61 protein-coding genes and 1 pseudogene are annotated in these 55602 nt (G+C 60.3%); 51 read left to right on the forward strand and 11 right to left on the reverse strand.

The window, feature by feature from the left end:
* Both C8348_RS17005 and mobQ read left to right on the forward strand, forming a co-directional pair.
* A partial coding sequence (locus C8348_RS17005) for a Fic/DOC family protein (RefSeq protein WP_106754581.1) occupies nucleotides 1-521 on the forward strand: 521 nt, incomplete at its 5' end.
* A gap of 490 nt (nucleotides 522-1011) precedes the next feature.
* Nucleotides 1012-2370: a MobQ family relaxase gene (gene mobQ / locus C8348_RS22580; protein ID WP_341871595.1), complete on the forward strand. Its 1359-nt coding sequence runs from the start codon at nucleotides 1012-1014 to the stop codon at nucleotides 2368-2370.
* A 28-nt stretch (nucleotides 2371-2398) separates the two neighbouring features.
* Here the strand turns inward: mobQ and C8348_RS17015 are convergent.
* A pseudogene (locus tag C8348_RS17015) lies at nucleotides 2399-3796 on the reverse strand (type IV secretory system conjugative DNA transfer family protein); the annotation flags it as partial.
* 164 nt (nucleotides 3797-3960) lie between these two features.
* Between C8348_RS17015 and C8348_RS17020 the strand changes: the two are divergent.
* The 4 genes from C8348_RS17020 (at nucleotide 3961) to C8348_RS17035 (ending at nucleotide 6285) form a co-directional block, all read left to right on the forward strand.
* Nucleotides 3961-4854, forward strand: a complete 894-nt coding sequence (locus tag C8348_RS17020; RefSeq protein WP_157950454.1) for a hypothetical protein — start codon at nucleotides 3961-3963, stop codon at nucleotides 4852-4854.
* A 1-nt stretch (nucleotide 4855) separates the two neighbouring features.
* Nucleotides 4856-5608, forward strand: coding sequence for a hypothetical protein (locus C8348_RS17025; RefSeq protein WP_106754585.1), 753 nt, complete (start codon nucleotides 4856-4858; stop codon nucleotides 5606-5608).
* A 118-nt stretch (nucleotides 5609-5726) separates the two neighbouring features.
* Complete coding sequence (locus tag C8348_RS17030; protein ID WP_106754586.1) at nucleotides 5727-6002, forward strand: type II toxin-antitoxin system ParD family antitoxin; 276 nt, start codon at nucleotides 5727-5729, stop codon at nucleotides 6000-6002.
* Complete coding sequence (locus C8348_RS17035; RefSeq protein WP_106754587.1) at nucleotides 5995-6285, forward strand: type II toxin-antitoxin system RelE/ParE family toxin; 291 nt, start codon at nucleotides 5995-5997, stop codon at nucleotides 6283-6285. Before C8348_RS17030 ends, C8348_RS17035 begins: the two co-directional genes overlap by 8 nt.
* A gap of 720 nt (nucleotides 6286-7005) precedes the next feature.
* On the opposite strand, the gene C8348_RS22015 is transcribed toward C8348_RS17035, so the two are convergent.
* Nucleotides 7006-7587: a hypothetical protein gene (locus C8348_RS22015; protein ID WP_157950455.1), complete on the reverse strand. Its 582-nt coding sequence runs from the start codon at nucleotides 7585-7587 to the stop codon at nucleotides 7006-7008.
* A gap of 516 nt (nucleotides 7588-8103) precedes the next feature.
* Between C8348_RS22015 and C8348_RS17045 the strand changes: the two genes are divergently transcribed.
* Both C8348_RS17045 and C8348_RS17050 read left to right on the forward strand, forming a co-directional pair.
* A complete protein-coding gene (locus tag C8348_RS17045; protein ID WP_106754589.1) occupies nucleotides 8104-8445 on the forward strand; it encodes a DUF2958 domain-containing protein in 342 nt (113 codons plus the stop codon).
* Entirely contained in the window at nucleotides 8442-8681 is a 240-nt protein-coding gene (locus C8348_RS17050) for a hypothetical protein (protein WP_106754590.1), read from the forward strand. Before C8348_RS17045 ends, C8348_RS17050 begins: the two co-directional genes overlap by 4 nt.
* Nucleotides 8682-8706: 25 nt before the next feature.
* On the opposite strand, the gene C8348_RS17055 is transcribed toward C8348_RS17050, so the two are convergent.
* Nucleotides 8707-8955 (reverse strand): hypothetical protein, encoded by a 249-nt coding sequence (locus C8348_RS17055; protein ID WP_106754591.1) that lies wholly within the window; start codon nucleotides 8953-8955, stop codon nucleotides 8707-8709.
* A gap of 384 nt (nucleotides 8956-9339) precedes the next feature.
* On the opposite strand from C8348_RS17055, the gene C8348_RS17060 reads away from it, so the two are divergent.
* Together C8348_RS17060 and C8348_RS17065 are read left to right on the forward strand one after the other, a co-directional pair.
* Complete coding sequence (locus C8348_RS17060) at nucleotides 9340-10200, forward strand: DNA-methyltransferase (RefSeq protein WP_106754619.1); 861 nt, start codon at nucleotides 9340-9342, stop codon at nucleotides 10198-10200.
* On the forward strand, nucleotides 10197-11156 hold the full coding sequence (locus tag C8348_RS17065; RefSeq protein ID WP_106754592.1) for an XcyI family restriction endonuclease: 960 nt from the start codon (nucleotides 10197-10199) through the stop codon (nucleotides 11154-11156). Before C8348_RS17060 ends, C8348_RS17065 begins: the two co-directional genes overlap by 4 nt.
* Nucleotides 11157-11176: 20 nt before the next feature.
* On the opposite strand, the gene C8348_RS17070 is transcribed toward C8348_RS17065, so the two are convergent.
* Nucleotides 11177-13474 carry an AAA family ATPase gene (locus C8348_RS17070; RefSeq protein ID WP_106754593.1) on the reverse strand — a complete coding sequence of 766 codons (2298 nt, stop codon included), beginning with the start codon at nucleotides 13472-13474 and terminating at the stop codon, nucleotides 11177-11179.
* 197 nt (nucleotides 13475-13671) lie between these two features.
* Between C8348_RS17070 and C8348_RS17075 the strand changes: the two genes are divergently transcribed.
* The 16 genes from C8348_RS17075 (at nucleotide 13672) to C8348_RS17150 (ending at nucleotide 26691) form a co-directional block, all read left to right on the forward strand.
* A complete protein-coding gene (locus tag C8348_RS17075) occupies nucleotides 13672-14217 on the forward strand; it encodes a recombinase family protein (protein WP_106754594.1) in 546 nt (181 codons plus the stop codon).
* Between the two features lie 38 nt (nucleotides 14218-14255).
* Entirely contained in the window at nucleotides 14256-14459 is a 204-nt protein-coding gene (locus C8348_RS17080) for a WGR domain-containing protein (RefSeq protein ID WP_198647112.1), read from the forward strand.
* A 238-nt stretch (nucleotides 14460-14697) separates the two neighbouring features.
* Entirely contained in the window at nucleotides 14698-15369 is a 672-nt protein-coding gene (locus C8348_RS17085; RefSeq protein WP_106754596.1) for a ParA family protein, read from the forward strand.
* Nucleotides 15335-15625 (forward strand): hypothetical protein, encoded by a 291-nt coding sequence (locus C8348_RS17090; protein WP_157950456.1) that lies wholly within the window; start codon nucleotides 15335-15337, stop codon nucleotides 15623-15625. The genes C8348_RS17085 and C8348_RS17090 overlap by 35 nt, the downstream gene beginning before the upstream one ends.
* A gap of 64 nt (nucleotides 15626-15689) precedes the next feature.
* A complete protein-coding gene (locus C8348_RS17095; RefSeq protein ID WP_198647105.1) occupies nucleotides 15690-16916 on the forward strand; it encodes a replication initiator protein A in 1227 nt (408 codons plus the stop codon).
* Nucleotides 16917-17564: 648 nt separating this feature from the next.
* The gene (locus C8348_RS17100) at nucleotides 17565-17768 is read left to right on the forward strand and encodes a hypothetical protein (RefSeq protein ID WP_106754598.1); all 204 of its coding nucleotides are present in this window, start codon (nucleotides 17565-17567) and stop codon (nucleotides 17766-17768) included.
* Nucleotides 17769-17770: 2 nt separating this feature from the next.
* Nucleotides 17771-17980, forward strand: a complete 210-nt coding sequence (locus C8348_RS17105) for a hypothetical protein (RefSeq protein ID WP_106754599.1) — start codon at nucleotides 17771-17773, stop codon at nucleotides 17978-17980.
* Nucleotides 17981-18246: 266 nt separating this feature from the next.
* On the forward strand, nucleotides 18247-18441 hold the full coding sequence (tnpB, locus tag C8348_RS22430; protein WP_006473174.1) for an IS66 family insertion sequence element accessory protein TnpB: 195 nt from the start codon (nucleotides 18247-18249) through the stop codon (nucleotides 18439-18441).
* A gap of 208 nt (nucleotides 18442-18649) precedes the next feature.
* Complete coding sequence (phnC, locus tag C8348_RS17115) at nucleotides 18650-19459, forward strand: phosphonate ABC transporter ATP-binding protein (RefSeq protein ID WP_006473175.1); 810 nt, start codon at nucleotides 18650-18652, stop codon at nucleotides 19457-19459.
* On the forward strand, nucleotides 19456-20304 hold the full coding sequence (phnD, locus tag C8348_RS17120; protein WP_003501103.1) for a phosphate/phosphite/phosphonate ABC transporter substrate-binding protein: 849 nt from the start codon (nucleotides 19456-19458) through the stop codon (nucleotides 20302-20304). The genes phnC and phnD overlap by 4 nt, the downstream gene beginning before the upstream one ends.
* Before the next feature lie 70 nt (nucleotides 20305-20374).
* On the forward strand, nucleotides 20375-21181 hold the full coding sequence (phnE, locus tag C8348_RS17125) for a phosphonate ABC transporter, permease protein PhnE (protein ID WP_006473411.1): 807 nt from the start codon (nucleotides 20375-20377) through the stop codon (nucleotides 21179-21181).
* A 13-nt stretch (nucleotides 21182-21194) separates the two neighbouring features.
* Entirely contained in the window at nucleotides 21195-22193 is a 999-nt protein-coding gene (locus tag C8348_RS17130) for a phosphonate dehydrogenase (protein ID WP_106754600.1), read from the forward strand.
* Nucleotides 22194-22205: 12 nt separating this feature from the next.
* The gene (locus C8348_RS17135; RefSeq protein WP_003501100.1) at nucleotides 22206-23126 is read left to right on the forward strand and encodes a LysR family transcriptional regulator; all 921 of its coding nucleotides are present in this window, start codon (nucleotides 22206-22208) and stop codon (nucleotides 23124-23126) included.
* Between the two features lie 340 nt (nucleotides 23127-23466).
* Nucleotides 23467-24069 (forward strand): recombinase family protein, encoded by a 603-nt coding sequence (locus C8348_RS17140; protein ID WP_003501098.1) that lies wholly within the window; start codon nucleotides 23467-23469, stop codon nucleotides 24067-24069.
* Nucleotides 24062-25714, forward strand: a complete 1653-nt coding sequence (locus tag C8348_RS17145) for an IS481 family transposase (protein ID WP_003501095.1) — start codon at nucleotides 24062-24064, stop codon at nucleotides 25712-25714. The genes C8348_RS17140 and C8348_RS17145 overlap by 8 nt, the downstream gene beginning before the upstream one ends.
* Complete coding sequence (locus C8348_RS17150; protein ID WP_198647106.1) at nucleotides 25711-26691, forward strand: ExeA family protein; 981 nt, start codon at nucleotides 25711-25713, stop codon at nucleotides 26689-26691. The genes C8348_RS17145 and C8348_RS17150 overlap by 4 nt, the downstream gene beginning before the upstream one ends.
* Nucleotides 26692-26800: 109 nt before the next feature.
* Here the strand turns inward: C8348_RS17150 and C8348_RS17155 are convergent, their stop codons facing one another.
* From C8348_RS17155 to C8348_RS17165, 4 genes are read right to left on the reverse strand one after another with little or no spacing between them, the layout of a single operon-like run.
* Complete coding sequence (locus C8348_RS17155; RefSeq protein WP_244294045.1) at nucleotides 26801-29149, reverse strand: UvrD-helicase domain-containing protein; 2349 nt, start codon at nucleotides 29147-29149, stop codon at nucleotides 26801-26803.
* Nucleotides 29146-29304, reverse strand: a complete 159-nt coding sequence (locus C8348_RS22020; RefSeq protein ID WP_156102950.1) for a hypothetical protein — start codon at nucleotides 29302-29304, stop codon at nucleotides 29146-29148. The genes C8348_RS17155 and C8348_RS22020 overlap by 4 nt, the downstream gene beginning before the upstream one ends.
* Before the next feature lie 19 nt (nucleotides 29305-29323).
* Complete coding sequence (locus tag C8348_RS17160) at nucleotides 29324-30340, reverse strand: nucleotidyl transferase AbiEii/AbiGii toxin family protein (protein ID WP_038146410.1); 1017 nt, start codon at nucleotides 30338-30340, stop codon at nucleotides 29324-29326.
* Complete coding sequence (locus tag C8348_RS17165; protein ID WP_038146409.1) at nucleotides 30333-30926, reverse strand: DUF6088 family protein; 594 nt, start codon at nucleotides 30924-30926, stop codon at nucleotides 30333-30335. Before C8348_RS17165 ends, C8348_RS17160 begins: the two co-directional genes overlap by 8 nt.
* Nucleotides 30927-31146: 220 nt before the next feature.
* Here C8348_RS17165 and C8348_RS17170 point away from each other — a divergent pair, with 220 nt between their 5' ends.
* From C8348_RS17170 to C8348_RS17220, 11 genes are all read left to right on the forward strand, one after another.
* Nucleotides 31147-32109, forward strand: a complete 963-nt coding sequence (locus C8348_RS17170; protein ID WP_038146408.1) for an ArdC family protein — start codon at nucleotides 31147-31149, stop codon at nucleotides 32107-32109.
* A complete protein-coding gene (locus C8348_RS17175; RefSeq protein ID WP_038146406.1) occupies nucleotides 32106-32501 on the forward strand; it encodes a DUF2958 domain-containing protein in 396 nt (131 codons plus the stop codon). Before C8348_RS17170 ends, C8348_RS17175 begins: the two co-directional genes overlap by 4 nt.
* 124 nt (nucleotides 32502-32625) lie before the next feature.
* The gene (locus tag C8348_RS17180; RefSeq protein WP_038146404.1) at nucleotides 32626-34764 is read left to right on the forward strand and encodes a Spo0J and enkurin domain-containing protein; all 2139 of its coding nucleotides are present in this window, start codon (nucleotides 32626-32628) and stop codon (nucleotides 34762-34764) included.
* A gap of 96 nt (nucleotides 34765-34860) precedes the next feature.
* Nucleotides 34861-35166 (forward strand): hypothetical protein, encoded by a 306-nt coding sequence (locus C8348_RS17185; RefSeq protein WP_038146403.1) that lies wholly within the window; start codon nucleotides 34861-34863, stop codon nucleotides 35164-35166.
* Between the two features lie 417 nt (nucleotides 35167-35583).
* A complete protein-coding gene (locus C8348_RS17190) occupies nucleotides 35584-35748 on the forward strand; it encodes a hypothetical protein (RefSeq protein ID WP_009450567.1) in 165 nt (54 codons plus the stop codon).
* Between the two features lie 200 nt (nucleotides 35749-35948).
* The gene (locus tag C8348_RS17195) at nucleotides 35949-36497 is read left to right on the forward strand and encodes a hypothetical protein (protein WP_038146716.1); all 549 of its coding nucleotides are present in this window, start codon (nucleotides 35949-35951) and stop codon (nucleotides 36495-36497) included.
* A 65-nt stretch (nucleotides 36498-36562) separates the two neighbouring features.
* Nucleotides 36563-36979 carry a hypothetical protein gene (locus tag C8348_RS17200; protein WP_038146402.1) on the forward strand — a complete coding sequence of 139 codons (417 nt, stop codon included), beginning with the start codon at nucleotides 36563-36565 and terminating at the stop codon, nucleotides 36977-36979.
* Nucleotides 36972-37616, forward strand: coding sequence for an antitoxin of toxin-antitoxin stability system (locus C8348_RS17205; protein WP_100237026.1), 645 nt, complete (start codon nucleotides 36972-36974; stop codon nucleotides 37614-37616). Before C8348_RS17200 ends, C8348_RS17205 begins: the two co-directional genes overlap by 8 nt.
* Before the next feature lie 158 nt (nucleotides 37617-37774).
* Entirely contained in the window at nucleotides 37775-42097 is a 4323-nt protein-coding gene (locus C8348_RS17210) for a strawberry notch-like NTP hydrolase domain-containing protein (protein ID WP_038146400.1), read from the forward strand.
* Nucleotides 42097-43134, forward strand: a complete 1038-nt coding sequence (locus C8348_RS17215; RefSeq protein WP_106754604.1) for a DUF7146 domain-containing protein — start codon at nucleotides 42097-42099, stop codon at nucleotides 43132-43134. The genes C8348_RS17210 and C8348_RS17215 overlap by 1 nt, the downstream gene beginning before the upstream one ends.
* Before the next feature lie 305 nt (nucleotides 43135-43439).
* The gene (locus tag C8348_RS17220) at nucleotides 43440-44366 is read left to right on the forward strand and encodes a DUF2493 domain-containing protein (RefSeq protein WP_038146396.1); all 927 of its coding nucleotides are present in this window, start codon (nucleotides 43440-43442) and stop codon (nucleotides 44364-44366) included.
* A 23-nt stretch (nucleotides 44367-44389) separates the two neighbouring features.
* Here C8348_RS17220 and C8348_RS17225 read toward each other — a convergent pair whose 3' ends face one another.
* Nucleotides 44390-44890 (reverse strand): hypothetical protein, encoded by a 501-nt coding sequence (locus C8348_RS17225; protein WP_038146393.1) that lies wholly within the window; start codon nucleotides 44888-44890, stop codon nucleotides 44390-44392.
* Between the two features lie 228 nt (nucleotides 44891-45118).
* On the opposite strand from C8348_RS17225, the gene C8348_RS17230 reads away from it, so the two are divergent.
* The gene (locus C8348_RS17230) at nucleotides 45119-45559 is read left to right on the forward strand and encodes a hypothetical protein (protein WP_038146389.1); all 441 of its coding nucleotides are present in this window, start codon (nucleotides 45119-45121) and stop codon (nucleotides 45557-45559) included.
* A gap of 569 nt (nucleotides 45560-46128) precedes the next feature.
* The gene (locus tag C8348_RS17245; protein WP_038146388.1) at nucleotides 46129-46455 is read left to right on the forward strand and encodes a DUF736 domain-containing protein; all 327 of its coding nucleotides are present in this window, start codon (nucleotides 46129-46131) and stop codon (nucleotides 46453-46455) included.
* A 95-nt stretch (nucleotides 46456-46550) separates the two neighbouring features.
* On the opposite strand, the gene C8348_RS17250 is transcribed toward C8348_RS17245, so the two are convergent.
* Together C8348_RS17250 and C8348_RS17255 are read right to left on the reverse strand one after the other, a co-directional pair.
* Nucleotides 46551-47792: a type II toxin-antitoxin system HipA family toxin gene (locus C8348_RS17250; protein ID WP_024899153.1), complete on the reverse strand. Its 1242-nt coding sequence runs from the start codon at nucleotides 47790-47792 to the stop codon at nucleotides 46551-46553.
* Complete coding sequence (locus tag C8348_RS17255) at nucleotides 47770-48090, reverse strand: helix-turn-helix domain-containing protein (RefSeq protein ID WP_009450556.1); 321 nt, start codon at nucleotides 48088-48090, stop codon at nucleotides 47770-47772. Before C8348_RS17255 ends, C8348_RS17250 begins: the two co-directional genes overlap by 23 nt.
* A 319-nt stretch (nucleotides 48091-48409) precedes the next feature.
* Here C8348_RS17255 and C8348_RS17260 point away from each other — a divergent pair, with 319 nt between their 5' ends.
* The 12 genes from C8348_RS17260 to C8348_RS17315 all read left to right on the forward strand — a co-directional run bounded on the left by C8348_RS17260 (nucleotide 48410) and on the right by C8348_RS17315 (nucleotide 54533).
* A complete protein-coding gene (locus C8348_RS17260) occupies nucleotides 48410-48676 on the forward strand; it encodes a helix-turn-helix domain-containing protein (protein ID WP_020818551.1) in 267 nt (88 codons plus the stop codon).
* 60 nt (nucleotides 48677-48736) lie between these two features.
* Nucleotides 48737-49012, forward strand: a complete 276-nt coding sequence (locus C8348_RS17265; RefSeq protein ID WP_020818552.1) for a DNA -binding domain-containing protein — start codon at nucleotides 48737-48739, stop codon at nucleotides 49010-49012.
* Between the two features lie 128 nt (nucleotides 49013-49140).
* Nucleotides 49141-49473, forward strand: a complete 333-nt coding sequence (locus C8348_RS22435) for a transcriptional regulator domain-containing protein (RefSeq protein ID WP_244294046.1) — start codon at nucleotides 49141-49143, stop codon at nucleotides 49471-49473.
* The gene (locus tag C8348_RS17275) at nucleotides 49409-49906 is read left to right on the forward strand and encodes a DUF2285 domain-containing protein (RefSeq protein ID WP_198647107.1); all 498 of its coding nucleotides are present in this window, start codon (nucleotides 49409-49411) and stop codon (nucleotides 49904-49906) included. The genes C8348_RS22435 and C8348_RS17275 overlap by 65 nt, the downstream gene beginning before the upstream one ends.
* 136 nt (nucleotides 49907-50042) lie before the next feature.
* Nucleotides 50043-50324 carry a helix-turn-helix transcriptional regulator gene (locus tag C8348_RS17280; RefSeq protein WP_010336149.1) on the forward strand — a complete coding sequence of 94 codons (282 nt, stop codon included), beginning with the start codon at nucleotides 50043-50045 and terminating at the stop codon, nucleotides 50322-50324.
* 19 nt (nucleotides 50325-50343) lie between these two features.
* A complete protein-coding gene (locus C8348_RS17285; protein WP_081874955.1) occupies nucleotides 50344-51489 on the forward strand; it encodes a replication initiator protein A in 1146 nt (381 codons plus the stop codon).
* Nucleotides 51486-52139: a ParA family partition ATPase gene (gene parA, locus C8348_RS17290; protein WP_100237033.1), complete on the forward strand. Its 654-nt coding sequence runs from the start codon at nucleotides 51486-51488 to the stop codon at nucleotides 52137-52139. Before C8348_RS17285 ends, parA begins: the two co-directional genes overlap by 4 nt.
* Entirely contained in the window at nucleotides 52136-52390 is a 255-nt protein-coding gene (locus C8348_RS17295; RefSeq protein WP_038146356.1) for a hypothetical protein, read from the forward strand. The genes parA and C8348_RS17295 overlap by 4 nt, the downstream gene beginning before the upstream one ends.
* Complete coding sequence (locus tag C8348_RS17300; RefSeq protein WP_038146355.1) at nucleotides 52387-52905, forward strand: DUF2840 domain-containing protein; 519 nt, start codon at nucleotides 52387-52389, stop codon at nucleotides 52903-52905. Before C8348_RS17295 ends, C8348_RS17300 begins: the two co-directional genes overlap by 4 nt.
* Nucleotides 52902-53447: a S26 family signal peptidase gene (locus C8348_RS17305; protein ID WP_038146346.1), complete on the forward strand. Its 546-nt coding sequence runs from the start codon at nucleotides 52902-52904 to the stop codon at nucleotides 53445-53447. The genes C8348_RS17300 and C8348_RS17305 overlap by 4 nt, the downstream gene beginning before the upstream one ends.
* Before the next feature lie 35 nt (nucleotides 53448-53482).
* On the forward strand, nucleotides 53483-53818 hold the full coding sequence (locus C8348_RS17310) for a DUF736 domain-containing protein (RefSeq protein ID WP_038146343.1): 336 nt from the start codon (nucleotides 53483-53485) through the stop codon (nucleotides 53816-53818).
* 4 nt (nucleotides 53819-53822) lie between these two features.
* Nucleotides 53823-54533, forward strand: a complete 711-nt coding sequence (locus tag C8348_RS17315; RefSeq protein WP_038146338.1) for a lytic transglycosylase domain-containing protein — start codon at nucleotides 53823-53825, stop codon at nucleotides 54531-54533.
* Nucleotides 54534-55602 lie beyond the last annotated feature (1069 nt).

The raw sequence follows: 55602 nt of genomic DNA on the forward strand, positions 1-55602 counted from the left end.
CCCGGATGTTTGCGAGCACATTGGCAAAGAGCGTGAGCACGACGCCCGCTCCATTGTCAGATAATTCGAGCAGAAAATGCCGATGTTTGCGAGCAGAGGCGCTTATGTTGGCAAGCCGCTACATCTATGAGTGGGCGGGACAGCTGCGCACCATCAGGATTGGAAAGGGCGGAAACTGGTTCTGCTATCCGGAATACATCCAGCCACACCTTGAAAAAATGTTTGCCAGGCTGAAACAGCTGAACCACCTCAAGGGGCTGAACAGGCAGGCATTTTCCCGGAAGGCCGCGCATATTCTTGCCGAAATCAATGCCGTGCATCCCTTTAGGGAAGGGAATGGTCGAACCCAGCTGGTCTTTCTGATGCTGCTGGTTGAGCAGGCAGGATTTTCTTTTGATGCGGACGTTCTCACCAGAAATCGTGTGCTCAGGGCGATGATTGACAGCTTTTCCGGGGCGGAAGAGCCGCTTGCCGCCCTGATCCTGGACATTATCTCAGACCACCCCAAGCCAGGGGCATGAATTTGTAACGCCAAGGGCCTCCAGAAGATCCGTGGTTGAGTAGAGCACCGCGCCAAGGCACAGAAGGGCAATTCCTGCAGTTTTCCGACCAACAATGGCCGTGACTATGCCAACGGCAGCAAACAGGCCTCCAAGCGGCACTGTGAGGCCGAGAGGCAGAAGGCCCAGAAGACCACACACGGCCCACGCAGGCCGCCCGAGCATATCAAGCCAGATCCAGTCCAGACCGGCTGCTATGGAGAATATCACGCCGATGGCTATGGCTGTTTGCAGCAGCCAGTTGGCCCACCATGGTGCACGCGAGGCGAGGGGTAGGGAAGGGGACATCGAGCCTGCCGGTCAACTGTGAGCACCTGTGAAATCTAGACAACAGGGAAGGGCTTCGATAGGGTAAAGATTGTTTAATAGCGCACTTATACATCGCGATGCGACAATAGGTGCCCCGCCGCCACACCAAAATCTGGCGGCCAGCGGGGAAAGGTGCCCCGAAGTGGCGATTTATCATTTCAGTGTGCAGGTGCTCGGGCGCGGAAAAGTCCGTCGCAATCTTGACGGTACGCCGCGCAAGACAGGTGACAATGCCGTCAAGGCCGCCGCCTACCGGGCCGGTGCCAGGCTCCGGGATGAACGCACCGGGACCACCCACGACTACAGCAATCGCCGGGGCATCGCCCATGCGGAAATCATGGCGCCGGATGGCTGTGCCGTCTGGCTGACCGACCGTGAGCGGTTGTGGAACGAGGTGGAGCGCCTGGAAGGCAGGCGGGACAGCCAGCTGGCTCGTGAAATCAACATCGCGCTGCCGCACGAGCTTGGTCACGAGCAGCGTATGACGCTGGTGCGGGACTTTGTGCGCGAACAGTTTGTCAGTCAGGGCATGGTGGCAGACATTGCCCTGCATGACCCGGTTCCGGAGAAAGGTGACGATCCGCGCAACGTGCATGCCCACGTTATGCTGACCATGCGCAAGGCGACGCGGAACGGGCTGCACAGTGTCAAGACACGGGAGTGGAATGCCCGCGACAATCTCCGCGCCTGGCGAGAGGCATGGCAACAACATGCCAATCGCGCGCTGTACAGGCATGATCGTCCGGAACGGATCGACCACCGGACGCTTGCCGCGCAGCGCACAGAAGCCGTGGCGCGCGGTGACCACAAGGCAGCGCGGGTGCTGGACCGTACCCCTGAAATCCACGTCGGGCCGCGTCCCAAGGCCATGCACCGGCGGCAGGTCGTGCCGCGCAGCCGTCCGAGCGAAGTTGGAGCCGCCAGGGTTCGGGGACAGGTGGTGCGGGTCTTCAGTGAGTCCGAGCGCCGGGAGCACGAAGCACGACGCCGCATTCGTGACTATCCGCGCACCGACAGCGGGCCACGCATCGGCCGACTGTGGGACATCCTCACGGGCAACAACATGAAGGCCAAAGCTGACATTGCCCGCATCCAGCGGGCATCGGCACGGTTTACCCAGTGGCTGGATTATTACGACCGCAAAGCCACGTGGTATCTGGAGGGGCAGATGAAGGGGGCCGCCTTCCATCGCCAACGCTGGCTGAAGGCACAGGCGGACAAGGCCCGCCAGGCGGAGCTGGCCCGAAAGGCCGAGCACGCGAGGAGGCGCGCGGCTCAGCTGAAGGCACTCACCAGTGAGCTGCGGGCGCTTGTTGCCATCCTGTCTGGCCGTGAAGAGGCCGGGTTGAAACGTGTGCTCCAGGTGGAGGGCTGGGCGCGCGCGGGGGGCCGGGAGGCGGCTCGGGGGCGTCCGGAGGGACGCGGCCGGAAGCGCCCGGATCCCAGCGGTCCCACCGGAGGAGCCAGCGGAGGACATGGCGATAATCGGCCCGTCTGGTGAAAATGGGGAAGGCGACGTGACGCATCTTGATGATGGCGCGCGTGGTCGGCAGGCGTTGTACCTCGGACGGGTCAATCAGCCAGTAACCGCCTTCACTTTCACCGCGCGAGTGGTTCTCGCGCAACCATGCGTCGGATTGCTGTGATGTTCCCTGCGAGCGCACCTGAACCGGCGTCTGGCCGCAGGACATGCTGACCTGATGCGCTGTGTCGTTGTCCACAATACCGAAGAACACGCGGCAGCTGGCATTGGCCAGGAAGGCGTCGGCTTCCCTGCCGTAAACGGCACGCACCTGCGGCATGTTCTGCCAGACCAGGACGGGTGTGCAATAGGCGCGAAGCAGCCCGGCGTTCTCGGCCAGAACGTCAAGGCGTCCGAGTACCCGCACCTCGTCAAGCAGCAGAAGCACCTTGTGGCGCGGCCGCCGGACGTATTTTGCCCGCATGAGCGCAGCGAGCACGCAGCCGGTCATGACGCGCAGCCAACGCGCGTAGGAGCGCAGCTTTTCTTCATCCACGCAGAAATACACTGTCACCGGCACGTCACCGGTCAACTCGGACAGCTGGAAGGTGCTGCTGGCCGACAAGCGCCCCGCAGGCGTACCTTCCGTCCACGGTTCCGTGGCCTTGTGCAGGTCAGAGAGGATCGACAGGAACTCGTTGGGAGGCTTGTCATCATTGCCCATGGTGCCGAGGAAACCGTGCGCAATGCTTTGCGCCAGTGAGGCCGGAGAGCCGGTGGCAATGTCCGTAATGCGCTGGCGCATCACCAGCGGCTCGCCTACGGAAAGCTTGCGGACATTCGCCAGCGTGCGGTTTACGGGGTCGGGATCATGTACTGTGTGCAGGATCAGCGCGGCCAGCAGCGAAACGCTTTTGCTGGCCCAGTGACCTTCGGCAGAATCCCGGATGACCATCAGATCGGCGAGCATCATGGCGTCGTCCTGCTCATGGTCGGTGCCGACGCGGATCATATCCAGGGGATTGAACCGGGCGGAGCGGGACAGGTCGGAAGGATTGAGCATCACCACAGGCCCGAGGCTTCGCCGGTGACGGGCCGTGATGGCGTAGTTCTCGCCCTTCACATCGGTAACAACGATGGAGCCCGGATAGTCCAGCAAGGTTGGTATGACGATACCGAGACCCTTGCCCGAGCCGGTGGAGGCAAACACCTGCACGATGCCGTCACTGTTGAACCGCATCAGGCGACCGAAAGGGCTGCGGCCCATGACCGGGCCGGAGCCCCGGAAAACGCCTGCCCGGAACAGTTCCCAGCCACTGGCCCAGCGTGCTGTTCCGAGCGCACCTTCCGCACGGTGGCCGCGCTGGCGCAGCTGGCGTGTTGTCCAGGCCAGCATCTGTGCCAGCTTGCACAACACCCACCAGCAGGCTTTCGCAACCCACCACAGCCAGACGAATATGTTCATCCCCTCACCCTGAGCCTGACCGTTCCAAAGGAAAACAACCTTGCACGCAGATGTGGCAGTTCCTTGAAAATACTCGTCATGATTCTGTCGCAGTGGAATGAATATCTTTTTGGGAATTGCGGTTACGTTCGGGGTGGGTCATGCGGATTTCTGCCATTCTGGCTGTGCTTTTTCTGGTCGTTGGAACGACGCCGGGCCATGCCTTTATTTTCCTGTTGCTTGCAGGAGCTGGCAGCGAAAGTGGCCCGCCGCCGCCCCCCGTCTTGCGCGAACTGCCCTCGTTGAACGGCAATGTTCCCGTCAATCCCGGCGAGCTTCCGGCGCCGTTCCTTGAAAACCTGAACAGCCGTGACATGCCGAGGCTGGACGAGGTGCAGACGGCACAGGTGTCCAATGAAGAGCTTTTGCGTCGTCTCGAGAAGCTGGAAGAAGAAAACCGGCGCCTTCGTGCCGACCAGCAGACTTCCGGAAATGCGCCGCGTCAGGGCTTGCCGGGCAGCAAGCTCCCCATGCAGGTCACCAGCGGCTGGTGGGTGCATCTGCACAACTGGAACAAGGACGGCAAGCTGAACAGTCCGCAGGCGCTCAAGACCTACCGTTATCCGGTGCAGCCATTCCATGCCGCGACCGGATTTCGTGAGGTTAACTGGGCAGGTGATTGGGACGAGCTTTACATTTTCCGGCATGAGGGCTGGCTACGTGTGACCGAGGCAGGCACCTACCAGCTGGGTGCGGAGCTGACCTGCGGTTTCAACCATCCATGCCATTTTTCCGTACGCGTCGATGGCGTCGAGATTGCCCAGCTTCGCCGCGAGAATGTGACCAACCAGCTGATCTACGGCAGCCGTCATCTGGAGCCGGGGGACTATCGCATCGAGCTGGTATGGAGCATCGCCCAGAACAGCTTCATCAAATACAACCCCGGCATCGTGACCATGACCCCGCGCATCCGTACCGAGCGCGACATGAACTTCCGGGATTTTGCTCCGGACGAACTGCTGGTGCCGGATCGGCGTGACGTGCCGCTTGGCCCGCCGCTGCAATGGATCAGCTGGTGACGTGAGCCCGGCTACCCTCGCCTTTCTGGCCGAGTTGTTCCGCTGGACGCTGGCCCCTCTCAATCCGGCTGACTATGCCGATACCCTGCGGGGGCCGCGTGACGGCGGCATCCCGCCCTTTGCCATGGTGGGGGCACGGCCGGGAGGTGCCGCCGCCCCGACGGAGCAGGTGTCCGCAAGCGGGATGGCTTTTGAAGCCTTGCTTCCCCAGAAGCTGCGAGGGGGAGACGTTCCCGTTCCTGTCGTGGCATTTTCGGTGGAGAGGTGGCCGCTCACTTTTGGTCTGCACAATGCGCGGATAAGGGCGGAAGCCGGTCGCGCGGCGGTGCTGGACCAGTGGGTCGCCTATGCGGGACGGGGGCGGTTCAAGGCATTGCAATCAGGCTCCTACACCTTCAACCTCACTTTCCGATCACCGCGCGAGACAAGCTGTTACGCATTCCTTGTTTTTGGTGGCGCCGAGCTCTTCCCTGACCATGACAGAACCATCCGCCGCAAGGTTCCGCCGCGCATCGTCATGGCACCCGGCGAACGACGTGTCTTTCAGCGGGGGGTAACGGTGCCTGTGGCCGGTGTTTACGATCTGGAACTGACCGTCGGCTGCCATCCCGGCCGCAAACCCGATGTGCGCATCGAGCGGGGCGAGCTGGAGGCATGGCAGGCGGTAGAGGTCGGGCTTCAGGTAATCACGCCTGGCGACAGGGCGCCCCGTGACTTTACTGCAGGTGAACTGGTGCAGCCGTTGCCGCAATAGACCGAAGAGAGGTCATGTCGGGTCTTTGTCATTTCTGAAATGATCCCGGAAACGGGCACGCCCCCAAAAAGCTAACAATATTTGTTAGTTCTTGTGGGGCGTGCTATAAGAGATGGCAATGAAAGCTACGACCATGCGCACCCTTACCGTCTCCCTCACGCCACATCAGGCGGCGATGATGCAGGCTGCCGTCGAGAATGGCGGCTATGCCTCCAACAGTGAAATCGTCCGCGACGCGCTCCGGCTTTGGGAGCAGCGCGAGGAAGTGCGCCAGCTTGAACTGGCACGCCTCAGACAGGCCTATGACGAGGGCATGGCCAGCGGTGCAGGTCGGGAGCTGGACGGCAAGACGCTGCTGGGTGAGCTGAAGGCGGAAGCCCGCGAGCGTGGCTAAAGCGGTTTTCAGTCCGCGCGCAGAGGCAGACCTGCGGGACATCTGGCGGACCATTGCTCCGGACAACGAACCTGCGGCGGATGCCCTGCTGCTCCGGATCATCGCGCGTGCCGAACTGGCAGCCACACAGCCGCACATGGGGATAGCCCGGCCGGAACTGAGCCCGACTGCCCGCGTTCTGGTCGAGGGGCGCTACATCGTGATCTATGAGCCCAGAGACTACGGCGTGTTCGTGGTGGCCATCGTCTATGGCGCCCGTGACGCCGAAAACTGGCTTGCCTGAGCTGGGTTCCGATGCGGGGTGTACCGTGCCGATATTTCTGCCGGAAGGCTTCCCAGCGAGTCCTGAGGCATCAGATTGACTGCGATCCAGTCAGCTGCGTTTGGCAGGCGGCAAGACTAGCGAGGCAATCAACATACAAGAGTGTAGTTTAAATTTCAATGCTAAAAGAATTTCAACGGCGTCCGGATAACCCCCATTGACGGGGCAATCGGCATCGTGCACCTTGTACATTACATCCCTTCGCTAGGTAGGGATGGGGCATGAGGCCTCCGCTCGGGAGCTGAAACTTTGACAAGCTCTGACGGAAATTCTCTTCGAAGGATAGAGCCATGACGGCGTTTATTTCGCTAGTGCGTTACCGCGTTTTCCACAGTCATGTGAACATGAATCCGGAGTGGAGGTATCATGGAGTGCATGGATCTCAATAACGCGAACTTCGTATTCTGCTCCGGCGCCTGTTGGAGAACGGTTCGATTTTGCCGCCAGCCTTGGGGTTCGGCGGTTTTTTTGTAACCTTCCCGGCCTGTAGCGGGCGCGGAATATAACGACAAAGGAGGTGAAGAACGCAGGTAGCCAAAACGCAACAGGCCCCTTCCCGAAGGAAGGAGCCTGCAACGTCGGCGCCACCAACAACACTGGAAGTGCGTCAGTGGCTCGATTGGTGAAGGTGTTCGCGCACCTTCACCGGCCGGGTCCATGAAAGTCAGACAATTCACCCGCTCAAAGGAGAATTTGACGATGACTAATGACATGTCCCCGAAGTCGTTCTGGGAACGCGTTCGCATGATTGGTACGAAGGCCGCCCAGACATTGGTTGACCTGTTGCTCCCGGTTTACGGGGCTTACAGGCTTATCAGCGATGTCGTTCCGGTCGCCGCTTCTGTTGCGACCGGACAGGTTGGAGCGGATGGCTCCGATTTGCTTGCGTGGAAGGCAGTCACAGCTTTTGTTGTCTGCCGTCATTTCCTGCACGACCTCAAACCCGCAAGGGTCTTGGCGGCACAAGCCATCAAATGTATCAGCGCGCTCGTTTGGCGTGTCGCCAAGTTCATCCTGAGCAAACTCAGGTAAAAAAACAGAAGTTGCTGCGAAGGCGGGATTAAAATCCCGCCTTTTGCTTTCAGGGGCACAATAGTGCTTGACAGAAAGCGAGTCAACAGGGGTTGAATCGGCGAACTTTTGACAAAAAATATCCGCCTCGAAGCGAGCAAGCCACACTTCATGACTTTGCAGCGCAAGCGCTTGACTGCCGGATGACTGTCTGGCCCGGCTTGCATAAATGCCTGAAAGCGCCGCCCGCATATCGGCACCCCTTGTCCTTTGGATGTCCAGCCGGAATCTTCCCCCGATCCTGACAGGACGCAGCCTCTCCAATATTACCCATTTTGCACGAAACTGCTGTAAACTCAAGGAGGTATCGTTGACACGAGCGGTGGCGGCGAGTGCCGGATTGAGTGACTTGAAATTTTAACTTTGAACCATTTTCATTTAACAGAAAATTAACGAATTTATACTTATTGACCGATCCTGTGCAGGGTGATTTTGCTATTCTGGTCGGAATGTTATTTCTCCGGAACAATCTGGTCATTTTAGGCAAGCGGTCAGCATAATGAGGGTCAACAGTTCACGGGTTGGCATCGTGGATGCCTGGCCTGTGGAGAGGCTGCGCAGGACAGGCCGCAGGCGGCCCGCCGCCAAGGCCCTGCCCGCTCCATTCGCGTTCCGCTCCCGTGTTGAGCCTGGTCTGCTGGCCTGAAGCCTGCGGCCGTTGGCATGCGCGCCCCACAGGGCACAACGCAACCAACGAAAGCCAACCCCATGAAACTCATCCTCGCCCATCATCGCCAACAGATGCTGGCCAATGGACGCCGGAGCGCGGAAGCCCCCACAGACCCGCTGCCGGTGGTGAAGCTGTTCACCCCGGACGCCAACGCCACATGGCTGCTGACCGAACTGGACCCGGAAGATCCGGACGTTGCCTTCGGGCTCTGTGACCTTGGCCTCGGCTATCCCGAACTCGGCCGCGTCTACCTTCCCGAGCTGGCATCCGTGCGTGGCCGTTTAGGTCTGCCGGTGGAGCGCGACCTGCACTTCACCGCCGACAAGCCCCTCTCTGCCTACTGGGAAGCTGCCCGTGCAGCCGGGAGGATCGTCGCATGAGCTACGAGGTGCAACAGTTCACCCTGTGCGACGGGTGGACCAACACCTGGACCGTCCTCCTCGAGGACGGCTCCAGTGTCCCGGAAACCTTCGCAACCCGCGCCGAGGCGGAAGCCGCGCTGGCCGAGTTCCTCGCCGACATCGCCGACGCGGTTGCAGCGGGATACATGGAGCCGGACGGCGGGTACTCCGAAGCCGGGTTTCGTATCGTGAAAGCCGGTTCAGCCTCGGGCTGAACCGGCCCTTCCCGGTTATTCTGTCTCAGCGGTCCTTGTTGGACTGCGAGACCACGGAGCCCGCGAGCTGGCGGGTCTCTGCGGAGTATTTATTGCTCGCAAGGACGCGGGCGGCCTTGTCTTCCATTTTCGCGCCCGTCTGTTTGCCCGTGCCGCTTTGCGACAGGACAGAAGCCGCAAGGCTTTTGGCCGTCGCCGAGGCGCTGGGGTTCTGGAGCGTTTTGGCGGCTTTCGCTGCCATCTTGGGGGAGGTCTGCTTGCTGTTCTTTGCCATGGTGCTGCCCTTCTGCTGATCCGGCCAAGCAAAGGTGGTGGCTGTTCATGCTTTGTTCAATATCGGATTGAGAATTTTCTTTCGGATTTCTAAGGGGCGTTGCCCCTCGCGCGGGCAAGGGGGCGGTCTCCCGAGGCTCCGCGCTGCGCTTGTGCGCCCGCCGCCCTCTTCCTTGCCCTTGCTACCCCCACGTTCGCCACGTGGCAGGGGTGCAGGGCACCCCTTGCCTATGAATAAACGTTCCTGTTATGTTCCTTTCAGTGCTAGGGATGATCCCCTAAGAAAGTTGTTTGAATGAAAACGCCGCATGTTGTGAGCCTTGATGCTTCAAGGCAGAGAAGGGAAAGTGCATTAACGAATCAGAGTCGTATGATTGGGGGGCATATGAAGACCACGAAAGTCGTCCGCCAGGCGCCGCTCGATATCCGTGACAGCATGATTTTCGAAGGGGACGCCCTCACTGTGCTGCAACGCATGCCCAGCGAGCACGCGCAGTGCATTGTGACTTCTCCGCCCTATTGGGGACTCCGGGATTACAATATTGACGACCAGATTGGGCTTGAACCTACCCTGCCCCAGTTCATCAATAGCTTGGTCTCCGTGTTCCGTGAAGCTCGCCGCGTGCTTCGGGATGACGGTGTGCTTTGGCTGAACATCGGGGATGGGTTCACTAGCGGCAACCGAGGCTGGCGAGCGCCGGATAAGAAAAACCCAGCTCGAGCCATGTCCGTGCGCCCCAACACCCCAGAAGGGCTCAAGCCAAAAGACCTGATGGGCATTCCTTGGCGCCTTGCCTTCGCGCTCCAAGATGACGGTTGGTATCTTCGGGCCGACCTTATTTGGAACAAACCGAACGCCATGCCTGAGAGCGTGCGCGACCGGCCGACCCGGGCGCACGAATATGTGTTTATGTTCTCCAAGCAAGAGAAATACTTCTACGACCGCGACGCTGTGAAAGAAGAAAATGGTCGGAACCTGCGTTCCGTCTGGAACATCAACACCACCCCATTTCCCGGGGCACACTTCGCCACGTTCCCGCAAAAGCTCATAGAGCCGTGCCTGAAAGCCTCTTCCCGCCCGGGTGACTTCGTGTTGGATCCGTTTTTCGGGTCTGGCACCGTTGGCCTAGCCGCCGAGGAGATGGGACGTAGCTATGTAGGCATTGAATTGAACCCGGAATATGTTGCCCTGGCAGCTGACCGGCTGAAAGCATCCAAGGAAACGATTGTACGAGTGGCCGCATGATTCCCGCACCAGACCTGCAAATTGAATTCGCGGCCAATCTGGTCGAAATCCGCCATCAAATGCTTCAGGAAGCTCTTAAGAAAACAATCGGAGACCTTGACATTCCGACGCTGGACGGCGAGCTGGCGAAATACGTGCCCAAGCATAGTTTGCAACAGTTGGCAGGTTTTGGCCTTCGCGGAGAGCTAATGTTCCCGTTACCGACGGTGTTGCGCGCCAATCCCCGCCTGCTGGGTTACTACCGCCTTTTATATGGCTACAGCCAAAAAGCGTTCTACACCTCAGAGGTAGCCGGACGGTTTGCTGGTCTGGAAACCAATGGCGTGGTGCGTCCTGCCATCGATCCCGACCTGGAAGCCTTCTGCGAAGAGATGTGCGATGCCGGTGCCCAACTGCTAACCGGTATTCTGGCGCATCCTGTAACGCAGGGGTTCCTTGATGACCTCACCTTATTGACGCTCGGCCCGCAATGGCGGGGCGGCGCCAACAATCGTAAAGGTACGGCTGGCATCATCAAGGTGTTCAATGCCATCCGTGATATTGTCGGCAAGCACTTAGTAACGGCTGATCCGCGTCAGATGACCGTGAAGAATGCAGCGGGTCGAACCGTCCTGATTGAGTTCGCCTCAGACCCAGATATCGTCATTCGCGAAGAAATGCGTGCAGACAGTTATCGCAATATTGTCGCCATTGAAGTGAAGGCTGGCGAGGATTTTTCTAACATCCACAACCGTATTGGCGAGGCTGAAAAGAGCCACCAAAAGGCTAAAGCGAACAAGTATGTGGAATGCTGGACTGTCGTGAATGTTGACCGCATCGACATGGACATGGCAGCGAAGGAATCTCCCTCTACGAACCGGTTCTATCGCATTTCCAGTTTGGCCCAGGCCGAAGGCGATGAATACCAGGAGTTCCGTGATCTAGTAGTAGCCATGACTGGTATCCCAACAGCTTAAATAAGCCGAATGAGCCCCGTTTAACGCTTAGAAAAGCGCAGTGTTCGATTGCAGAAATCTGTAAGCTCCTGGTCATTAATCAGTGCGGTTTGCCAAGCAGGGTTACTGTCGTGATGGAACCGATTGCCGTAATCCTTTAAAATTTCCAATTCATCAATGTCCGCCTGTGCGAGGATTTCGCTAGGGCCTCCAACCAGCTGCTTGCAGGTGCGGAGAAAAGGTCCGAGCAGCGATCCAGGTGGGAAGTTTCCCGGATAAGCGACCCGCACGAATGCCTCTAGTATTGGGCGAAGAGCTGCAGCTACAGCGCGTTCTTTGGCTGGATCAGCAGCGTTGATGTAATCTCGAACTAGCGCGTGCCTCCGGTCATGTTCTGTTATGCTGTCCTGATTCACATCCCAAACAGCCAATGTCGAACCGGTCCCAAGTCTGCTAACCCTGAGCGCACAGCGGGTCAAAACATCCGCTCCTTCCCACAAAGCGCATAGGAAGGGTTTCGAATGGGACAGAACTATCATTTGGCTGACACGCAGTAGAAGTCGCCGCATTTCGAGGATGGTCGCAAGTGAACGGTGTTCATCAAGGCTTGTCATCGGATCGTCGATGACAACAATTTTCTGCGCGAGCTGCGCATCTTGTTCCAGAGATGCAAAGAAAAACGCCAAAGCGAGGGTATTCCGATCACCCGCGCTCAAAGTGTTGCGGAACGAAGGACCGTTTGCGGCTGTCAACGCAACCGAGGTGTCGTTAATGACCACATTATAACTTGCTGATGAGCCAGTGCGGCTATTCGTGGACGTTACCGCCCCGATGCGGAATCCTGCATTGAATCTCTGCAGATATTGGTTGATGACAGCTTCATAAGCCGGAAACACCTGTTGTCGATACTGGTCCAAGGCTGCTCGCGCTTGGTCACGTAGCCCTTCCGTTGCTGTCTTTGCAGCTTTTTCAGCGAGGTAATCGGCACATAGCCTTGCAACGGGATCTGAATGCCTAGTGCGGTGCATCACCAGCGATTGCAAGTCTGTGGTCAGTGTATTGATGTTCGCTGTCGCAGCACCCTTTTTCACGGCGGCAATCGCTTCATTGAAACCGCTAAGCCGTTCCGAAACGTCTGCGATTTCAGCATGCGAGGCATTAAAGCCCTCAATTGTCGCAATGTTCTCCTCGGTCAGGCAAAGCGATTCCAACGGAGCTGCCTGTTTAACCCTGATCGCTTCCAAAACTACGGCTTTAGCTGCGGCCCATTTGCGAGCAATCTCTACGGTGTCCACCTCCAACTCTGGAATCTCAGCAACGAACGGTCTCCAGAACGTGGCAGACTCGATAGCGAAGCGCACGGCCCGTTCAAACGCGGCCGGTATTTCCCCACCGTGGGTTTGTTCGACAGCTTCCAGTGCATCCGTAATGGCAGTTTTCAAGGCTTGGTATTCTGCCCCGAAATAAGCCTGATAGTGTTGAATGATGGGAGATCCATTGAGATTTTGAGAACAGAAAGGGCATATCTCACCTTCCCGATCTGCGGACGCTGGCTCTATTCGTGCCATTCCCTGACTTACCCAGGCCTCCCCGCCGTGTCCGAGCTTCACAACATGGTTTTGAACATGCTCGGCCGCTGATCGCTCCAGATCGCTAATATCCTTGGCCAGCAATGCGCTGATGGCATCGATGTCAAAGGCAGGTAAAGATAACGGCTGGAAATCCTGGCGACGTTGGATCGCGTCGGCCGACCTGGCTGCTGCCAGAAGGCGCTCAGCATTTTGGATTTTGGCATCAATTTGCACGTCAGCCTGAACAGAACAAAATGCGTCAACCGTGAGAGACCCCCTGGCCGCTGCCGGGATTGCATCTGCCTTCTGTCGCAGGTCCCGGTTATGCTGCTCGACAACGGCAATCTGCTGCTGCAAGTTACCGTATAATTGCACGCCTTGGGCACCTAAGATCAACTCATGCAAATTCTGCCGGTGGGCTGTATCGATTGCGATGCCGGAACAGACGTTTTGGGCGACAAACGTATCATCAAAGACAACGATTTCGGGAAGGTTGGCGTTCCAAGCTCCGCCCTTAAATATGTGTGAACCACCGCCGGATGTTGCCAACACGATATGCGGTAAGTGTGCCGCACCCAATCTATGCCGCTCTTGAATAAGCCGGGCATCTCCAGCGCTCAGAGCGCGCAATATCGTGGCAAGGGTCGTTTTCCCACGGCCGTTTTCTGCATAGATCAAGCTCAGCTTTGTGAGTGGTAACTGGGCACCGGCGGTTACGGAGTCAAATTGCCCGACATTTTGCAATAATTGAAAACGATCAACCGTCATGTCACCTCCTAAAGTAGCAAAATTAGTCTAGCACAATGCAGAGAACTATTTGAGGGTAAATGCCTTATGATGCCGCCCTGAGCCACAGTTCTGGGTAGCCTGCTTGCGCTGTGCAAAATTCAGCATTTATGCACCACCCTGCCCACGATTGATGCAGCAGGGCTTTTCTGGTGCATTAGTCCGGTGCATAATAGGCCATGATTTATGGCTATGCCCGCGTCAGCACCGAAGGCCAGACACTGGAAGCGCAGCTGGACGCCCTGCGGGCGGCCGGTGCGGAGAAGATCTTTCAGGAAAAGGTCAGCGGTGCCGTCACCAACCGGCCGCAGCTGGTGAAGCTGCTGGCCACGTTGCAGCCCGGCGACCTGGTGCTGATCACCCGGCTTGACCGCCTCGCCCGCTCCACCCGTGACTTGCTCAACGCACTGGACCGCATCTCGTCGGCCGGAGCCGGGTTCCGCTCGCTGGCCGAGGTGTGGGCCGACACCACCACCGCCCACGGGCGGCTGATGGTGACCGTGCTGGGTGGCATTGCCGAGTTCGAGCGCGAGCTTATCCAGGCGCGGACGCGGGAAGGCCGCACACGGGCGCGGGAACGCGGCGTGGCCTTCGGGAGGCCCGGCAAGCTGACCCCGCACCAGAAGCGCGAGGCGCTGGCGCGCAAGGCCGCCGGAGAGCCGGTGCGGGAGATTGCCCGTTCGTATGCGGTCAGCCATTCCACCATATCGAGGCTCAAGCCGTGAGCGCGGTCTACCTCACCCGCACGGATGCCAACCGGAACATGGCCCGATTCTACCGGCTGGACGTCCAGCCCGACCTGTTCGGCCAGTGGTCACTGGTGCGAGAATGGGGACGTATCGGCAGCGGCGGGCAGGTGCGCGTGACCCCCTATCCTTCAGAGTCCCGCGCCCTGGCAGCGCAGGAGGCCTTGGCCATACAAAAGGAGCGACGGGGATACCACTGCACCACTACAGTGGTATGTTGACCTATTGCGGCATGCGGCAGATCTGAATGTGACCGGTGGCTGGGTTGATACGCAGGGTATTCACGGTGGCGGCGGTGCAGGATTCTGAACCGTTTTCCGCCAATTGAACACTGGTGGCTAGCGGCATGCCGCTATAGTGGCGTGCCTTTTTGCCACTATCCCTTCATGAAGGTTTAAAGGTCTACTGGTGTAGTGGCAGAAAGGTGTGCCACTGTGGGGCATGACAGGAGCGATTCCCATGAAAACCATTGCCTTTGTTACCCAGAAGGGCGGCGCCGGGAAAACCACCCTTGCCGCATCGCTGGCCGTGGCCGCTCAGGACGCCGGTGAATCCGTCGCCGTGCTTGACCTTGATCCTCAACAGTCCCTGACCAACTGGGCCGCCGACCGCACCGCCGAGACCCCGGCAGTGGATTATCTTGAACCGGGGGCCATTCCGCAGCTGCCGTCCATTCTCAAGGCGCTTGAGGGGAGGGGGTATACGCTGGTGATCCTGGACACAGCAGGGATTGACAGTACGGGTACGCACATCGCCATGCAGGCGGCCGACCTGTGTCTGATCCCGAGCCGCCCTACCAAGATGGACCTGCGAGCCACCCGGGCGACCTATGAAGCGGCAATCCGCATGCAGCGACCGTTCCTGTTCGCCCTGAACCAGTGCCCGCCGCAGCCGAACAACCCGCGCGCCACCGAGGCTGCGCAAGCGCTGTCCATGCTTGGCCTGATCGCCGAGCCGCTGATCATGCAACGCGCCGACCATCAGGACGCCTTCGCCAGCGGGCTTGGCGTCACCGAGTACGCCTCGGACGGCAAGGCCGCCGAAGAAGTTCGCCACCTCTGGGTGTGGCTGAAAAAGTCAATGAAGGGAAAGAACCATGGCGAAACCGTCAAGACCAAGCTTGTTGGGTAGCATTCAGGCCGACATGGCCTCCACCGGCGGCGCACAAATATCCGGCGCGGTGGTGCCGATGACCCAGCAGGCCCCGACACCACCGAAGACGGAAGTGGTGAAATCCACCGTCTATCTGCCGCCGTTGGTTCACCGGAAGCTCAAGGAAATTGCTTTCGCCAAGGATTGTAAGATCCATGACCTCCTGATGGAAGGGGTGACCCGTATTCTCGTGGAGCACGGACATCCGTCGGTGGATGAACTACGGCAGAAATAACGGCACGACGGTATAGTGGCTCACCACTATACCACTATAATGACAAGAGTGGATACTCGATAGTATGGCACGCAAGAAGCTAGACCTCATGACCCGCGAGGCGTTCAGCGCGCTGTCTCTTCACGAGAAAAACGCTTACCTGCAAGAGCTGGCCGACCAGTTTGCCGAGCGTCATGACCGGGAAACCGTTGAACTGGACAAGGCCACGCTCAGCCGCCTGCGGCGCTATTACAGCCGCCGCGTCTGGTCGGACCTCAAGCTGGACACCCTGCCCGATGACCCGCTGAACCGGCAGCTGCGTGCGCTCGGAGAGGCCATCCGCACCGACAGCATCGAGGCTGACGTCTCGGCCGTACTTATGCAGGAAACCCGCGCACGGCACATAATGCGGGCGCCGCCGGTGGACGATGCCCAGCTGATGTTCTTTGTGCCATCAATCTATGATGCCCCCATCAAAGATGACGTGAACCTGATGGACGTCGCGCCGTTCTCGCTGGGCAAGAATGCCCGCAACGGCGTTATCAAGTACGAACTTAAAGACAGCCTCATCACCGTGGAAGGTGGCGCCGAAAGCGGTTTGGCCACCGTGTTTGACTACGACATCTTCATCAACATGGTGTCTGCACTGGCCGACGAAGTGCGGCGCTACCGCAGCGAGGAAGGAAAGGGGCTTCGCCCGACCTTGCCCGCCAAGGTCTACCGCCCGAGTGTTGCGCATATTCTGAAGTTCTGCCGCCGTTCCAATGGCGGTCGACAGTATGAGGAAGTGGAACAGGCCCTGTTGCGGCTTGCCAAAACCACCATCACCGTCACCAACCTGTCCAGCGGCAAACGCCGCCAGGTGGACACGCGCCCGCTCATCGGTGAATTTCGAGTGGTCAGCAAGACCAACACGGGGAAAGTGGACGAGGTGGAAATCACCATTCCTGACTGGGTTTACACCAGCGTGGTTAAGAACGAAAAAAGCCTTCCGCTGCTGACCCTGCACCAGGACTATTTTCTGATCAGCTCCGGTCTTGGCCGGTTTATCTACCGCCTCGCACGCAAGGCAGCAGGGAAGGGCGGAACCGCACGCTATAGCGTGCGCGAGATCCACAAGCGCAGCGGGTCACCGCAAGAGATACGCAAGTTCAGCTATGACCTCAAGCAGCTGGTGGCACGGACACAGGCGTTTCCAATGCCGGAATTTGACCTGATGCTGATAGAGGGCAAGGATGATCTCATCCTTGAAATGCGCAAGCGCGAAGACACACTGTCGCCCGTCCTTGACGCCCAAGCTAACCACGGCTGATTTTGTCAGTGTTCTGTCTATCGCCGACGACAAATTTTTTGTCGGAACCCGTCTATCGCCGACGACAAAAATCCGGTTTTCCGGGAAAAGACTAATCCACAGGGTGTGGATAAGTTTTTGTCGCAACCGTCTATCACCGACACAAAACCGTCTATCGCCGACGACATCCCGTCTATCACCGACGACAAGCCGTCTATCGCCGACGCAGCTTCAGAATTTACCTATATTTTTCATTGTGTTAACTGGTGTTTTTCTCTCTAAAACATTATTAAAACTATTAAAACATATATAAAACGGGCTACGCCCTATTTTCTAAATCTGAATTCAATTGAAGAGAAGAATATGCGGTGACCCGACCATGTTTCTCACAGGCCGGGTCTCCATCACCGTTCACGGTCATTGCCGTCCCCGGCTGTACCGTGAAGGTACTCTATCACGACAATTTCACGTCGTGAATCGCGCACGTCGTGAAACATCGCTCCATCATTGTTCCACAAATATCCTAGCGGGGGTGTGGGGGCCGGCAATGAGGCCCCCACCACGGACGGCTTGATGCTTTCCCGGAGCGGACGGGGGGTGCAGGGGGGCAAGCCCCCCTGCCAGCAGAATTTTTTTGTCGACCCCATAAGACCGTGATAGGCTCAATCCATGAAAAAGGTTCCGACAAAAGCGACCGTCAGCGCCTCTGGCGTCGTTAAACACGGGCGTTATCGCGCCGAGAAAATCAGCGCGGTAGAAGGGCTTTTCCTATCCAAGCGCATGCGCACGGTGCTGGATGCCACATCAGGCAAGTCAGGTGATGAGCGCCGCGCGGCAATTCGCGCTCAGTTCACCAAGCAGAAATCTGCCTGACATTGATCTACGACGCCGAGGAAGATCCTCTCTGTTACGAAGGAACAACCGTCCTGCGCAACAGGATCGGGCTTCGTGTCCAGGACGAGCTGGATGAATTCGAACTCGCCGTTTTCATCACCCGTTTTGAAGAGCCGTGGCCGGAAGGCGCTCTGGATCTGGAGCACTACAAGTCACTTCACCATCATCTCTTTCAGGATGTCTATGTGTAGCGGCTTGCCAACATAAGCGCCTCTGCTCGCAAACATCGGCATTTTCTGCTCGAATTATCTGACAATGGAGCGGGCGTCGTGCTCACGCTCTTTGCCAATGTGCTCGCAAACATCCGGGTCTGCTTGCAAACATCCCCCACGTGCTCAGATTAATTGCCAGCGACGGCATGGTCAAACCGGGACGCCTGCCTGTCGTAGTTGCTCGGTCAGCTGACGGGAATATTCGGGATCAAGGGTGCCCGCCAGGAAGGCGCGGATATACGGACATGCGCTGTGGCTTTCCCTCCTTGGCGCTTCGGGTGCAGGAGGTTCTGCAGCATGATCCGTTGTCAGGGCATCTCTTCGTCTTCAGGGGCCGCAGATCGGATATTTTGAAGATCATCTGGCATGATGGTCTGGGCGCCTGCCTTTTTACCCGGCGGCTGGAGAAGGGCCGGTTTATCTGGCCGAATATGGGATAGCATCCGTCAAGGTGGTGTAGAATTGGGACCGGGCCGTCATGATCAGGCGGCTCTGGGTGAAATTTCTCCATCGCAGCTACGCGAGGAGGTAGAGCTGAGTTTAAGTGCTGTCATTGAAGTTTCACGAGCCTGATAAACGGACGTCATATGTCGCCCATAGTGATGCAAATATTCAATCGATGCACCACTAACGATCAGGATTATTGTGATGCTGGCTCTGAACGGAGTTGCCGTGACCTATGCCAACGGCACCCAAGCTTTGAAGACAACGACATTGACGTTCAACCAGGGTCAGTTCGTCGTGCTCCTCGGTAGATCCGGCGCAGGCAAATCTACCCTCATCCGGACACTCAACGGCTTGGTTGCGCCGACGTCTGGTTCGATCACTTCTAACGATATTGGTGCTCTGGATGCGGAAACTAAGCTTCGCATTCACCGAAGGCGAACTGGGATGATATTCCAGCAGCACCAACTCATAGGGCGCTTGAGCGCGCTCGACAACGTCATGACGGGCCGCCTGGGCTACCACTCTGGCTGGCGTACGTTGTTCCCTATGCCGCGTTCGGATCGAAGGCTGGGGTTGGAATGCCTTGAACGCGTAGGCCTTCTTGATAAGGCTCTCGTCAGGGCGGATCAACTATCCGGCGGTCAGCAGCAACGGGTGGGCATTGCGCGCGCGCTGGTCCAGAAGCCCCAACTGGTCCTTGCAGATGAGCCCGTTGCAAGTCTGGACCCTGAAACGGCTGTCGAGGTCCTGTCGCAGCTTCGCGAAATATGCACAGCCGACGGCATCACTGCTGTGATCAGCCTTCATCAGATCGATCTAGCTCGCCGGTTCGGCGACCGGGTCATTGCTATGCGCGACGGGGAAGTGGTTGCGGACGCCGCTGTCGACGAACTGACCGATCAAATGTGTGCGTCGATCTACCGCAGCGCCCCAAGAAATCCGACCACAACACAAGATTTGTCCAACTACGAGTATGATCAACCTTTAGCTGCCATGGAGGCCGCATTATGAAGAAGCTTCTGTCCCTCGCATTCCTCGCCGTTCTTGGCTGGAGTTCGTTGGCGCATGCTGGCTCAAATCCAGAGACATTGCGCGTCGCGTTGCTACCGGACGAGAACGCCGCCACTGTCATCAAAAACAATCGTCCTCTCGAGGAGTATCTTGAGAAGACACTCGGTCGGGAGATTGAACTGATCGTAACGACCGACTACTCGTCAATGATCGAAGCGATGCGTTTCGGCCGGCTTGAGTTGGCTTATTTCGGGCCGCTCTCTTACACGCTCGCGAAAACCAAGGCTGATATCGAGCCTTTCGCAGCACTTATGAAGGATGGCGAAACTACCTATCGCGCTGTAGTTGTCGCCAATGCAGAGGCTGGCATCGAAAGCCTTGAAGATGCAAAAGGGAAAAAGGTCGCGTTTGGGGACGTGGCTTCCACCTCAAGCCACCTTATCCCGAAATCTATGCTGCTTAAGGCCGGAGTTGAGGCTGGAAAAGACTATAGCGAGAACTTCGTAGGGTCGCATGATGCCGTGGCTATTGCAGTGCAGAATGGCAATGCTCAGATTGGCGGACTTTCGTTGCCCATCTACAATTCAATGGTCGCTCGTGGCACCATTGATCCTAAGAAAGTTATCGCCCTCGCCGAGTCCGATCCGTTCCCGCAGTACCCCTGGACCATGCGGTCGGATCTTGACACTTCGTTGAAAGAGGCGATCACCAAAGCCTTCATCGACCTTAAAGACGAAAAGGTATTGGCATCCTTCAAAGCCGATGGGTTCGCTCCGATCGATGACAAAGCCTACGACGTCGTCCGTGAGCTCGGTAAAGTGCTGAACTTGGACCTGAGTCAGTAAGGCGCGTTCGAGACAGTTTCTCACCTTTCGACGCAGGCGCTGGCCTGCGTCCTTTCTTCCAGGATATGTGATGACACAGCCGTCGGCCGACTACGACTCTATCCTTCAACATCAAAACAAAGCTTGGACCAGAGCTGGCGTGATCGCGTTGGCAATTGCGTGTGTGATCATTGTTAGCAGTTATCACTCCGGTCTTCTTGATCTGGAGCGTCTGGGATCTGGGTTTCCTGCGCTCTGGCAGCTCGGTACGGAAATGTTTCCCCCGGATTTCAACCGAGGCTTGGAGTGGATCAGCCCTCTCATCGACACTCTGGCGATGAGTATAGCTGGGACTGCGATCGCGGTACTGATATCACTTCCAGTTGGCTTTTTCGCCTCAGGGAAAACAGCACCCAACGCTGTCATCTATATGATCTCGCGTGGATTGTTGAATGGTCTACGGTCGATCCCGGAGCTGATTATGGGCATCGTCTTCGTGGCGGCAGTGGGATTTGGAGCGCTCCCAGGCGTGCTGGCTCTTGGTCTTCACTCGGTTGGCATGGTGGGCAAGTTCTTTGCGGAGGCGATCGAGCATTGCGATAATGCGCCTATAGAAGCCGCACGCGCAGCTGGTGCGTCGCCGTTCCAGATCGTGACGCGGGCGATCTTGCCACAAGTTCTACCGCAATTGGCCGATGTGACCATCTATCGGTGGGAGTACAACTTCCGCGCCTCGACAATCCTGGGCACTGTGGGAGCTGGTGGTATCGGTTTCGAGTTGATGACATCCCTCCGGATCATGAATTATCAGGAGGTTCTTGCGATCATGCTCGTTGTCCTTCTGATGGTCACCATCGTTGACCAGGTCGGCGCTCTCCTCCGCCGCCAGCTGCAATAGAAGGATAAATTAAATGCTCCCAAAGGTAGTAATCACCCATCGCGTCCACGAGGAGATTATCTCAAAGCTATCTCCCCACGCTCGTTTAGTTTGCAACGATACTGATGATACATGGCCCCGCGAGAAACTGCTCGCAGAATTGAGCGACGCCAAGGCGATGATGGCGTTCATGCCGGACATGATCGACGCGTCTGTACTCGCGCACGCTCCCGATCTTCAACTTGTGGCATGTGCGCTGAAAGGCTTCGATAACTTCGACATCGAAGCCTGCACGCAGCGTGGAGTCCACGTCACGATAGTGTCCGATCTTCTCACTGATCCGACAGCCGAACTTACAATCGGTCTGATGATTGCTCTTGGGCGGCACATTCTGCCAGGCGACAAGAGCGTCAGGAGGGATTACAAAGGTTGGCGCCCTCGGTTTTACGGCCTTGGGCTGCAGGGCACAGCAATCGGCATTTTAGGGATGGGAGCGATCGGAAAAGCTATAGCACAGCGCCTAACTACCTTCGGCGCCATTGTGTCGTACTGGGATCGTCAATCCCTGGACAAAGCCGATGAGATCAGACTGAACGTAAAGCCTCTTGAATTTGACCAGTTGATCTCGTCGTCTACCTTTCTTGTGTGTGCACTCCCGCTTTCGGCCGAAACGAAGCATCTCCTCGGCGCTGAACAACTCGCCAAAATGCCCAAAGGAGCACTTCTTATTAATCCTGCACGCGGAAGCGTGGTTGATGAAGAGGCTGTTGTCGCTGCATTGCAGGCGGGGCGCTTGGGAGGCTACGCCGCTGATGTTTATGAGATGGAGGACTGGGCCAGACCCGACCGGCCTGACAAGGTCCACGGGGGTCTCCTCAATCGCGAACATGATTCGATCTTGACACCCCACATAGGCTCAGCAGTGGCGAAGTCGCGTTTGGCTATCGAGCACGAGGCTGCTGACAACATTATAGATTTTGTCCAAGGCCGAAGACCTCGTGCGGCAATTAACGAGGTTCAACTAATTCCTTGATTAGAGAAAGTAATGTTTAGCCTTTCGCATGTCGCAGCATTCATAGAGGTAATCGAAACTGGCAGCTTTCACGAGGCGTCGCGACGGCTTCAGATATCCCAACCGACTGTCTCACATAATGTGAAACGATTGGAGGATATACTAGGGGTGCGGCTGGTCGAGAGGAGGAAGGACAAGTGTGTGCCGACTCGGCAAGGGCTCGTATTCTTGCCATTCGCACGCAGCCTTTTGACCGTCACGAAGAGATCTCTGGACCGCCTGCACAGCGGCCGGATTACGTTGGGTGCCAGTACTAACATCGGTACCTATATTTTGCCAGTCCACTTGAAGCGTTTACAGGATGCTCAAGGCCGGCCACCTGAGGTGGCCGTTGCCTCAAATCCTGAAATCATCGAAAAGCTCTTGAGGAAGGAGATTGATCTAGCCTTTACCGAATGGTGGGACGATCGAAAAGGATATCAAGCCCGCCTTTGGCGGAAGGAAAAGCTGGTAATAATCGTATCCCCACAGCATAATTGGAGGACGCGAAAAACAATTGAAGCGGCAGAGTTATTTCAAGAGTCCCTCATTGGCGGAGAACGTGGAACCGGTACCGGATCCGTGCTCCGCGAGGCCTTCGGCCAAGCGGCAGAGCAATTCCCAATCTCATTCAATGTCGGGAGCACTGAGGCTGTGAAGCATGCAGTTCGAGCTGGTCTCGGCATTTCGATCGTGATGAGGAGCACTGTCCTCGATGAGCTCGCGTCGGGTAGGCTTTATGAGGTTTCTGTTGAGAATGTGGTTCTCGAAAAGTCTGTGTGGGCTGTACATCCCGTACATATGGAGGATGGTTCACCGGAAGCAATCGCGCTTAAGGTTATACTCGATGCGAGCGCCCCTCTGGGTGACCTAGAGCACGTCCACATTACTCGGGGTCATATCCGCAAGATTTGAAGTAGTTGGCGCATTCCTGCGGCTCGAACATGGTAACGGCCTGGCCGACCGCATCCTTTGGTATCGCCGCCTCAATTCCCGGAGTATCCCATACAAGGGGGACAAGATCGGGGACCGCCCGATTTTCGATGCGTAAGGTTCCCTGCTCCATGTCGCGAATATTCGGCCGTCAGACACATAGTTGGTTTCCATGGATCGTTTGTCATAAACGAGGGTTTTTGAGCATGCCATAGCGCATGCCGTCACGCCCCTTGAATGGCGCGATGGAATCTTCTCAAAACTGTTATAGAAACGGTTGTCGCAAAATGCTATGTGTCCAACGACTTTCAAGAACATTTGGATGGCTATGCGGGTCGGGTACGCCAGGGTCAGCACGATCGATCAAAATCCGGAGCTTCAGCTTGAGGCGCTGAGACGCGCCGGTTGCGAGAAGGTGTTTACCGAGCGCGGGTCAGGCGCTCGCGATGACCGCCCGGAATTGGGCCGAATTCTCTCCGACGTGCTTCGCACTGGTGACACGCTCGTTGTCTGGAAACTCGATCGGTTGGCGCGATCGCTAAAGAAGCTCATCGCGACGGCGGAAGAGTTGGAGCGCGCGAAGATCGGGCTCGTGTCCTTGACCGAGAGCATTGATACGACGACGCCGGGCGGCATGCTGACCTTCCATGTCTTCGGTGCGATCGCCCAGTTCGAACGTGCTCTGATCCGCGAACGCACGACGGCTGGACTGGTCGAGGCGCGGCAACGTGGCCGCAAGGGTGGCCGCCCGCCCGCGATGCGCCCGGGCGATATTGCCGCGGCGCGCGCCCTGATGAAGGAAGGCAGCATACCGGTACGCAATATTGCGCAGCGCATGGGGGTTTCTGTTGCAACCCTCTATCGTCATATCGGCAAGAAGGGTGGCTCTCCCAAAACAGTGGAATCCGAGGACGTCCATGGCTGAGCGGAGAAAGCGGCCGCCCGGAGAGGCTCTTGTCGATCTTCGACGCCGATTGTCGCTGCTTTCTCCCCGTGATCCAGGCCGTACCGAGATTGTTGCTCGTGCCGCCGATGCCTACGGCATCTCGATCTGGACCCTGTATCGGGCGCTGCGGGAGTTGAACCGCCCGAAATCCGTACGGCGCGCCGATCACGGAACCTCCCGGATCGCCCCGCAGCCGGAGATGGAAACCTATGCCGAAATCATCGCGGCCCTGAAGATCAGAACGGCGAACCGGAAGGGGCGGCATATCTCCACGGCGCGCGCCATCAAGCTGCTTGAGGAAGACGGCGTGGTGACGCCCGATGGCCTGGTCCGTGCACCGCCCGGCATCTTGAAACGCGCAACGGTCGATCGGCTGCTGCGTGTTTCCGGCCTGGATTATGCGCGCGTCACCCGCCCGGTGGCTGCCGTCCGATTCCAGGCGCGGCGTTCCAACGAACTCTGGCACTTCGACATGAGCCCGTCCGACCTGAAGCAGGTGGAAGCGCCGCTTTGGGTCGAGGAAGGGCGCGGCCGGCCGACGCTGATGCTGTTCTCCGTGGTCGATGATCGCTCCGGCGCGAGCTATCAGGAATACCGCTCCGTCTACGGCGAGGACGCGGAGTCCGCCTTGCGCTTTCTCTACAATGCCTTCGCCGCCAAGCCTGAACCGGAACTGCCGCTTCAGGGGATTCCAACGACCATCCATATGGATAACGGGCCGGTGAGCCGCTCGCGCGTTTTCCAGTCCGTCATGGGTAGCCTTGGTGTCCGGGTTCTCACGCATATGCCCCCGTCGGACAGCGAGCGGCGCACGCCGGCGCGAGCGAAAGGCAAGGTCGAGCGGCCGTTTCGCACGATCAAGGAAGTGCACGAGACCCTCTATCATTTCCACAAGCCGAAGGACGAAGAGGAAGCCAACCTTTGGCTCAGGCGCGCCTTGGTCACCTACAATAACGGCGACCATCGCACAGAGTCTCATGCACGCATCGAGGATTGGCTGCGGCATCTTCCTCCTGACGGGGTGCGGGCGATGTGCTCCTGGGAGCGGTTCTGCGCCTTTGCGCGCGAACCGGAACGACGGACGGTTGCTGGAGACGCGACCGTATCGGTCGAAGGCGCATCCTATGAGGTCGAGCCCGAACTTGCCGGCGAAACGGTGACCTTGCTCTGGGGCCTGTTCGATCAGGAACTGTTCGTCGAGCATGAGGGCAAGCGCTTCGGTCCATTCCAACCTTCGCGCGGGGCGGTTCCCCTCTTTCGCTATCGCAAATACCAGAAGAGCAAGCTCGAAGAGCGGCTCGACAAGGTGGTGCGCCTGGCAGACCAACTTGGGCTCCCCCGCGCCGCGGTCACCGGCGGGGATCGTCCATTGCCTTCGCTGCCCCCGACCACGGCTGGGCTGAGTGTACGGCGGACACCGTTTCCGGAACCCGCAATAGAGACCGCTTATCCAAATGGTCTCGCAGCCCGTGGGGCCATCGCCGACCAGCTCGGCCGGCCGATCGGCGCGATGAATGCCGGTGACCGCGCCTTCATCAATGAACTGCTTGGAGAAACACTCGACAAAAAGATGATCGCGGCCCGTATCCGCGAACGCTTCCAGGCGCGAAGAAAGGAAGAATGATGCTCGCTGACGTTCAATCCAGTTACGGCCTCGACCGGCCTTTCCAAGGGGCCGGCAACTTTGAGACCGAGCATCAGCGCACGATCATCCGCGAGGTGTGTGCGGCCGTCCAGACCGGTCGGCTTGTCGTGGTCTCCGGCCTGGTCGGTTCGGGGAAAACCCACCTTTTGCGCCGCATCGAGGCCGAACTCACCAAAGCCGGCAAGGTCGCACTCGCCAAATCGCTGGCGGTCGACAAGCGGCGCACTTCGCTGCCATCGCTCATTGAAGCCCTGTTCTACGACTTGTCTCCCGGCGATCGTGCGCAGGTCAAGATCCCCAAGCAGGCCGAGCGCCGGGAGCGCGACCTGCGCGACATCATGAAAAAAGGCAAACGGCCGATCGTCCTCGTGGTCGACGAGGCCCATGACCTGCACCACAAGACCTTAACCGGCCTGAAGCGACTGATGGAGGTGGTCGCCGACGCCGGCGTGCTCCTTTCCGTACTTCTTGTCGGGCATCCCCGGTTGCGCAATGATCTGCGCCGGCCGCAAATGGAGGAGATTGGCTACCGCACGACCATTTTTCACTACGAGGGGATCGGCTCCGCGCGCCGCGACTATGTTGCCTGGCTGCTTGGCGCCTGTGCGGCCGAAGGCGTAAAGGTTGGCGAACTCCTCGAGGAAGAAGCCATCGACCTCATCGCCGAACGTTTGCGCACGCCGCTTCAGATCGAGATGCATCTCACCCTCGCATTCGAGCAGGGCTTTCGCCTCGGCGCCAAGCCGGTTACCGCCGAAATCGTCGAGCAGGTCCTGTCCCGCGCCATCGACGATCTCGAACCGACGTTGACCCGAAATGGTTACGATGCGACGGCTCTGGTCACGCACCTCAATGCTCGGCCGTCGGATATCCGCGCCTTCCTGGCGGGCACCCTTGATCCCGAATATTCCCGTCAGCTGACCGAGCAACTACGACAGGCAGGCGTCCCGGTTTGACCATGCCGTCGCTGGCAATTAATCTGAGCACGTGGGGGATGTTTGCAAGCAGACCCGGATGTTTGCGAGCACATTGGCAAAGAGCGTGAGCACGACGCCCGCTCCATTGTCAGATAATTCGAGCAGAAAATGCCGATGTTTGCGAGCAGAGGCGCTTATGTTGGCAAGCCGCTACATCTAACAAGTTGTAACGCCACAAGACCAGTACCTTCAGCTTTTGCCCCGCCTCACGGCGCCACTGTCCTGAAATTCCTTCAAGAAAGGTGTTCAGGCGATCGAGTAGTTGGAAGCAGGCTTTCGGGAAGCTTGGCTTGCGCCACTCCACGCTGACCGGAATGATCCGGATTGATCGCGGTATGGCGGCGCGCGTCGATCGCACCGTCTTCGTGATCTGCTCGGGATTGCGCTGGACAAAGCGTGCCGCGGTGTCAGCGAGAAGCTGGTTACAGCGGTACGTCTGTTCCAGCCGACCTTGCCAGCAGGCACCAAAGTTCGCTTCGAACTGGGTGAAGATCGTAATGTCCGACCCGGCAAAGCGGTAGATCGACTGCCAATCGTCTCCGACAGCAAAGACTTTTGTGAAAGCCTTCTGGTGTTTTAGCGCCTTGATCAGATTGGCCCTCGGGTCCGAAATATCCTGAAATTCATCCACCAAGATCAGCGAATAAGGGCTCTGATAGCGCCCCGTCTCAACGAGGCGCACTGCGTCGCCGATCATTGAATCGAAGTCGATACGCTTTGCCTCGTCGAGCTTGCGCGAATAGGCTTCGGTGATCAGCCAGACAGCACGCGCGAAATACTGCGCGCGCGGTTTGTCATGCAGGGACTTTGCACGTTCCAGCAGCATCTCCAGCGTAAGCTGGCTCGCTCGAATGTGTTTGATGCACACGCCGATCAGCTTCTGGTAATGCGTGATCACCACTGGTTCGACCGCTTTGAGGATCTCGTCGACACTTTTCTCAGTCAGGGGAATTTTGCGTTTGATCAGCTCAGCCTCGAGATGTGGCAACAACGTTCCCTCGTGCGCCTGTGCGGAGGTTGTCTCGAAGAAATCCAACTCTTTGCGCTTGTACCCAGCGCGTTTACCCTTGGTATGCTCAGCATAGTTCGCAAAGGGCGAGGAGCCATCCGCGTTGATCGCGAAATGCTCGTGGAACGTGTCGGTGAGAGGGTAATGAAAGTCCGGCTGGACAAAACGTTCGCTCCCGTCCTCCTCTTCGAATGAGATCTGCTTTTCATATTCGAACTCGACAGAGTGGACCCACAACCAGTTCGCGATCCGCTGCTCCTGAAGGGATTTCACATACACGTTTGCAAGCGTACCGATGGTGCTGCCGCCCTTATCGTTGCGATCGGCGATGTAGCGATTGTAGTCTGCCTCCGAGTCAAAGACCTCTGCGGGGATGTCGGCCTTCGGCAAAATCGAGAGGAGGTCGATCCACAGACGGCGAAACTCTTCATTTACCTCCATCAACTCGCGTATGATCTTGTCGATCACACGGGCTTCGCCGGCGGGATGCTCGACCCAGTTTGCGAGTTGAGGTGGGCGACCTTCCGTCTCTTCGATGATCCCCCGACCGAGTGCATGAAACGTCGTCACCCGGGTCTCCAGAGCATCTTCATCGACGTTCAGCTGCCTGGCGATCCGTTCCTTTAATTCGTCGGCTGCACTCTTGTTAAATGCCAGGACGAGGATCTCGCTCGGATGGTAAAGTCCCTTCTCGAGGACATAGGCAACTTTCCCGACCATGGTCGCGGACTTGCCCGATCCAGCGGATGCGACGAGCAGGTTGTTGTCTTCGAGGCGGATGCAAGCCTCGCGCTGCTCCTGGGAAAGCGAAAATCCCCCAAGGTCGGCGAAGAATTCCTCGAACTTCTGCATCTCGTGAAAAACGAAATTTTCATTGTAGCGACTGCGGACGCCGGGGTCAGTGAGCATCGCAAAAGAGGTTGGCAGATAGCCTCTTAGGGTGTCGGGGATCAGAGAGGCATCAAACAACGGGTGCGCCAATGCCAGTGACGCATTTCCCGGGACACTCGCGATCGCCCGGCCGACGTCGGCATGAGCAAGATATTGCCTGTTGCTGTCGGTCATCGCGCGAATCTTGCTATCGACCTCGCGCAAGCGTTCCTTGTCGGAATCGATGAGATTCGCGAGATGCTGGTTCACGAAAGCCAGCAAATCGTCGCGTAAAGTCTGAGACGCCTTGGCGGTCAGGCCGGAAAGAGCATCGATACGGCCCTTCGACCGGATCTCGACCGTGTGCCAAAGCAGGGCCTTGGTTGACGAAACCGACGAGATATCAAGGCACTGAATTTCATCCTCGCCTGTCGATGTCAGGCTAACTCGGTCCTGCGAAGATGGGCTGAGAGCCAGTTTCCACTTCTCCGACAAGAAAATGCGCGCCCAAAGGCTGGGCCGGTATATGCGGGATCGTCCAAGCATTGGCAGTTTCATCGAGCCGCCCGGTCTGCGCCTGCGACGTTCTTGTTCATGATCTCGCAAATCGTCTGGTGGGCGCTCTCGATCTCCTTGTTCCAGTCGGGTTCCGATGAATCGGCATCGTCACTCCCTACAAACCGAGATTTTCGCACCTCTTCGACGTCGCGCATATTCCCCCGCCCCCGTTTCTTATTTGGCTGCGCCGTTCGCGCGCGCGACTATATCGGCGCACTGCGCCATAAGCGCCTCGAACGGCTCAGCGTCATCGAAGAGCAGCCCATCCTCAACCATGCGGGCATAGTCGTCCTCCAACGCCTTCGCGCCATCGCCGACCGGCACGAGTTGCAAGCCGCCGCTGACAGCCGCTGCATAGTCGATCGGCGTGCGGTCGGCGGCTTTCTCCGCGAAGAACATCGACTTGTGCCGGGCGACAGCGTTGGCCAGCTCGCGATCGGCGAAAGCAGCTTCCGCAAAGCCGGCTTCATCCAGCCGGACAACATCGTGCCAGTGTCGTGCGAAGCGGTCGCCGCGAAGCCGCTCCTGAAGGCAAAAGACGTGGATGGCGGTCGCCTTCTCCCAGAAGGTCCGCTCCGCGTGCATGACGCGCGGACGCGCCGTCGGGAATACCAGCCCGTCGATCAGGCCGGCGGCGTCGCAGGAGACATCGCGCAGGCTCGCCGGTTCGCCCGTCGAGCGCGCGCCGAACTCCAGCATGACGCTGGGCGCGACATAGCCGGACCCGGCCGCGGTCGCCTCGTAGTCGATGAAGAGCTTGTCATCCTCGACGCGGATGGCCGCAGCCAGACCTTCGGCGGCGAGTGCGTTCGCGATCACGGGCTGCACGGTTTCCGCGACCCATGCCGGCAACCGCCGACGGACCTCGCTGGACCAGCGCTTTTCCTCGCTTCGCGTTTTCGGCAAGCCCTCGCCATTGTCCCCGACCAGATCGGGCGCGATCGCCCGAATGTCATAGGTCAGATCCACATCCTCCGAAAACCGGCGAATGACGTGATAAGCTTTCGACAGCGACGTGCCGCCCTTGAACACTAGATGTTCGCCGAGCGGCGCAGCGTAGAGGGTCGCCAGCGCCCACACCACCCACACATCCTTTTCGAGAAGATGGGTGGGACGACCCGAACGGTCGGCCGCGACACCCAGCGCGTCGCGCCGGTCCTCGGCCGAAAGCTGGAGAAAGACATCAGCCATACGCCGCCTTTCCGACGCTCTGCGCGAGCCATGTCGGAAGCTGCGGCGCGGCGGCGACCAGTTCGCCGAACACGCCGGGCGGCATCTTCCGCTTCAATGTCGTGAGCGCGGCCTCTGCCTTTTCCGGGCCGAGCCAGGCCAGCGCCCGCACGGCCTCCCCCGCCGGCCGGTTGGCCAGGGCCAGTTGCCAGCGCGGTGCATGCCGCAATTCCACGATCTGCTTGCCGAGGTGCACCTTTCGGCTGCGCCCGGAGGTCAGATAGACCGAGCGGACGGGCACCTGCGTCGTCAAGCCAAGGGCGTTCGCCGCGGCAGCGCCGTTCGAGACGATGACCTCCCCCTTTTGGGTTGCAAGAGCCTCGACAGCCTGCTCGACCGAAGGCGTGCGCGTGCCGAACCGGCTGGCGATGGGACGCAGATAGACGCCACGACCGGCGCGGATGAGTTGCCCGCGCTCCGTCAGGCGCGACAACGCCTGATCCACGGCGGCCCGGTTTCCGAGGTGCAGCAGGCTCTTGGCGGACACAGGAGCGCCTTCGGGCAGGCCCGTCGCATGCGACAAAATCTGTTCGGTCAGCCGTGTCATCGTCTTTCTCCTGTCGGAAATATATGCGAGTTTCTGACAGTTTTCAAGGAAGTCCGGATAGGGGAAAGCCTTCCCCTGAGGCCGAGCCTTGGTCTCGGCCTACCCCTTCTGCGGGGAATCCCCGCAACGCCCCCTTCAGAGTGAGAGTGCGGACGGGTTTTCCGTGACGGGTTGAGGGCTGGAAGAGAGGCTTCCGGCGCCCGTCGCGGAGATCATCCCGATGGCCAGACACGATCGCAGCCCCGCAGAAGGTGGCGCGCGCAGCAACCTTTACGACGACATCACCAACAAGATCATCGCCGAGTTGGAGCAAGGGCGGCTGCCCTGGGTCCAGCCCTGGGGCGCGTCACCCAATACCGCCCCTCTGGGCCTGCCGAGAAATGCTTCAACCGGCCGTAGCTATTCCGGCATCAATATTCTGATCCTTTGGGGCGCTGTCATCCAGCACGGCTTCCCCGGTCAGGCGTGGCTGACTTTCCGCCAAGCCCTTTCGCTTGGCGGCAATGTCAGAAAGGGCGAGCGTGGCACCACTGTTGTCTATGCCGACCGTTTCACTCCCGAGGACGAGAAACGCCGTGCCCGCGAGACTGGCGAGGATGCGCATGCCATACCGTTCCTGAAGCGGTTCACGGTCTTCAATGCCGCACAATGCGATGGCTTGCCCGATGACATCACGGCAGTCACGCCGCAACCGCCGCCGGGCCTGATCGAACCTCAGGTCGAGGCGCTGATCCGGGCCACCGGCATCGACTTCCGAATTGGCGGCGATCGCGCCTTCTACATGCCCTCGCTCGACTATGTGCAGGTGCCGCCTCCGCAAGCCTATTTCGAGCCTATCAACTGGCACCGGACGGCCCTGCACGAGCTGGGTCACGCCAGCGGCCATCACAGCCGCCTCAGCCGCGATCTGACCGGCTCGTTCGGCTCGAAGAAATACGCTTTCGAGGAGATGATTGCCGAACAGGCCGCAGCTTTCAGTTGCGCTGCGCTCGGGATCGTGCCGACCGTCCGCCATGCCGATTACATCGGGTCGTGGCTGGAGGTCATGCGCGAGGATTCCCGCGCCATTGTCCGCGCAGCCTCGCAGGCCAGCAAGGCGGCGGACTGGCTGCTGTCGCATCTGCCTGTCGAGGAGATCGAGGAGCCGGATGCGAGCGTAACCGACCGGAGGGCCGCGGCATGATCCTCCTCACCGGCACACAGCGCGACCGCCTGCTGGCAAATGGCCGCCAGCGCGATCAGGATCACATCCCGGTCGTGAAGTTCTTCAACCCCCTTGGCGAGGGCGTCTGGCTCGCCACCGAACTGGACGAGGACGGCGACATCATGTTCGGCCTGGCTGATCTCGGCTATCCCGAACTGGGGTCGTGGAGCCTTACCGAAATGCAGTCAGTCCGGCTGCCCTTCGGAATGGGCATCGAGCGCGATCTGCTGTTCACCGGGGATTTCCCGATCTCGGTCTGGGCCGAGGCCGCCCGTGAGAGCGGCAGTATCCGCGCCGCTGAGCGCCTGCTCTACCGCGTCGGGGCGAGCTATTCCCGTACATCCGCCGATACAGAAAGCCGGAGTGCCTGATTTCCGGGTTTCAGGTTCTACGGCTGGCGTCGCTCTCTTCAGAGGAAGAGGGCGGCGCTTCGCTTCGTGACGGGCTGATAGCCGGAGAGAGAGGCTCACCGGCGTCCGTCATGGAGCAACTGACATGGCCACTGCCGTTCAGAAGATCACCCTGTCGTCCTCGCGCGACATTCCCTTCAACAAGCTGGTGCTCAGCCAGTCCAACGTCCGGCGCGTCAAGGCCGGGATCTCGGTCGAGGAACTGGCCGAGTCTATCGCCCGTCGCGGCCTGATCCAGTCCCTGCATGTCCGCCCGGTCGTGGATGCCGAGGGCAAGGAAACCGGCATGTTCGAAGTGCCCGCCGGCGGTCGCCGCTTCAGCGCGCTGGAACTGCTGGTCAAGCAGAAGCGCCTCGCCAAGGTCGCGCCGGTCCCGTGTGTTGTTTCGGAGGCCAGCGCCGATGTGCTGATCGACGAGGTATCGCTCGCCGAGAATATCGAGCGCGCACCGCTGCATCCGCTCGATCAGTTCCGCGCCTTCCAGACCATGCGCGAAAAGGGCATGACCGAGGAAGCCATCGCCGCCGCCTTCTTCGTGGATGCGAAGGTGGTGAAACAGCGCCTGCGTCTGGTTTCCGTCTCACCGACATTGCTCGACGTCTATGCCGAGGATGGCATGACGCTGGAACAGCTCATGGCCTTCAGCGTCAGTTCTGACCATGCCCGTCAGGAGCAGGTCTGGGAAGCGATCAAGGACGGCTGGCAGAAGGAACCTTACCTCATCCGACGCCTGCTGACCGAAACCACGGTCCGCGCCGCCGACAAGCGGGCAGTGTTTGTCGGCATTACCGCCTATGAGGAGGCTGGCGGCTGCGTGCTGCGCGATCTCTTCCAGCAGGACGATGGTGGCTGGTTGCAAGACCCGGTGCTGCTCGACCGGTTGGTGGGCGAAAAACTCAAGGCCGAGGCCGAGGCCATCGCCGCCGAGGGCTGGAAGTGGATCGAGGTCGCCATCACCTTTCCCTATGGTCACGATCATGGCCTTCGCCAGATTGTCGGCACCACAGTCGATCTGACCGAAGAGGAACGCGCCACCCGCGAGGCATTGCGCGACGAATATGACCGGCTTGAAGCCGAATATGGCGAGGCTGATGAACTGCCAGACGAGATCGACGCCCGGCTGGGTGAAATCGAACAGGCGCTGGAAACCTTCGAGCGCCGCCCGATGACCTTCGACCCCGTCCAGATCGGCACGGCAGGCGTCTTCATCAGCATCGACGCCGATGGCGCATTGCTGGTCGAGCGCGGCTATGTTCGCGCCGAGGATGAAACGCCTGCGGAACCGGAGGCTGAGATCGTTGACCCGGAAACCGGCGAGGTGATCCAGCGGGCAGAACCGGAGGTGAGCCGCATGCGTGCGGTTATCACGCTGGGCGGTCAGCCGGTCGAACCGGAGGAGGATGACGAGACCGAGACCATCAAGCCGCTGCCTGATCGTCTGGTCAGCGAGTTGACTGCACATCGCACCCTGGCGCTGCGGGATGCGGTGGCGGTGAACCCGCATGTCGCCATGACGGCACTGTTGCACCGGCTGGTCATGGATTGCTTCATGCCGCGTTCCAGCCGCGGATGCCTGGAAGCACAGGTCCGGGAGGTTCATCTGCCCGCACAGGCCGAGGATCTGCGCGATAGCGCGTCAGCCAAGGCCATCGCTGACCGCCACGAACGCTGGGGCGATCATGTCCCGGCAGACGATGCCGCCCTCTGGGATTGGCTGACCGATCTGGACGATGGATCGCGCATGGATCTGCTCGCCCATTGCGTCAGCTTCGGTGTCAACGCGCTCTATGAGAAGCCGAATCCTTACAGCGGAACGGGCGTCAGCCAGCACGGGCTGGACGTTCGCCTGTCGCAGGCTGATCGGCTGGCGCGTTCAACCGGCCTCGACATGGTGGCCGTGGGCTGGCGGCCGACGGTTGGCAATTATCTCGGCCGCGTGACCAAGCCGCGCATCCTTGAAGCTGTACGTGAAGGCGCTGGAGATCGAGCCGCTGAACTGATCGGGCACCTCAAGAAGGGAGACATGGCCAAGGAAGCCGAACGCCTCCTGGCGGAATCCGGCTGGCTGCCTGAGCCGCTGCGCATGGTGGATGATGGTGTCGAAGTCGATCCGGCATCGGGCGCTGCGGCAGAAGCCGACGATCTGCCCGATTTCCTCTCCGGCGATGGCGAGGACGACCCGGCTGACGACGAGGAAGAACAGCACATGGTCGCTGCTGAATAGTTCTCAGGCGGGGTGGCTTCGGCTGTCCCGTTTGCACCCTCCGTTTCCGCAACTCGCCCGGTCCTTGTGATCGGGCTTTTTCATTGGAGCGCTTCCATGCCCGCCATCATCGACGTCGATCAAATCTTTCTTGAGGATCGCGAACATTCCCTATCGGAGCGCACCCTGCCCTGGGAGGAAAGCCGCGACGGCATGACCGTTGTTGTGGAGCCAAAGCCCCATTGGGCCGAAGACATGCGCGTCTTCCGGCTCGATGCCCGTGAATATTGCCGCTACGCCGAATGGACAGCTCATGGCGCTCGTGCCCGTTTCTTCGGTCATATCGACACCTCAGGCGATGATCTGATGATGAAGGCGCGCGCGATGATTGCCCGCGAGATTGCCGATGGGCTTTGGAGCTGAAGACCCGATCGCAGGGTGTTGGGCCGTGAAGGTGGGAGGTCTGCACCGGACGGGTCCAATCCGGCTTCACCATACAATCCGCCGTCCCCATCAGGGCAAGCGGCAGCCATCTCTGGCCTGAACGGAACACGATCCTGATGCCAGCATGGTGGCAAGGCTGGCGCGGCAGAGCATCTGCGACGGGTATCCGGCATCCTGTCAGATGCGAAAAACCACCCCCGCTTCCATTCGCAAACCTTGGTCCGATCCGTCTCTTTGACATTCAACCCCGAAGGGGTCGGCTTACGCGCGCGTGCCGCCCTCGGGGATTCGGAAAAAGTCCGAACGCCCGAGGGTGATTGCAGATCCGGTCAGACACTTCGGGCGCCTGTCGCGCGGGGGATGGTCCCCCGCCTCCAAAGACAGGAGCCGGAACCCATGTCCTATGCAGATGCCACCGCCTTCGCCGCCAGCCTTGCCGCCACGCTGATGGTTTCGATTGTCGTGTTTCAGGCCGGAGACGGCACCCACGCCGCTTGCCCCGCCGCCGAGTTCGACGGCGACGACGACATGGTGAAGCTGGAGCTGGACCCGTGGGAGTAAGGCGCGAAAGCGCCTCATCCCCGACGGCCCGAGCGCGGAGACCCGCGCTTCGGGCCTTCATTGCCTCAAGATGGCCCCCCATCGTCGGCAGCGGAACCGGGAACAAGCCCGGTCAGAGAGGAAGAGTGCGGGCCGTTCGGCCGTGACGGGTTGATGGCTGGAGAGAGAGGCTTTTCGGCGCCCGTCATGGAGTGATGCCGATGACCTTTGCCCGTTCCGAAACCTTCCGTTCCATCGGTCAGATTCTGGCTGCCGATGTTCTGCCCGCGCTTTATCGGTCGCAAAAGCTGCCGTTGCGCATCTCATGCCTCGGCGCGGCCAGCTATGACGCCAGTGACGCGGCGAACAGCTTTGACCGCGTGATCCCGCTTGGGGAATGCCCATCACTGGACGAGGCCATACAGACCGCAGCCTTGCGCGTGGCGCGCGGTAATATTTGCACGGGGCCGGACAGCTTCCCGTTTTTTCAGCCGCGCATCATGCTCATTCAGGACCGAGATCAGCGCCTGGTCCTCGCCGGCGAAATCCGCGCCGGCATTATCCTCTGGCAACAGCCAGTCGCGTCCGATGCCGAGGCACGCAGGATCGTGACCGAGGCCAGCCGCCTGCGCGGTATGGCGTTCCGGGCTTCGGACCCCGGCGATGCGAGACGGCTGCGTTACCGCGCCGCTGCGCTGGAGGCCCGATTGGTCGATCCCTTCTGGCGCGAAACCTCGGCCGATCTGCTCCGCCTGCCGCAGGCCGCCTGAGCTTCACCCATTCCATCCCATTCGGCTCGGCCATACGCCGGGCCATGTCATGTCCGGAGACCGTCATGGCCGATTATTACACGCACTTTTCCTGCCTGCTTGACGTGGGCACCCCCGAAAACGCCGCCCGCGCGCTTGATCTCTACAACGCTCTGGCGGATGACAATGCCGTTGAGGATCCGCCTTCAGATGGCTTCCTGCTTTCCATCCAGCCAGAACATGGCAGCACGCAACTCTGGATGCGCGATGATGTCACCGGCGATCCCGAGCATGTCGTTCAGTTTGTCAAACGCTGCGCTGCCGAATTTGGCCTCAGCGGATTATGGGGTTTCCAGTACGCAAACAGCTGCTCGAAACCGCGTATCGACGGATTTGGTGGCGGGGCGCATGTCCTCGATCTTGCCACCGGCGAAACGGTGGACTGGATCTATACCGACGGCTGGCTTTCCACCGTGCTGGAGGGAGGCGATCCCTATGCCTGAGATCATCGAAACCACCGTCTATCGTCTCGATGAGCTGTCCGATGCAGCGAAGGACAAGGCCCGCGCCTGGTATCGCGAAGGCGGCTTCGATTATGACTGGTACGATGCCGTCTACGAGGATTTCCAGCGCATCACGGAAATCCTCGGATTGAAGCTCAAGACCCGTGCCGTCCGGTTGATGGGCGGCGGCACACGGCAGGAACCCTGCATCTGGTTCCGCGGCTTCTGTTCACAAGGTGACGGTGCCTGCTTTGAATCCTGGTACTCCTACCAGAAACATGGGCCGCGCCGGATCAGAGAATACGCCCCGCAGGACACCGAACTGCACCGCATCGCCGATGCCCTTCAGGCGATCCAGCGCCGCAATTTCTATCAGCTTCGCGCCGATGCCAGCCATCGCGGCCATTATTATCACGAATACTGCATGTCGATCACGGTCGAGCGCGACAGCCCGACCTGGCAGGACATGACCGCTGATGCCGAGGAGGCGGTCATCGAGGCGCTGCGCGATCTGGCCCGCTGGCTCTACCGCCAGCTTGAGCGCGAGTATGATTATCTGTCCTCGGACGAGGCTGTCGATGAAACCATTGCCGCCAATGAATACACCTTCACCGCAGCTGGTCGCCGCTTCGGATGATCCCGAGAAGACACTGACAAGCGCCCCACCGTCCGGTCGGGGCGCTTTTTTTTAGCTGCGCTTTGAGAGTCAGAGGCGGGCCGGAAGGGGTTAAGTCCGGGCGGTCGAGAGAGAGCGCTGTTCGGACCTGTCCTTTTCGCTCTCCTGAGGTTCCAGACATGAACATGGTGTTCCCCGTGACCGATCCGGTCACGCCAATGGCGGCTGCGCCCGCCATTCTGGCTGCGGCCAATCATCTGCTCCCCCATCTCGAACGCGGTCAGCGCGTCGATGCTGCCATCCTGCGCGGTGTGATGGAAACGGCCTTCGGCGCATCTGACGCTACCGGCGTCTGGGACTGGAAGCTTGCCTATGAGGCCTGCGAGGTCGCCACGGTCCTCTTCCTGCGCAAATACGGAAAGGCGCTTTTCCGTAAAGCCGCGTCTCCGGCTGCACGGATTTCCGTGCTGGCAAAGGTCGCGGGGCTGCTGCCCACGCAGACCCGACGTTCCGAGGAAAGCCAGAACTTCCAGCAATTTTCGACGCCGATCCCGCTCGGCCTTACCGCTCTGACGGCTGCCGCGATTACGCCCGATGACAGGGTGCTGGAACCATCGGCGGGCACCGGCCTTCTGGCGATCTTGGCGCAGACCATCGGCGGCTCGCTGATCCTCAACGAACTGGCCGAGACCCGGGCCGATCTGCTTGCCCAGATCTTTCCGGCTTTTGCCGTCACCCGCTTCGACGCCGCCCAGATCGATGATCATCTGGCTCCGGATGCTGTCCCCTCCGTGGTGCTGATGAACCCGCCATTCTCGGTCATGGCCAATGTCAGCGGGCGTGTCGCGGATGCGGCCTATCGCCATGTTGCCGCGGCACTGGCCCGTCTTGCTCCCGGCGGTCGGTTGGTGACGATCACCGGCGCTGGCTTTGGCCCCGAAGCTCCGGCATGGCGGGACGCCTTCATCCGCTTGCAGGCCCGTGGCCGCGTGGTGTTCAGCGCTGCCGTCGATGGTGCGGTCTATGCAAAGCACGGCACCACGATCGACACGCGGCTGACCGTTATCGACAAACTGCCCGCCGACGATCCCGCCAGTTTGCCGGCTTCGCCGGGGATCGCGCCTGATGTTGCCACGCTGATCGGATGGATCGAGGAACAGGTTCCGCCGCGCCTGCCAGTGTCATTGCCGAAGATCGTGGTTTCCGCTTCGGCCACCGCGCCGAAGACCGTGCGGGGCTATCTCGCTCGCTCGGCGGCTACGCGATCTGTCGCTGCTTCGGCCAATGATCCTGATGGCGTCGAACTCGCCTATGAGACCGTGGACTGGACGCCACCGGAAGGCGCTCGCCTGTCCGACGCGATCTATGAGGAATATGCGCTGCAATCGCTGCGTATCGCTGGTGCACAGCCGCATCCGACCAAGCTGGTGCAATCCGCCGCCATGGCCTCGGTCGCACCGCCCAAGCCTTCCTACCAGCCCATGCTGCCGCCCGACATCTGCGCGCGTCTGTCGGACGCCCAGCTTGAAACGGTGATCTATGCCGGTGAAGCCCACGCCGATCATCTCGCCGGCGCCTGGACCGTGGACGAGCATTTCGACAATGTGAGCGCCGCGCCCGAGGATGCTGCCGGATCGATCCGCTTTCGCCGGGGCTTCATGCTCGGTGATGGAACCGGCGCTGGCAAGGGTCGCCAGTCCGCCGCCATCATTCTCGACAACTGGCTGCGAGGGCGCCGCAAGGCGATCTGGATCTCCAAATCCGACAAGCTGATCGAGGACGCGCAACGCGACTGGTCGGCGCTCGGCATGGAGCGGCTGCTTGTCACACCTCTGTCACGCTTCCCGCAGGGCAAGCCGATCACGCTATCGGAAGGCATCCTGTTTACCACCTATGCCACGCTGCGCTCCGATGACCGGGGCGAGAAGGTTTCCCGCGTCAAGCAGATCGTCGAATGGTTGGGGTCCGATTTCGATGGAGCCATTATCTTCGACGAGAGCCATTCCATGCAGAATGCCGGTGGCGGAAAAGGTGAACGCGGTGATGTCGCCGCCTCGCAGCAGGGACGTGCGGGCCTGCGGCTTCAGCACGCGCTGCCCGACGCCCGCGTCGTCTATGTCTCGGCGACTGGCGCCACCACCGTCCACAATCTCGCCTATGCTCAGCGCCTCGGCCTCTGGGGCGGTGAGGACTTTCCGTTCCAGACCCGCGCCGAGTTCGTCGAGGCGATCGAATCCGGTGGCGTTGCGGCCATGGAGGTCCTGGCCCGCGACCTGCGATCTCTCGGCCTCTATACCGCCCGCTCACTCTCCTATGATGGCGTCGAATATGAACTGATCGAGCATCAGCTCACGGACGAACAGCGGCACATCTACGACTCATATGCTGCCGCCTTCGCTGTCATTCATGGGAACCTGGACGCGGCGATGGAAGCCGCCAACATCACCGGCAGCGAGGGGACGCTGAACCGGCAGGCCAAATCCGCCGCCCGTTCGGCCTTTGAAAGCACCAAGCAGCGCTTCTTTGGCCATCTGCTGACCTCCATGAAAACCCCGACCCTGATCCGGTCCATTGATGCCGATCTTGAAGCGGGCCATGCGGCCGTCATCCAGATCGTCTCGACCGGCGAAGCGCTGATGGAACGGCGGCTATCCGAGATCCCCACCGAGGAATGGAATGATATTTCCGTCGATGTCACTCCGAGGGAATATGTCGGCTCGTATTTGCAGCATTCCTTTCCGGTGCAGCTCTATGAACCTTTCAGCGATGGCGAGGGCAACCTGTCGTCACGCCCCGTCTTCCGCGATGGTCAGCCGGTGGAATGCCGCGAAGCGGTGGCGCGGCGCGACGAGATGCTGGAGCAGCTGGGTTCGCTTCCGCCTGTCCCCGGTGCGCTCGACCAGATCGTGCAGCGCTTCGGCACGGATATTGTGGCGGAGGTCACGGGCCGCTCACGCCGGATCGTGCGCAAGGGTATTGGAGCAGCGGCCCACCTAGCCGTCGAGAACCGTGCGCCTTCTGCCAATCTTGCCGAGACTTCGGCCTTCATGGATGATCAGAAGCGCATTCTGGTCTTCTCGGATGCCGGTGGCACGGGGCGCAGCTATCACGCCGAACTCTCGGCGCGAAACCAGCGGCTGCGCGTGCATTACCTGCTGGAGCCAGGCTGGAAGGCAGATGCCGCCATTCAGGGGCTGGGCCGCACCAACCGGACCAATCAGGCGCAGCCGCCGCTCTTCCGCCCCATCGCTACGGATGTCAAAGCCGAGAAGCGCTTCCTCTCGACCATCGCCCGCCGTCTCGACACGCTGGGCGCGATCACGCGCGGCCAGCGCCAGACCGGCGGTCAGGGGCTGTTCCGTCCGGAGGATAATCTGGAATCCGCCTATGCCCGCGACGCGCTGCGCCAGCTCTATCTGCTGATCGTGCGCGGCAAGGTCGAGGGCTGCTCGCTCGAACGGTTTGAATCCGCCACCGGCCTGAAGCTGATGGACAGCACCGGTGTGAAGGACGAACTGCCGCCGATCACCACCTTCCTCAACCGCCTGCTGGCGCTGACCATCGAATTGCAGGGCATCCTGTTCTCGGCCTTCGAGCAGCTTCTGCAGGCACGGATCGACGGAGCAATCGCATCCGGCACCTATGACATGGGGCTGGAGACGCTGAAGGCCGAAAGCTTCATCGTCACAGACCGGCAGGTCATCCACACCCATCCGGGCACCGGCGCGGAAACCCGGCTCCTGACGCTCACCGAGCGCAAACGCAATCAGCCGGTTACGCTCAATGCCGCCCTGGCGGAACTGGATGATCCCCGCGCAAGATTGCTCATCAACGAGCGATCCGGTCGCGCTGCCGTTCAGGTCCCGACCACCAGCGTCATGCTGGATGATGGTGAGATCGAAAGGCGCGTGCGGCTGATCCGGCCGATGGAAGCGATGAACATTCCGGTGCGGGCGATGGGCGAGACCCATTGGATCGAGGCTGACCGTGCCGCCTTCACCACAGCCTGGAAGGCGGAACTGGCCCAGGTGCCGGAGTTCACCGACAGCATCCTGCATATGGTGTCAGGGCTGCTTCTGCCGATCTGGAAACGCCTGCCGCAGGACTCCGCCCGCGTCTATCGGCTCCAGACCGACGAGGGCGAACGCATCATCGGTCGCCGGGTATCGCCGGCCTGGGCCGCCAATGCTTCGACCAGTGGCGTCACCAACAACCTGACACCGGATGCCGCCTATGCCGCGCTGATCGAAGGTCGCACGATCCTTGATCTCGCCGAAGGGCTGAAACTGCGCCGCGTCCGCGTCATGGGCGCCAACCGGATCGAACTGACCGGCTTTACTGATGCGATGCGTGACCGGCTGCGAGCCTATGGCCTCTTCAGTGAGATCATCTCGTGGAAACTGCGCTTCTTCGTGCCCGTGGATGCAACGGGGCCGGAGATCATCGGCAAACTGCTTGACCGCTTCCCGGTTGAGCGCATCGGTGAGCGGGAGGCCGCATAATGGCGCGTCTCAACGCTTCCGAACTGGCGCAGCGTCTCGGCCGACAGGCCGAGGCGGTGTGCCGCCACTATCTCTCCAATGGCCGCAAACAGGGCAATTACTGGCAGGTTGGCGATGTCCGAAACACGGCTGGCCGCTCCATGTTCGTCCGGTTGCACGACAGCGTGAAAGGCATTGCCGGTAAATGGCAGGACTCGGCCACGGGGGAATATGGCGATCTGCTGGACGTGATCCGGGACTCGCTCGGTCTGATCGATTTCACAGACGTTGCCGAAGAAGCCCGGCGCTTCCTCAGCCTGCCGCATCCTGAACCGCAGCCGCCATCCCGTCAGTCCCGCCCGCCAGCACCATCGGGATCATCGGAGGCCGCACGCCGACTCTGGCGCATGACACAGCCGCTGATCGGCAGTACCGCAGAAGCGTATTTACGCGGACGCGGGATGACGGATATACGCCAAACCGCAAATCTGCGTTTCCATCCCAACTGCTACTGGCGGCCCGAGGACGATGCCCCGACGCAAGCCTGGCCCGCCATGATCGCCGCCGTCACCGACTTCGATGGCAGGATCACCGGCGCGCACCGCACCTGGCTGGCCCCGGACGGTTCCGGCAAGGCACCTGTCGATCCGCCAAGGAAGGCAATGGGCGACCTGCTCGGACATGCGGTTCGTTTCGGTGATGCGCACGATGTCATGGCAGCAGGGGAAGGTATCGAAACCATCCTGTCACTGCGTCAGGCTCTGCCCACCATGCCGATGGTTTCCGCACTCTCGGCCGGACATCTCGCCGCTATTCTGTTCCCGCCACAACTGCGCAGGCTCTATATCGTCCGTGATAACGATCCGGCAGGGAACAGCGCCCGCGATAGCCTGGTGGACCGGGCGCACGAGGTCGGAATCGAGACCATCACGCTCTCGCCCATGATGGGGGACTTCAACGAAGATCTCGTAACTCATGGGCTGGATGCCGTTCGAGCAGAGATCCGGGTGCAAATCGCCCCCGAGGACGTCAGCCGCTTCATGGCTTCAATAGCATAGCCGGTATGGGGCCGTGATCGGGGACGTTCCGATCCGGTCATGCGCGCAGGCTGCCTGTCATCAGAAGAGGACCGCGCCTTGGCCTTCCGAGAGGGCGATCGGCCCACAAACGCTCCGGTCAGGCAATGGCGGCGCCCGACTGATTTCCGTCGGCGGGCAAGCCCGCCTTTACAGCGCGAAACAAATCAGTCGGGCTTTGCCATCAAGGCCCTCGCCAGAGGCTCGTGCTGCCAGACCGGAGTGCCCGTGGGCGTGTCTCGCCATGAAGGCCGCGACGGTCGCGGTCCAACTGACGGAAGCATCCCATGTACGCACACGACGATTTCGAACCCGATCACAGCACGTCCCCGACCGGCCATGCCATCGAAGAACTCGAACTCTACGGCTACCGCCCCTCCGAAGACGAGGCCGATCCCCGGATCACACCCGAAGATCACGTCATCCAGGGGGCAGTCTCCGACATCTTCGACGCCCTGATTTCCACCATGGCCGACACCAGCCTCGATTTCGACCTCGACGAAATCCTCTGGTCCACCGTCAACACCTTCCACCGCGCTGTCGAACGGATCGAGCGCAAGCTTGACGATAACGAGCAGACGCAGAAACGCCTTCAACGCGAACAGGACGGCAGCGAGGTTAAATCCGTCCAGTTGGAAACCCTGATCGGCGCGGGACAAAGCCTGATCGAGCGCCGTGACAGCATGGAAATCTTCCGCGAGACTGCCGCGGACATCTATCTGCGCACCACCGGAACGCCCTGGTCGCAACGCTCCGGTTCACGGGTCAACCATCGCCAGATGACCTCGGCCATGATCGACAGCCGCGACTTCATCGCCGCCAAACGCCGGGCCGACAACGAGGTGCTGTTGCCCGCCGGGCCAAAGATCGCCTTCTCGGGCGGAGACACGACTGATCACCGGACGATCTGGGCCAAGCTCGATCAGGTCCATGCCAAGCACCCGGACATGGTTCTGATGCACGGTGGATCGCCCAAGGGCGCGGAATGCATCGCGGCCACCTGGGCCAGCAATCGCAAAGTCGCGCAGGTCGCCTTCAAACCTGACTGGGCTAAACATGCCAAGGCGGCGCCGTTCAAGCGCAACGACCAGATGCTCGGCATCATGCCGATCGGGGTCATCATCTTCCCCGGCACGGGCATTCAGGACAATCTGGCCGACAAGGCTCGCAAGATGGGTATCCCGGTTTATCGCTTCGGGACCGGCAGCGCGTGAGCGCTGCCTGTTCAGCATAAGCACTACTGCAATAGCGCCAGGTCGTCCCAACGAATTCGGACATAACGGCCTGAGCGCTTTGGCAATTGCTTGCGGCTGACCATTCGCCCGGAGACCTGGAATTCCGCATTAATTTTGACCACGAGCAGCTTGCTGAAATGCCTTGATGTATCCACCATCACCACGTCTTTGCTCTTGAAAGGAGTGATGGTTTTGATCTCGACATGATCATTTTCGAGCTTGCCGTCCGAACCTTGCGCGTAGGTCTTGTTCAACTTGATGCCGTAGGTGATGGCACCGAACAGCTCACCGATGTCGCCATACACCGATAAATGCAGGCCCGTCTCCAGATGGTAGCTCTCGGCGAGTGAGATCAGGTCCTCAAAATACGGGATCATTGATCGGATGGCGTTTGGATACTTCGCTCCCCATTCCTTGTGACGAAGCTGTTCGTCAATGTCTGACCATGTCACCCATTCGCCGTCATCATAAAATGCCCGATCTGACCAATCGACTTCTGCCATAGCTTTAACCCGCATCCTTCCGCCCAACGATATGGTCATCGTAGAGGTGCAGCAGATACTGGTCCACCAGACGCATAAGCTTTCTCATTCAAACTGCGAGTTTTCGGACAGGCCTGGCCTCGAAAGCCATCGCTTCTCGCGCGGTGAGAGGAATGCTGCTATGCTGTGATTGCGCCATGGTGGTGGTGGAAGGCGCAACCGTCCAACCTTTTGCACGGAGACACCACCATGATCGTTCTCGGAATCCTCGTTTCCATCGCAGCCATCGGCACCATGTGCTGGCTGCTGTTCAATCTCGCCGTATTCGCTTTGCCGTTCTTTATTGGCCTGAATGCAGGCGCCTTGGCCTATGATACTGGGGCTGGCTGGCTCGGCGGCATCGTCGTTGGTCTTCTCGCCGCCGGTCTGACGCTGGCTGTTGGTCAGGGCCTGCTCATGCTGATCCGCCCGATGTGGGCGCGTCTGCTGATTGCTCTGGCCTTCGTCGCTCCGGCGGGAATGGCCGGATTTTACGCCACGCTCGGTATTGTCAAGCACATGATGCCCTCGGAGATATGGCAACTCATCTTCTCGGTGATCGGAGCGGTTGCGGTGGGCGTGACGGCGTTCCTGCGCGTTGCGGGCATGGCGGCAACCGACCACGCGGACGGCGGCTTTGCACGAACCTGAACCGCAATGATCCGTTGATGGCGACCAGAAGCGGATGCTGATCGTCTTCCGTCTTCGTCAGGAAAATGGTGACAGACAGCGGCCAATCACCGGATCAACCTGGGGCACAGACGCGGCCCATAGGAGCGCAGGACGGTCGGCACCAGCGCGTGCAGACTGACGGGAACCCGCGGGTGGTGGCATGCCGGTGGAACAGGCCGGAAGCAGAGATGCGCATGATCTGAGACGCAGGGTGACAGGAAAGGCCGGTGTTGCCGGTCAGGTCATCCTGATGGAGCCTCAAGGTTGCCACATCTCCGTTCAGCCCCCGTGTCTCGACCACTCCAAACGGCCTCTTCAATGGCCTGATCTGGCCGAAGAGCAGCGCGATGCGCTTCGACCGCTTTAGCGCAACAGCGTCGTCACAACTTTCTTCCCCTGACGGCAGAGCCGCCATTCCGCGCGGAACAAGAAAGTTCCTCCTGTGCTGTCCAGCCCCCGAGGGGGTGCGCCAGCGTTCGTCTCCGGCCGGTCGATCGCCATAGAGGCCGCAATGGTGCGGGCTCGGAAACGGAAAACGGAGACTTAAAATGGCAACCATCGGCACCTTCAAGAAGACCGGCTCGAACGAATTCACCGGCGACATCGTCACCCTCAGCGTCCAGGCCAAGGGCGTGCGCATCATCCCCGACCTGCGCGCTACCGGCGAAAACGCCCCCAGCCACCGGGTTCTGGTCGGCCGCGCCGAGATCGGCGCCGCCTGGTCCAAGCGCTCCAACGAGGGCCGCGACTATCTCGGCCTCAAGCTGGACGATCCGAGCTTCAACGCTCCGATCTACGCCAACCTCTTCGATGACGAAGAAGGCGAAACCTTCTCCCTCATCTGGTCCCGCCCCAACGGTCGCCGCGGCGACTAAGGCGCGGCACAAAGGCCCCGACCGCAAGGTCGGGGCCTTTCTCATGTCCGCGGGAAAGTCGTCACGCCACCGCGCCCTGTCGTGTCTGGCACGGATCAGGCGCTTAGGATCGGGATGATGGTTTTGACATGGGCGTCGATGCGCTCCAGCACGGGCGGCGGGACCACTTCGCGCTCCGGCAGTGTCCACCATTTCGTATCAATGCGTTTCACCGTCTCGACAACGGCCTTGAGCACGGCTGGCTCGGGAAGCCTTGCCCGATTGGCAAACGTCTTCCAGCGGGCCGGGGCCAAGCCCTTGAAGGCCCGCTCGCCGCCCAGAGACAGCGCCAGCCCATCTGCCGGAATATAGGGCACGGTCGAAAGCATGTCGTAGATCGGTGCTAGAGCGGGCGTGTCGCCGTCGCCCGGATAGATCAGCGACCAGTTCTTGAGGTGCATGTCGCCATTGCCCATGACCACCGAGAAGGTCAGCCGCCGGACAAACTCCAGCGCGGCGAACGGCGAGATCGCAACATTCAGCACAGAGGCGATGTCGTGGGAGGCGGCGCCATCATATTTGCGCGCCGGGTACAGGCCGAAAACCTGCGCGAAATCCTCGATATGGATGCGCTGCCCGTCTGCCCCGCGATCAAAACGCCGCACGAGCAGGACAAGCCCCTCGGCAAGTGTTTCAAACTCTTCGGGAATGCCCTCGAACTGGTCTCGGCTGACCAGTTCCCGCTCGGGCACATTCATGCCGATGGCTTCGGCAAGCGCGAGGTTCGCGAACTCGTTCTCCGACACGCCCGGAAAGGCGGTCGAGGGGAATTTCGCAATATATTGGCCCTCGTCATCCCCGAGCGGCAAGGTCAGCCCGCCGCCCTTGCCGGTGTTCTTCATCACCGAGAGCTTCATCTGCACGCCTGCCAGCGAGAAGCGGGCCTTGGGCCGTCCTTGGGTTGGCGCCGCCCCGATGCCGGGTTGACCGTCACTGGGCAGCACCCGAACGGCCCCCGGCAAATCCGCACCAAGGGTGGCCAGGAGATCGAAATCATTCCCCGACCGCACATTACCCGCATGGTGCTTTTCCATCGCCTCGCGCAGCCGGTCTTCGGGCAGCAGGTTGGCAAAGAAGGGCGGCAGGCTGCCTGCGACGGGTCGCGGATCCTTGCGCAAGCCCCCTGATGCCGCGCGAAGGGATAGGCTCAGAACCGGATGGCCTCCAGTCGCGCGATAGGCCGGATCAAGGCTGAAGGCGTTGAAATCACCCGGCGTCCTGACGATCGTGCCAACCTTCGCACTGTTCAGGAACACGTCCAGCGCGGTGATGGTCTCAGCGGTACGGACGGCTGTCATCGTCGCTCTCCGGTTGCGGGCTGAAGGCCGGATGATCATCCTCGGCCTCGGGGCGCAAAAGCGCCTCGATGGCGGGCACCATTGCCTGCGGGACCAGCATCATTTCCAGCCCAAGCGCCCTGGCAATGTTGATCAATGTCGTGGTGCGCGCAGCCGCCGCCCCCGTCTCGATGTCGCGGTAGCGCGGGCGCGAAATGCCCGCAAGATCGGCCACCTGCTCCTGCGTCAACCCCGCTGCAAGACGCGCGCGGCGAAAATGGTCGCCGATCAGCCTCAGTGTTTCTTCTTCCGCCTTCATGTGATGCCTTTACGGATCATTTTTGCTGCACTGATCTGGATGGGTACCATATCCAGCGCAAAACGCAAAGAAAATGATCTCCAAACATATCGCTATCATTTCCCATGGAGCGTTTAGGGATCATTCTGCGCTGGTCGGCGTTACGGCCAGCACAAGTGCTGCAATTGCGGCATACAGGCGAATCAGTCGGGCTGCATGCTCAGCCGTGCAGATAACGCCCTGACCAGATTCGACGATTTCGTATGGCGTATCGGGCGAAGACGACTAAAATAGCCGTAGTTCTGGAATGCGCGCCGGTCGCGATGGGAGGTGATCATGCATGATCACCGCTCGACAGTCGCGGGCCGCACGCGCGTTGCTGGGTTGGACGCAGGAGACGCTCGCTGACAAGGCCCGAATATCGCTGACTGCCCTGAAACGCCTTGAGTCCGAGAACCGGCTCGAGGTGTATGAGACAACGCGGGATCAGGTGCGCCGGGCGCTTGAAGCAGCAGGGATTGTTCTCCTGTCCACGGATCGCGGGCAAGGAGTGTTGCTGGTACATGGCCAAGACGAGAAGAGACACCGACAGATCCATGACGCCTGACGGGCGCGGGCGGAATCATCGATCCGCTGCGGCGGCCTGTGCTCTGTGGCGACCCGCGACATGACATCTCCGCTTCCCCCCTTCGACGATATTGCACCTGTTAGCGACGAGCTGACCGAATATGACCGCGCGCATATCAAGCTCTATATGCGGCTGCTCGATGCCGCCGATGATGGGGCGGAATGGGCCGAAGCCGTCAATGTGCTGTTCGGAATTGATCCTGTTCGGGAACCGGAACGCGCCCGGCAGGTCCATGACAGCCATCTGGGACGGGCGCGCTGGATGACACAGAGCGGCTATCGTCAGCTGCTGCGTCATCCGACAGATCGGACCTGACCTCGCCGCCGTCGCACCAGTGATGCCTTCAGAGCATCACCCCATGTCTTTGTTCTGGCTTCCATCTCGGTAGAGGCACCGCAATTCTTTCACGCTCCACCTGTGCAGTTTCAACCAGGAGCGGAGCAATGAAGCCGGATACATCCCGCTGGCGAGACCAGGACCAGTATGAATTCTACGATGCGCTGCCCGTTGAGGGCGTCGCCTGGGAATGCCTGCGCCGTAACGCGTCCTATCAGGCCAGTTTCGATGACCTTGTAGCGCAAGGCGCCGGGCATCTTCCCCTTGCGGATCACGTCCAACATCGCTGGGGGTTGCGATTTCCCGGCAGACCCCGGCTTTTCCGCGCTCGACCAACCGGTCATCTGGTCGCCTGTTGCCAATCCGGACATGCTGATGCTCGGAGCAGCGCCCGATTTTCTTCCGCCTTCTCCGTCCGCCTTATCGGTAGATCTTGCTGATGCCATCTGCGGACCAGAGGGGACATATGGTGTCTGCGACGCCAGAGACGGCGTTCAATATCTGATCCTCGCCGACACCGATGCCAATTCGCAGCCGGCGATCATTCTGCCACTTGACGAAAATCTGCCGGATCGGCTCGAAGCCATTCTCAGGCTCTGGCACATGCTGGCCGGGAAACCCGCGCGCCGCGACCCCAGGATGACGCCGTATCAGCGCCGGCGGTTTCGCCTGATGATGCAAGCTGCCGACGGAAACGCCAACCACGCGACCTATCGCGAGATTGCCATCGCCATCTACGGAGAGGCGCGCGTTCGGGCCGAGCCGTGGAAGACATCGGCTTTGCGCGCCTCTGTCATCGCCCTTGTTCGATCTGCCGCCGCGCTGATCGACGGCGGTTATCAGGACCTTTTGCGCCATCGTCGCAAACCCTGACACTGACGTCTGATCGAGGGTGAGGATTTTACCCCTTCGATCTTCCTCATCCCCCATGCCGCCGCGCCTTCGCCACCGTGCGCATGTCATGCCGTTGATCGTCAGCGGCATCCTGCACAACCACGGAGGCCACCCCATGCGACCTGATCTCGCCGCCTTGCCGCCACGCTACCTGCGCACCAAGGAAGCCGCCGATTTCCTCAGTCTGTCCGCGCGCACGCTGGAAAAGCACAGAACCTACGGAACGGGACCTGCCTATCACAAGCTCGGCGGCCGCGTTGTCTATTCGGTCGAGGATCTCGCAGCCTGGGTTGCGCGCGGATCGGTTACCTCCACGTCGGACCCACGCGGACAGGTTCTCCCGGCGAAACCTCTACCGCCGACCGCATTCACCTCGCCCAAGCGCATTACGCGCTGAACACGGCGGTCAGCCCTCTATGGCAGCGCAGCACCCATCCGCCTCGGAACGCGGGCAACTCGATCTGTTTCGGGCGCTTCCCGGTGAACTCGCGCCACGAGACGCGCAGGATCTCATGGCCTATCCTTTCTTTTCCCTTTCCAAATCGCACCGTATCCGCCCGATTGACTTTGCCTTGGGCAACGTCTCGATCCGTGTCGAAGCTGTTCCCGATCACGGTATGGCGACGATCTGGGACGCCGATATACTGATCTGGGCGGCCAGCCAGATCGTGGAAGCGCGGGACGCCGGTCTGCGCACGTCGCGCCTGATGGCGGCAACGCCTTATGAAATCCTGACATTCACAGGGCGCGGAACCTCCCTGAGGGACTATCAGCGTCTGAAGGCGGCGCTGGACCGGCTGCAATCGACCACGGTTGCAACCTCGATCCGCCAGCGCGCGAATGGACGGCGACATCGTTTTTCGTGGATCAACGAATGGCACGAGCTGACCGATGCCAATGGCCGCCCGGACGGCATCGAGATGATCGTGCCTGACTGGTTCTACAGTGCGGTTCTGGATGACGCCCTGATCCTCACCATCGACCGGGCCTATTTCAATCTGACCGGCGGGTTGGATCGCTGGCTCTATCGCCTGGTGCGCAAGCATGGTGGGCGGCAGAAAAACGGTTGGCGGTTCGACTTCCGTCACCTGCACCAGAAATCGGGCAGTCTGTCGCCGTTCAAGCGCTTCGCCTTCGAGCTGCGCGACATTATCCGCCGCCAGCCACTGCCCGGCTACACCCTGTTCGCCGAGGTCGAAACCGGCGGCCGGATGCTGCTCGCTTTCGAGCCTGTCCCGGCCTGTGGAAAACCTGTGGATAGTCTCGTGCTATCGGGAACCCGGACTATCGTGCCATCAGGAACCGGAGGCTCGTGCTATCGGGAACCCAAACACCTCCTATCCTTCGGTAACAAAAGCGAAAATCGCGCCCTTAACTTAGAGTCTAACACAGAATCTAACTTTGAAGAGCGGCGGCGCGATGTGGAAAAGCTCATCGCGAAGGCTGGTGCGGCCCTCAGATCGGGTGCCCATAAAGGCAAGCTGACACCCCCAAAGCAAGGATCGCCCGCGTCAACAAGCACGCCTGAACTTCCTCTCGGCAAACCGGGAGGACGGCGATGATTGTCGCGCTCCTCAATCAGAAAGGCGGCGTGGGCAAGACGACGCTGGCGCTGCATCTCGCCGGAGCTTGGGCCGCGGAAGGCAAGCGCGTCATCCTGATCGATGCCGACCCGCAAGGCTCCGCACTCGACTGGTCGGAGCGGCGCAGCCATGAAGGGCTGCCAAGGCTGTTCACCGTCATCGGACTTGCCCGCGATACCCTGCACAGGGAGGCGCCGGAACTGGCGCGTGACGCGGATCATGTCGTCATTGATGGTCCGCCCCGTGTCGCTGGTCTGATGCGCTCTGCGCTGCTTGCAGCTGATCTGGTGCTGATCCCGGTGCAGCCATCCCCCTTTGACGGCTGGGCATCAGCCGAAATGCTGGCGCTTCTGAGCGAAGCACGCATCTATCGTCCCGAGCTTGCCGCCCGCTTTCTGCTGAACCGATGTGGGGCGCGCACAGTCATCGCCCGCGAAACGGCCCAAACACTGGCGGACCAAGATCCGCCGTTGCTGGCCACAACGGTCGGCCAGCGTGTCGCCTTTGCAGACGCCGCACAGACCGGACGGCTGGTCTCCGAAACCGATGGCGGCGAACGGGCCGCACAGGAGGTCACAGCGCTGGTGGCCGAGATCGATGGCCTCGGTATCAGGAAGATCGTGCCATGACACGTCTGCCCGTCAAATCCGGCTTCGCATCGCGTCCGGGCAATCCCGATAGCTGGGTCAGAGCCGCCGATGCGCCGGCAACACACAAGACGGCGGCGGAGGCGTTCACCGCCCGTCTGACCATCGACATCACGCCCGAACTGCGCGGGCGCATCAAGGTTACCGCTTTCCGGCGCGGCGTCACCGTCGCCGTGATGCTGCGCGAGCTGCTGGCTCGCGAGTTTCCACCCACCGAAGGAGATCAGCCATGACCGGCAAAACCGCGCGCGCTGCGCATGAACACCCGCTGGCGAACGGGCCTGCCCCGTTCACCACAATGGTCGAACTGACCTTCCAGAAGAAGAAGGTCGAGCGCTGGATACGCTTCGGCCGCAAGAGCTTTGAGCAGATCATCGACCGCCGCCGCAGTCTGATCGGTTTTGCGCCCGAAAGCATCTTCGCCTTCGTCCGCTGGGCCTCCAACGATTACGGCACCATCGTTTCGCGGCTCGACATCCTGCGCGCCGCCGGGCGTGGCGAACCGTACCAGACCGTGCCCTTCGTTCGTCCCGGCGGCGCGATTTTGCTGCGTATCGATGGCTGGCCGAAGGTCCAGCGGGTGCTGGCCCTGATTGATGCCGTGGACGCGCTTGGCGTCGATCCGGCGGATGTTGCGCCGGACCATTGGCGGCACGTCCACAACCATTTGAGTGCCGGTCAGGAACCCAATCCCTACACCCCGGAGCGCCATGCCGCATGGGTCAGCCGCGAGAGAATCGCGCCATGAGCCGCCGTCATATACTCGCCGTGTCCATGCTGGCCGTCGGTACGCTTGTCGCCACGGCGGTTGCCGATCAGCCAACCCGGCTGATCTGGAATGCAACCGCCAGCGCGCCCATCGGCTTCTACATAGTTGCTCCCGCCGATGCGCTCGAAGTTCCCGAACTCGTCGTCATCGCGCCGCCCGAACCGCTGCAGCGGTTCATGGTCGAGCGCGGCTATATCGGGCGGGGCGTGCCGCTGCTGAAGCGCGTCCTCGGCTTGCCGGGACAGCGCGTCTGCCGCAGCGGTGCGACGATCACCGTCGATAACGTCGAGATGGGCGATGCGCTGGAGCACGACCGCATGGGCCGCGATCTGCCGGTCTGGCAGGGCTGCCGCATCATCCGCGACGGCGAACTCTTCCTCATGAATTGGGACATCCGGGACAGCCTCGACGGCCGTTACTTCGGACCTGTTCCCGCCAGTTCCGTCATCGGCCGGGCGCTCCCGCTCTGGACCGATGAGGAAGGCGATGGCCGCTACGAATGGCGGGCGGCCACGCATTGAACCCACGCCAAATCCACCAACACAGGAGACACACCATGCCACAGATCGGTCAATTCGCGCGTGACGCATCCGGCTTCGCCGGTCAGCTCGTCACGCTCACCATGAAGCGTGATCTCGTCATCGTGCCCGCTGAACATTCCGATGCGGAGAATGCGCCGGACTATCGCGTCCATTACATTGAACATGACGGGCCGGAGGTCGGCGCTGCATGGAAACGCACCGGCGAAAAGGCTGGCGAATATCTCTCGGTGCTGCTCGACGATCCCGCCTTGCCGCAGCCGATCCGCGCCAATCTGTTCCGCGATGACGACACCGGCTCGTCATGGTCACTGCACTGGAGCCGCCCGCGGCCCCGCGAAGATCGGGACTGAGATCATGCGATCCCTCGCCCTTCTTCTCTTCACGGCCCTTCTGTCGGCTGGCAGCGGCTCGATGCCGGCCATGGCGCAGGTCACGCCGCAACCCGCGCCTGTTACCGCGCATCCCCATGCTGCTTTCATTGCAGAGGCGTCACAGCGTTTCAGCATTCCAGAGCAGTGGATTCGGGCCGTGCTGCGTGTGGAAAGCGCGGGCGATGTGCGCGCCATTTCATCGGCAGGCGCGATGGGACTGATGCAGGTCATGCCCGATACCTGGGCGGGCCTGCGCAGCCGCCATGGCCTCGGGCGCGATCCTTACGATCCGCGTGACAACATCCTCGCAGGTACGGCGTATCTGCGGGAGATGTGGGACCGCTATGGCAATGTCGCGGCCATGCTTGCCGCCTACAATGCCGGTCCCGGTCGCTATGACGAGCATCTGGCGACAGGTCGCACTTTGCCCGCAGAAACACGCGCCTATGTCGCCACGCTCGCACCTGTTCTCGGCAGTGCGACTGCGCCTGATGTGCCGACGATCGTGCCGCCGCCGCCACCGGATTGGCGCGAAGCCCCGCTCTTCGTTGCGCAATCCGGCGGCATTTCAGCGGCGGTTAATCAGCCATCGAGCGACATCCACGCAACCGCTTCTCTGCGCGATCCCGCCGTTCAGGAGCCGCAGGACAGCGGCATATTCGTGGCCCTTGCGAGCGATGGCGACAAGCCATGAGCATGGCGTTTACGCGCTCGTTCGGTCCATTTCCGGTGTGCAGTCAGGCTTGGGTGCGCCTGGCAGCATTCCCGGCAGGAAGGGCAAAAAGGGAAGGAAAGGCGGAGGGCAAGATAAAGGAAACCGGCACCCTGTCGGGGCGGTTTCTGGGCAAGCCCTTGTCTGCACACTGTTTTGGGACGCGGCGCACGGCACCATGCTTTTGGGCCTCGCGTGCCGCGATATGGCGCAAAGCCATGGCGTTGCTGGGTTTTGACCGGCACTCTAACCGAATATCGGCCGATTTTCCGCCGTCACGGCTTCGGATACGATGATGAGTGGCGACGACGAGAACCGCTTTCTCCCGAAGCCTGGCCGCATCAGGTCGGACGTGCCGAAGGCGGGCAAGGCGAAGAGCTTTCTGACGCAGGCAAAGAAGCTGGCGCGTCAGCATAGCAACCGCCCCGGCAGATCATCATCATTCGCATCACGGACCTACTCGTCGCCTTCATCTGGTTCGGCTGGAAAGAGTGGGAAGGCATCGCGGGCCGGCAAAGGTCCGGGCGTCAAGCGTGGCCGTGGTGCGGCCTTTGTCCGCGTCCGAACGCTGTCGGGCGGCTGGCGGCACAGTGCGGCCGGCGTGCGCCGCGTCGTCGTCAAGACCCGTTATGCCCAGAGCGCGTGGAAGAATGGCAAAGGGGCTGCCCATCTGCGCTACATCCAGCGCGACGGCACCTCGCGCGATGGCGAACGTGGCCAGCTCTATTCGGCGACCGAGGACCGCGCTGATGGAGATGCCTTCCTTGATCGCGGCAAGGATGATCGCCACCAGTTCCGCTTCATCGTCTCGCCCGAGGATGCCGCCGATCTTTCCGATCTCACCGACCACACCCGCGATCTGATGAGCCGCATCGAGGCCGACCTTGGCACGAAACTCGATTGGGTGGCGGTCAATCACCACAATACCGGCCATCCCCATGTCCATGTCATTGTTCGGGGGAAGGACGATCTGGGCGAGAACCTGGTTATCAATGGCGACTATCTCGCCAATGGTATTCGTGAGCGGGCGAGCGAACTGACCACGCTGGAA

Source organism: Pannonibacter carbonis (assembly GCF_003012935.1).
GTDB lineage: Bacteria > Pseudomonadota > Alphaproteobacteria > Rhizobiales > Stappiaceae > Pannonibacter > Pannonibacter carbonis.

Coding starts and splice junctions, on each gene's coding strand:
- C8348_RS17030 (WP_106754586.1), top strand. CDS start 5,727: ATGAAAGCTACGACCATGCGCACCCTTACCGTCTCCCTCACGCCACAT.
- C8348_RS22015 (WP_157950455.1), bottom strand. CDS start 7,587: ATGCGGGCGGCGCTTTCAGGCATTTATGCAAGCCGGGCCAGACAGTCA.
- C8348_RS17045 (WP_106754589.1), top strand. CDS start 8,104: ATGAAACTCATCCTCGCCCATCATCGCCAACAGATGCTGGCCAATGGA.
- C8348_RS17050 (WP_106754590.1), top strand. CDS start 8,442: ATGAGCTACGAGGTGCAACAGTTCACCCTGTGCGACGGGTGGACCAAC.
- C8348_RS17055 (WP_106754591.1), bottom strand. CDS start 8,955: ATGGCAAAGAACAGCAAGCAGACCTCCCCCAAGATGGCAGCGAAAGCC.
- C8348_RS17060 (WP_106754619.1), top strand. CDS start 9,340: ATGAAGACCACGAAAGTCGTCCGCCAGGCGCCGCTCGATATCCGTGAC.
- C8348_RS17065 (WP_106754592.1), top strand. CDS start 10,197: ATGATTCCCGCACCAGACCTGCAAATTGAATTCGCGGCCAATCTGGTC.
- C8348_RS17070 (WP_106754593.1), bottom strand. CDS start 13,474: ATGACGGTTGATCGTTTTCAATTATTGCAAAATGTCGGGCAATTTGAC.
- C8348_RS17075 (WP_106754594.1), top strand. CDS start 13,672: ATGATTTATGGCTATGCCCGCGTCAGCACCGAAGGCCAGACACTGGAA.
- C8348_RS17080 (WP_198647112.1), top strand. CDS start 14,256: ATGGCCCGATTCTACCGGCTGGACGTCCAGCCCGACCTGTTCGGCCAG.
- C8348_RS17085 (WP_106754596.1), top strand. CDS start 14,698: ATGAAAACCATTGCCTTTGTTACCCAGAAGGGCGGCGCCGGGAAAACC.
- C8348_RS17090 (WP_157950456.1), top strand. CDS start 15,335: ATGGCGAAACCGTCAAGACCAAGCTTGTTGGGTAGCATTCAGGCCGAC.
- C8348_RS17095 (WP_198647105.1), top strand. CDS start 15,690: ATGGCACGCAAGAAGCTAGACCTCATGACCCGCGAGGCGTTCAGCGCG.
- C8348_RS17100 (WP_106754598.1), top strand. CDS start 17,565: ATGAAAAAGGTTCCGACAAAAGCGACCGTCAGCGCCTCTGGCGTCGTT.
- tnpB (WP_006473174.1), top strand. CDS start 18,247: ATGCGCTGTGGCTTTCCCTCCTTGGCGCTTCGGGTGCAGGAGGTTCTG.
- phnC (WP_006473175.1), top strand. CDS start 18,650: ATGCTGGCTCTGAACGGAGTTGCCGTGACCTATGCCAACGGCACCCAA.
- phnD (WP_003501103.1), top strand. CDS start 19,456: ATGAAGAAGCTTCTGTCCCTCGCATTCCTCGCCGTTCTTGGCTGGAGT.
- phnE (WP_006473411.1), top strand. CDS start 20,375: ATGACACAGCCGTCGGCCGACTACGACTCTATCCTTCAACATCAAAAC.
- C8348_RS17130 (WP_106754600.1), top strand. CDS start 21,195: ATGCTCCCAAAGGTAGTAATCACCCATCGCGTCCACGAGGAGATTATC.
- C8348_RS17135 (WP_003501100.1), top strand. CDS start 22,206: ATGTTTAGCCTTTCGCATGTCGCAGCATTCATAGAGGTAATCGAAACT.
- C8348_RS17140 (WP_003501098.1), top strand. CDS start 23,467: ATGGCTATGCGGGTCGGGTACGCCAGGGTCAGCACGATCGATCAAAAT.
- C8348_RS17145 (WP_003501095.1), top strand. CDS start 24,062: ATGGCTGAGCGGAGAAAGCGGCCGCCCGGAGAGGCTCTTGTCGATCTT.
- C8348_RS17150 (WP_198647106.1), top strand. CDS start 25,711: ATGATGCTCGCTGACGTTCAATCCAGTTACGGCCTCGACCGGCCTTTC.
- C8348_RS17155 (WP_244294045.1), bottom strand. CDS start 29,149: ATGAAACTGCCAATGCTTGGACGATCCCGCATATACCGGCCCAGCCTT.
- C8348_RS22020 (WP_156102950.1), bottom strand. CDS start 29,304: ATGCGCGACGTCGAAGAGGTGCGAAAATCTCGGTTTGTAGGGAGTGAC.
- C8348_RS17160 (WP_038146410.1), bottom strand. CDS start 30,340: ATGGCTGATGTCTTTCTCCAGCTTTCGGCCGAGGACCGGCGCGACGCG.
- C8348_RS17165 (WP_038146409.1), bottom strand. CDS start 30,926: ATGACACGGCTGACCGAACAGATTTTGTCGCATGCGACGGGCCTGCCC.
- C8348_RS17170 (WP_038146408.1), top strand. CDS start 31,147: ATGGCCAGACACGATCGCAGCCCCGCAGAAGGTGGCGCGCGCAGCAAC.
- C8348_RS17175 (WP_038146406.1), top strand. CDS start 32,106: ATGATCCTCCTCACCGGCACACAGCGCGACCGCCTGCTGGCAAATGGC.
- C8348_RS17180 (WP_038146404.1), top strand. CDS start 32,626: ATGGCCACTGCCGTTCAGAAGATCACCCTGTCGTCCTCGCGCGACATT.
- C8348_RS17185 (WP_038146403.1), top strand. CDS start 34,861: ATGCCCGCCATCATCGACGTCGATCAAATCTTTCTTGAGGATCGCGAA.
- C8348_RS17190 (WP_009450567.1), top strand. CDS start 35,584: ATGTCCTATGCAGATGCCACCGCCTTCGCCGCCAGCCTTGCCGCCACG.
- C8348_RS17195 (WP_038146716.1), top strand. CDS start 35,949: ATGACCTTTGCCCGTTCCGAAACCTTCCGTTCCATCGGTCAGATTCTG.
- C8348_RS17200 (WP_038146402.1), top strand. CDS start 36,563: ATGGCCGATTATTACACGCACTTTTCCTGCCTGCTTGACGTGGGCACC.
- C8348_RS17205 (WP_100237026.1), top strand. CDS start 36,972: ATGCCTGAGATCATCGAAACCACCGTCTATCGTCTCGATGAGCTGTCC.
- C8348_RS17210 (WP_038146400.1), top strand. CDS start 37,775: ATGAACATGGTGTTCCCCGTGACCGATCCGGTCACGCCAATGGCGGCT.
- C8348_RS17215 (WP_106754604.1), top strand. CDS start 42,097: ATGGCGCGTCTCAACGCTTCCGAACTGGCGCAGCGTCTCGGCCGACAG.
- C8348_RS17220 (WP_038146396.1), top strand. CDS start 43,440: ATGTACGCACACGACGATTTCGAACCCGATCACAGCACGTCCCCGACC.
- C8348_RS17225 (WP_038146393.1), bottom strand. CDS start 44,890: ATGGCAGAAGTCGATTGGTCAGATCGGGCATTTTATGATGACGGCGAA.
- C8348_RS17230 (WP_038146389.1), top strand. CDS start 45,119: ATGATCGTTCTCGGAATCCTCGTTTCCATCGCAGCCATCGGCACCATG.
- C8348_RS17245 (WP_038146388.1), top strand. CDS start 46,129: ATGGCAACCATCGGCACCTTCAAGAAGACCGGCTCGAACGAATTCACC.
- C8348_RS17250 (WP_024899153.1), bottom strand. CDS start 47,792: ATGACAGCCGTCCGTACCGCTGAGACCATCACCGCGCTGGACGTGTTC.
- C8348_RS17255 (WP_009450556.1), bottom strand. CDS start 48,090: ATGAAGGCGGAAGAAGAAACACTGAGGCTGATCGGCGACCATTTTCGC.
- C8348_RS17260 (WP_020818551.1), top strand. CDS start 48,410: ATGATCACCGCTCGACAGTCGCGGGCCGCACGCGCGTTGCTGGGTTGG.
- C8348_RS17265 (WP_020818552.1), top strand. CDS start 48,737: ATGACATCTCCGCTTCCCCCCTTCGACGATATTGCACCTGTTAGCGAC.
- C8348_RS22435 (WP_244294046.1), top strand. CDS start 49,141: ATGAAGCCGGATACATCCCGCTGGCGAGACCAGGACCAGTATGAATTC.
- C8348_RS17275 (WP_198647107.1), top strand. CDS start 49,409: ATGCTCGGAGCAGCGCCCGATTTTCTTCCGCCTTCTCCGTCCGCCTTA.
- C8348_RS17280 (WP_010336149.1), top strand. CDS start 50,043: ATGCGACCTGATCTCGCCGCCTTGCCGCCACGCTACCTGCGCACCAAG.
- C8348_RS17285 (WP_081874955.1), top strand. CDS start 50,344: ATGGCAGCGCAGCACCCATCCGCCTCGGAACGCGGGCAACTCGATCTG.
- parA (WP_100237033.1), top strand. CDS start 51,486: ATGATTGTCGCGCTCCTCAATCAGAAAGGCGGCGTGGGCAAGACGACG.
- C8348_RS17295 (WP_038146356.1), top strand. CDS start 52,136: ATGACACGTCTGCCCGTCAAATCCGGCTTCGCATCGCGTCCGGGCAAT.
- C8348_RS17300 (WP_038146355.1), top strand. CDS start 52,387: ATGACCGGCAAAACCGCGCGCGCTGCGCATGAACACCCGCTGGCGAAC.
- C8348_RS17305 (WP_038146346.1), top strand. CDS start 52,902: ATGAGCCGCCGTCATATACTCGCCGTGTCCATGCTGGCCGTCGGTACG.
- C8348_RS17310 (WP_038146343.1), top strand. CDS start 53,483: ATGCCACAGATCGGTCAATTCGCGCGTGACGCATCCGGCTTCGCCGGT.
- C8348_RS17315 (WP_038146338.1), top strand. CDS start 53,823: ATGCGATCCCTCGCCCTTCTTCTCTTCACGGCCCTTCTGTCGGCTGGC.